This is a genomic window from Polycladospora coralii (assembly GCF_014773435.2).
Classification (GTDB): domain Bacteria; phylum Bacillota; class Bacilli; order Thermoactinomycetales; family Thermoactinomycetaceae; genus Polycladospora; species Polycladospora coralii.
Genome location: NZ_JACXAG020000001.1, coordinates 749,728 through 805,320 on the forward strand (window position 1 = coordinate 749,728; position 55,593 = coordinate 805,320).

At 38.6% G+C, this 55,593-nt stretch carries 57 protein-coding genes, 1 tRNA gene and 1 pseudogene (1 of these 59 only partly in view); 24 read left to right on the plus strand and 35 right to left on the minus strand.

Translation table 11 applies throughout. The features are described 5' to 3' along the window. Both IC619_RS03825 and IC619_RS03830 read right to left on the minus strand, forming a co-directional pair. Positions 1–285: the start of an acetoacetate decarboxylase family protein gene (locus IC619_RS03825; protein ID WP_191138806.1), read on the minus strand. Its footprint begins 603 nt before the window's first position; the window shows 285 of its 888 coding nt (coding positions 1–285); it begins with the start codon at positions 283–285; its stop codon lies beyond the left edge, outside the window. A gap of 61 nt (positions 286–346) precedes the next feature. After that, positions 347–1,534, minus strand: coding sequence for an MFS transporter (locus IC619_RS03830; protein WP_191138807.1), 1,188 nt, complete (start codon positions 1,532–1,534; stop codon positions 347–349). Positions 1,535–1,692: 158 nt separating this feature from the next. Here IC619_RS03830 and IC619_RS03835 point away from each other — a divergent pair, with 158 nt between their 5' ends. Both IC619_RS03835 and IC619_RS03840 read left to right on the plus strand, forming a co-directional pair. After that, on the plus strand, positions 1,693–1,914 hold the full coding sequence (locus tag IC619_RS03835) for a YhzD family protein (protein ID WP_191138808.1): 222 nt from the start codon (positions 1,693–1,695) through the stop codon (positions 1,912–1,914). A 373-nt stretch (positions 1,915–2,287) separates the two neighbouring features. Next, a complete protein-coding gene (locus IC619_RS03840; protein ID WP_191138809.1) occupies positions 2,288–3,427 on the plus strand; it encodes a YncE family protein in 1,140 nt (379 codons plus the stop codon). A 432-nt stretch (positions 3,428–3,859) separates the two neighbouring features. On the opposite strand, the gene IC619_RS03845 is transcribed toward IC619_RS03840, so the two are convergent. Then, a complete protein-coding gene (locus tag IC619_RS03845) occupies positions 3,860–4,915 on the minus strand; it encodes a WD40 repeat domain-containing protein (protein ID WP_191138810.1) in 1,056 nt (351 codons plus the stop codon). A gap of 449 nt (positions 4,916–5,364) precedes the next feature. Between IC619_RS03845 and IC619_RS03850 the strand changes: the two genes are divergently transcribed. From IC619_RS03850 to IC619_RS03865, 4 genes are all read left to right on the plus strand, one after another. Then, complete coding sequence (locus tag IC619_RS03850; RefSeq protein ID WP_191138811.1) at positions 5,365–6,213, plus strand: carbohydrate deacetylase; 849 nt, start codon at positions 5,365–5,367, stop codon at positions 6,211–6,213. A gap of 68 nt (positions 6,214–6,281) precedes the next feature. Beyond that, a complete protein-coding gene (locus IC619_RS03855) occupies positions 6,282–7,208 on the plus strand; it encodes a hypothetical protein (RefSeq protein ID WP_191138812.1) in 927 nt (308 codons plus the stop codon). Continuing rightward, positions 7,172–8,443 (plus strand): glycosyltransferase, encoded by a 1,272-nt coding sequence (locus tag IC619_RS03860; RefSeq protein ID WP_191138813.1) that lies wholly within the window; start codon positions 7,172–7,174, stop codon positions 8,441–8,443. Before IC619_RS03855 ends, IC619_RS03860 begins: the two co-directional genes overlap by 37 nt. Further along, positions 8,409–10,004, plus strand: a complete 1,596-nt coding sequence (locus tag IC619_RS03865; RefSeq protein WP_191138814.1) for an FAD-binding oxidoreductase — start codon at positions 8,409–8,411, stop codon at positions 10,002–10,004. Before IC619_RS03860 ends, IC619_RS03865 begins: the two co-directional genes overlap by 35 nt. A gap of 265 nt (positions 10,005–10,269) precedes the next feature. Here the strand turns inward: IC619_RS03865 and IC619_RS03870 are convergent, their stop codons facing one another. Continuing rightward, positions 10,270–11,331 (minus strand): endonuclease/exonuclease/phosphatase family protein, encoded by a 1,062-nt coding sequence (locus IC619_RS03870; RefSeq protein ID WP_191138815.1) that lies wholly within the window; start codon positions 11,329–11,331, stop codon positions 10,270–10,272. A 143-nt stretch (positions 11,332–11,474) separates the two neighbouring features. Then, entirely contained in the window at positions 11,475–13,514 is a 2,040-nt protein-coding gene (locus IC619_RS03875; protein ID WP_191138816.1) for a thioredoxin domain-containing protein, read from the minus strand. A gap of 369 nt (positions 13,515–13,883) precedes the next feature. On the opposite strand from IC619_RS03875, the gene IC619_RS03880 reads away from it, so the two are divergent. Beyond that, a complete protein-coding gene (locus IC619_RS03880) occupies positions 13,884–14,750 on the plus strand; it encodes a phosphatase PAP2 family protein (RefSeq protein ID WP_191138817.1) in 867 nt (288 codons plus the stop codon). Positions 14,751–15,372: 622 nt separating this feature from the next. On the opposite strand, the gene IC619_RS17285 is transcribed toward IC619_RS03880, so the two are convergent. Beyond that, positions 15,373–15,699 carry a hypothetical protein gene (locus tag IC619_RS17285; RefSeq protein ID WP_191138818.1) on the minus strand — a complete coding sequence of 109 codons (327 nt, stop codon included), beginning with the start codon at positions 15,697–15,699 and terminating at the stop codon, positions 15,373–15,375. A gap of 291 nt (positions 15,700–15,990) precedes the next feature. On the opposite strand from IC619_RS17285, the gene IC619_RS03890 reads away from it, so the two are divergent. From IC619_RS03890 to IC619_RS03910, 4 genes and pseudogenes are all read left to right on the plus strand, one after another. Further along, positions 15,991–16,473, plus strand: a complete 483-nt coding sequence (locus IC619_RS03890; RefSeq protein ID WP_191138819.1) for a hypothetical protein — start codon at positions 15,991–15,993, stop codon at positions 16,471–16,473. A 618-nt stretch (positions 16,474–17,091) separates the two neighbouring features. Next, positions 17,092–17,418, plus strand: a pseudogene (tnpA, locus tag IC619_RS17290) (IS200/IS605 family transposase). 6 nt (positions 17,419–17,424) lie between these two features. Continuing rightward, complete coding sequence (locus IC619_RS03905) at positions 17,425–18,030, plus strand: RNA-guided endonuclease InsQ/TnpB family protein (RefSeq protein WP_191138820.1); 606 nt, start codon at positions 17,425–17,427, stop codon at positions 18,028–18,030. 442 nt (positions 18,031–18,472) lie between these two features. Further along, positions 18,473–18,733, plus strand: a complete 261-nt coding sequence (locus tag IC619_RS03910) for an RNA-guided endonuclease InsQ/TnpB family protein (protein ID WP_191138821.1) — start codon at positions 18,473–18,475, stop codon at positions 18,731–18,733. A gap of 77 nt (positions 18,734–18,810) precedes the next feature. On the opposite strand, the gene IC619_RS03915 is transcribed toward IC619_RS03910, so the two are convergent. Then, complete coding sequence (locus IC619_RS03915; RefSeq protein WP_191138865.1) at positions 18,811–20,310, minus strand: multicopper oxidase family protein; 1,500 nt, start codon at positions 20,308–20,310, stop codon at positions 18,811–18,813. Between the two features lie 621 nt (positions 20,311–20,931). On the opposite strand from IC619_RS03915, the gene IC619_RS03920 reads away from it, so the two are divergent. The 3 genes from IC619_RS03920 to IC619_RS17295 all read left to right on the plus strand — a co-directional run bounded on the left by IC619_RS03920 (position 20,932) and on the right by IC619_RS17295 (position 22,193). Next, a complete protein-coding gene (locus tag IC619_RS03920; RefSeq protein ID WP_191138822.1) occupies positions 20,932–21,468 on the plus strand; it encodes a GNAT family N-acetyltransferase in 537 nt (178 codons plus the stop codon). A 435-nt stretch (positions 21,469–21,903) separates the two neighbouring features. Further along, a complete protein-coding gene (locus IC619_RS17020) occupies positions 21,904–22,026 on the plus strand; it encodes a hypothetical protein (protein WP_255506033.1) in 123 nt (40 codons plus the stop codon). Then, positions 22,026–22,193: a YncE family protein gene (locus IC619_RS17295; RefSeq protein ID WP_191138823.1), complete on the plus strand. Its 168-nt coding sequence runs from the start codon at positions 22,026–22,028 to the stop codon at positions 22,191–22,193. Before IC619_RS17020 ends, IC619_RS17295 begins: the two co-directional genes overlap by 1 nt. 15 nt (positions 22,194–22,208) lie before the next feature. On the opposite strand, the gene IC619_RS03930 is transcribed toward IC619_RS17295, so the two are convergent. The 4 genes from IC619_RS03930 to IC619_RS03945 all read right to left on the minus strand — a co-directional run bounded on the left by IC619_RS03930 (position 22,209) and on the right by IC619_RS03945 (position 25,198). Beyond that, entirely contained in the window at positions 22,209–22,448 is a 240-nt protein-coding gene (locus IC619_RS03930; protein WP_191138824.1) for a hypothetical protein, read from the minus strand. Positions 22,449–22,502: 54 nt separating this feature from the next. After that, the gene (locus IC619_RS03935) at positions 22,503–22,979 is read right to left on the minus strand and encodes a GNAT family N-acetyltransferase (protein ID WP_191138825.1); all 477 of its coding nucleotides are present in this window, start codon (positions 22,977–22,979) and stop codon (positions 22,503–22,505) included. Between the two features lie 119 nt (positions 22,980–23,098). Further along, positions 23,099–23,728: an SPOR domain-containing protein gene (locus IC619_RS03940; protein ID WP_191138826.1), complete on the minus strand. Its 630-nt coding sequence runs from the start codon at positions 23,726–23,728 to the stop codon at positions 23,099–23,101. A gap of 951 nt (positions 23,729–24,679) precedes the next feature. Next, the gene (locus IC619_RS03945; protein WP_191138827.1) at positions 24,680–25,198 is read right to left on the minus strand and encodes a DinB family protein; all 519 of its coding nucleotides are present in this window, start codon (positions 25,196–25,198) and stop codon (positions 24,680–24,682) included. Positions 25,199–26,003: 805 nt separating this feature from the next. Here IC619_RS03945 and IC619_RS03950 point away from each other — a divergent pair. After that, complete coding sequence (locus tag IC619_RS03950; protein WP_191138828.1) at positions 26,004–26,396, plus strand: hypothetical protein; 393 nt, start codon at positions 26,004–26,006, stop codon at positions 26,394–26,396. A 1,174-nt stretch (positions 26,397–27,570) separates the two neighbouring features. Here IC619_RS03950 and IC619_RS03955 read toward each other — a convergent pair. The 5 genes from IC619_RS03955 to IC619_RS03975 all read right to left on the minus strand — a co-directional run bounded on the left by IC619_RS03955 (position 27,571) and on the right by IC619_RS03975 (position 32,593). After that, positions 27,571–28,164: an NAD(P)H-dependent oxidoreductase gene (locus tag IC619_RS03955; protein ID WP_191138829.1), complete on the minus strand. Its 594-nt coding sequence runs from the start codon at positions 28,162–28,164 to the stop codon at positions 27,571–27,573. A 74-nt stretch (positions 28,165–28,238) separates the two neighbouring features. Beyond that, positions 28,239–28,970, minus strand: a complete 732-nt coding sequence (locus IC619_RS03960) for an HAD hydrolase family protein (protein ID WP_191138830.1) — start codon at positions 28,968–28,970, stop codon at positions 28,239–28,241. Between the two features lie 249 nt (positions 28,971–29,219). Continuing rightward, positions 29,220–29,744, minus strand: coding sequence for a hypothetical protein (locus IC619_RS03965; RefSeq protein WP_191138831.1), 525 nt, complete (start codon positions 29,742–29,744; stop codon positions 29,220–29,222). A gap of 505 nt (positions 29,745–30,249) precedes the next feature. After that, positions 30,250–31,077: a 5'-nucleotidase, lipoprotein e(P4) family gene (locus IC619_RS03970; RefSeq protein WP_191138832.1), complete on the minus strand. Its 828-nt coding sequence runs from the start codon at positions 31,075–31,077 to the stop codon at positions 30,250–30,252. A 511-nt stretch (positions 31,078–31,588) separates the two neighbouring features. Further along, positions 31,589–32,593, minus strand: coding sequence for an LLM class flavin-dependent oxidoreductase (locus IC619_RS03975; protein WP_191138833.1), 1,005 nt, complete (start codon positions 32,591–32,593; stop codon positions 31,589–31,591). 182 nt (positions 32,594–32,775) lie between these two features. Here IC619_RS03975 and IC619_RS03980 point away from each other — a divergent pair, with 182 nt between their 5' ends. Next, a complete protein-coding gene (locus IC619_RS03980; protein WP_191138834.1) occupies positions 32,776–33,555 on the plus strand; it encodes a divergent polysaccharide deacetylase family protein in 780 nt (259 codons plus the stop codon). Here IC619_RS03980 and IC619_RS03985 read toward each other — a convergent pair. Both IC619_RS03985 and megL read right to left on the minus strand, forming a co-directional pair. Further along, positions 33,552–35,027, minus strand: a complete 1,476-nt coding sequence (locus IC619_RS03985) for a sigma 54-interacting transcriptional regulator (RefSeq protein WP_191138835.1) — start codon at positions 35,025–35,027, stop codon at positions 33,552–33,554. The two genes, IC619_RS03980 and IC619_RS03985, sit on opposite strands and share 4 nt — an antisense overlap. A 60-nt stretch (positions 35,028–35,087) precedes the next feature. After that, positions 35,088–36,284: a methionine gamma-lyase gene (gene megL / locus IC619_RS03990; RefSeq protein ID WP_191138836.1), complete on the minus strand. Its 1,197-nt coding sequence runs from the start codon at positions 36,282–36,284 to the stop codon at positions 35,088–35,090. A 213-nt stretch (positions 36,285–36,497) separates the two neighbouring features. On the opposite strand from megL, the gene IC619_RS03995 reads away from it, so the two are divergent. After that, positions 36,498–36,800 carry a hypothetical protein gene (locus IC619_RS03995; RefSeq protein WP_191138837.1) on the plus strand — a complete coding sequence of 101 codons (303 nt, stop codon included), beginning with the start codon at positions 36,498–36,500 and terminating at the stop codon, positions 36,798–36,800. Between the two features lie 35 nt (positions 36,801–36,835). Here the strand turns inward: IC619_RS03995 and IC619_RS04000 are convergent. The 3 genes from IC619_RS04000 to IC619_RS04005 all read right to left on the minus strand — a co-directional run bounded on the left by IC619_RS04000 (position 36,836) and on the right by IC619_RS04005 (position 37,833). Continuing rightward, a tRNA-Leu gene (locus IC619_RS04000) sits at positions 36,836–36,924 on the minus strand. Positions 36,925–37,020: 96 nt separating this feature from the next. After that, the gene (locus tag IC619_RS16705; protein ID WP_249669673.1) at positions 37,021–37,245 is read right to left on the minus strand and encodes a hypothetical protein; all 225 of its coding nucleotides are present in this window, start codon (positions 37,243–37,245) and stop codon (positions 37,021–37,023) included. A 48-nt stretch (positions 37,246–37,293) separates the two neighbouring features. Beyond that, a complete protein-coding gene (locus tag IC619_RS04005) occupies positions 37,294–37,833 on the minus strand; it encodes an inositol monophosphatase family protein (protein ID WP_249669674.1) in 540 nt (179 codons plus the stop codon). 253 nt (positions 37,834–38,086) lie between these two features. On the opposite strand from IC619_RS04005, the gene IC619_RS04010 reads away from it, so the two are divergent. Then, the gene (locus IC619_RS04010) at positions 38,087–38,425 is read left to right on the plus strand and encodes an EthD family reductase (RefSeq protein WP_191138838.1); all 339 of its coding nucleotides are present in this window, start codon (positions 38,087–38,089) and stop codon (positions 38,423–38,425) included. Between the two features lie 26 nt (positions 38,426–38,451). Here the strand turns inward: IC619_RS04010 and IC619_RS04015 are convergent, their stop codons facing one another. Then, a complete protein-coding gene (locus tag IC619_RS04015) occupies positions 38,452–38,631 on the minus strand; it encodes a YqgQ family protein (RefSeq protein ID WP_191138839.1) in 180 nt (59 codons plus the stop codon). A 46-nt stretch (positions 38,632–38,677) separates the two neighbouring features. Further along, complete coding sequence (locus IC619_RS04020; RefSeq protein WP_191138840.1) at positions 38,678–39,139, minus strand: hypothetical protein; 462 nt, start codon at positions 39,137–39,139, stop codon at positions 38,678–38,680. Between the two features lie 148 nt (positions 39,140–39,287). Here IC619_RS04020 and IC619_RS16710 point away from each other — a divergent pair, with 148 nt between their 5' ends. After that, positions 39,288–40,010: a trypsin-like peptidase domain-containing protein gene (locus IC619_RS16710; protein WP_191138841.1), complete on the plus strand. Its 723-nt coding sequence runs from the start codon at positions 39,288–39,290 to the stop codon at positions 40,008–40,010. 80 nt (positions 40,011–40,090) lie between these two features. Here IC619_RS16710 and sat read toward each other — a convergent pair whose 3' ends face one another. The 3 genes from sat to IC619_RS04040 are packed head-to-tail and all read right to left on the minus strand — an operon-like array spanning position 40,091 to position 42,168. After that, positions 40,091–41,251, minus strand: a complete 1,161-nt coding sequence (gene sat, locus IC619_RS04030; protein WP_191138842.1) for a sulfate adenylyltransferase — start codon at positions 41,249–41,251, stop codon at positions 40,091–40,093. A 12-nt stretch (positions 41,252–41,263) separates the two neighbouring features. Continuing rightward, entirely contained in the window at positions 41,264–42,022 is a 759-nt protein-coding gene (locus tag IC619_RS04035; protein WP_191138843.1) for a sulfite exporter TauE/SafE family protein, read from the minus strand. Next, positions 42,019–42,168 (minus strand): hypothetical protein, encoded by a 150-nt coding sequence (locus IC619_RS04040; protein WP_191138844.1) that lies wholly within the window; start codon positions 42,166–42,168, stop codon positions 42,019–42,021. Before IC619_RS04040 ends, IC619_RS04035 begins: the two co-directional genes overlap by 4 nt. Before the next feature lie 107 nt (positions 42,169–42,275). Here IC619_RS04040 and IC619_RS04045 point away from each other — a divergent pair, with 107 nt between their 5' ends. Then, the gene (locus IC619_RS04045; protein ID WP_191138845.1) at positions 42,276–42,716 is read left to right on the plus strand and encodes a YtoQ family protein; all 441 of its coding nucleotides are present in this window, start codon (positions 42,276–42,278) and stop codon (positions 42,714–42,716) included. Positions 42,717–42,775: 59 nt separating this feature from the next. On the opposite strand, the gene IC619_RS04050 is transcribed toward IC619_RS04045, so the two are convergent. Both IC619_RS04050 and IC619_RS04055 read right to left on the minus strand, forming a co-directional pair. After that, complete coding sequence (locus tag IC619_RS04050) at positions 42,776–43,075, minus strand: spore coat protein GerQ (protein WP_191138846.1); 300 nt, start codon at positions 43,073–43,075, stop codon at positions 42,776–42,778. A gap of 10 nt (positions 43,076–43,085) precedes the next feature. Beyond that, a complete protein-coding gene (locus IC619_RS04055; RefSeq protein WP_191138866.1) occupies positions 43,086–43,514 on the minus strand; it encodes a cell wall hydrolase in 429 nt (142 codons plus the stop codon). A gap of 204 nt (positions 43,515–43,718) precedes the next feature. Between IC619_RS04055 and IC619_RS04060 the strand changes: the two genes are divergently transcribed. Then, positions 43,719–45,503 carry an HSP90 family protein gene (locus tag IC619_RS04060; RefSeq protein ID WP_191138847.1) on the plus strand — a complete coding sequence of 595 codons (1,785 nt, stop codon included), beginning with the start codon at positions 43,719–43,721 and terminating at the stop codon, positions 45,501–45,503. Continuing rightward, a complete protein-coding gene (locus tag IC619_RS04065) occupies positions 45,503–46,576 on the plus strand; it encodes a hypothetical protein (protein ID WP_191138848.1) in 1,074 nt (357 codons plus the stop codon). The genes IC619_RS04060 and IC619_RS04065 overlap by 1 nt, the downstream gene beginning before the upstream one ends. Before the next feature lie 62 nt (positions 46,577–46,638). Here the strand turns inward: IC619_RS04065 and IC619_RS04070 are convergent, their stop codons facing one another. The 5 genes from IC619_RS04070 to IC619_RS04090 form a co-directional block, all read right to left on the minus strand. Next, the gene (locus tag IC619_RS04070) at positions 46,639–47,940 is read right to left on the minus strand and encodes a hypothetical protein (RefSeq protein ID WP_191138849.1); all 1,302 of its coding nucleotides are present in this window, start codon (positions 47,938–47,940) and stop codon (positions 46,639–46,641) included. A 20-nt stretch (positions 47,941–47,960) separates the two neighbouring features. Beyond that, on the minus strand, positions 47,961–48,968 hold the full coding sequence (locus IC619_RS04075; protein ID WP_191138850.1) for a TcaA 3rd/4th domain-containing protein: 1,008 nt from the start codon (positions 48,966–48,968) through the stop codon (positions 47,961–47,963). A gap of 20 nt (positions 48,969–48,988) precedes the next feature. Next, on the minus strand, positions 48,989–49,303 hold the full coding sequence (locus tag IC619_RS04080; protein WP_191138851.1) for a TcaA second domain-containing protein: 315 nt from the start codon (positions 49,301–49,303) through the stop codon (positions 48,989–48,991). A gap of 232 nt (positions 49,304–49,535) precedes the next feature. Continuing rightward, positions 49,536–51,698, minus strand: a complete 2,163-nt coding sequence (locus IC619_RS04085; RefSeq protein WP_191138852.1) for a S8 family serine peptidase — start codon at positions 51,696–51,698, stop codon at positions 49,536–49,538. A 333-nt stretch (positions 51,699–52,031) separates the two neighbouring features. Then, positions 52,032–52,874 (minus strand): aldo/keto reductase, encoded by an 843-nt coding sequence (locus IC619_RS04090; protein WP_191138867.1) that lies wholly within the window; start codon positions 52,872–52,874, stop codon positions 52,032–52,034. Between the two features lie 360 nt (positions 52,875–53,234). On the opposite strand from IC619_RS04090, the gene IC619_RS04095 reads away from it, so the two are divergent. Next, complete coding sequence (locus IC619_RS04095) at positions 53,235–53,393, plus strand: hypothetical protein (RefSeq protein WP_191138853.1); 159 nt, start codon at positions 53,235–53,237, stop codon at positions 53,391–53,393. Between the two features lie 199 nt (positions 53,394–53,592). Here IC619_RS04095 and IC619_RS04100 read toward each other — a convergent pair whose 3' ends face one another. Together IC619_RS04100 and IC619_RS04105 are read right to left on the minus strand one after the other, a co-directional pair. Continuing rightward, positions 53,593–54,291 (minus strand): Vps62-related protein, encoded by a 699-nt coding sequence (locus IC619_RS04100; RefSeq protein ID WP_191138854.1) that lies wholly within the window; start codon positions 54,289–54,291, stop codon positions 53,593–53,595. Between the two features lie 437 nt (positions 54,292–54,728). Continuing rightward, positions 54,729–55,208: an alkaline phosphatase gene (locus IC619_RS04105; protein WP_347239754.1), complete on the minus strand. Its 480-nt coding sequence runs from the start codon at positions 55,206–55,208 to the stop codon at positions 54,729–54,731. 220 nt (positions 55,209–55,428) lie between these two features. Here IC619_RS04105 and IC619_RS17300 point away from each other — a divergent pair. Further along, positions 55,429–55,593, plus strand: a 165-nt coding sequence (locus IC619_RS17300) for a helix-turn-helix domain-containing protein (RefSeq protein ID WP_430624090.1), incomplete at its 3' end; no start/stop codon positions are given.

Here is a 55,593-nt window from a genome sequence, read left to right on the forward strand (position 1 = left end):
AATATAACAAGAGAAGGCAATAAGTGCGCGATCTTTTGTCATACGGACAGGCTTGATCGCTGGATGAAACATCATCTCCTCTGCCTTTTTGTAGTTACACATGAAGATACCAATCGCACATGTTACATCGCTATAAAAAGTGGGGAACAGGTAATTTTTTTTAACCTGTTCGTTGAGCTGTAAGGGCTTCTCGGCATGACGCAATTGATAACGATCAAAAAATGGATCTTTAAATTGATCCTGATTATCAAGCAATGTCTCATCAAATGTAAGTAACGGCTTCATCCTAGATTCTCCTTTATCGAAATCGGTGTAATCCATCACTATTCATCGTACACGTAACCCGTTATTTTGTCGATGCTTGCATTTGTTCAATCGCATTAGATGCGGTACGATAAAACAAAGAAGTCAATACAAATCCGATCAATAACACTGCAAAGAAATAAAACAATGATGCCCCCCCCTGCCACTGAATCAACATGCCGCCAATATAAGGTCCTAAAATGCTTCCCATACTAAAATGTATCGAAGAGACAGCATTTGCCTTGGGTAGATAGTGCGACGGGACGACATCGATAATGAAAGCGAGCCCTTGTGAAAACAATGAACCTAACAAACCACCTGTAATTAAGAAGCAGAGTAAGAGCATTACTTGATTCGTAATAAAAAATGGAATCATGGCCATTCCGATCGCACCGATTGTACACAACCAGATGAGTAATTTTTTGCGTCCGATTTTATCCCCTAATGTCCCCAGTGGGATTTGAAACAGAAGTGCACCCCATACGAATACCGTGATCAAAAGAGAAATCCAACCTGTTGATAACCCCATTCGGATGCCATATATCGGAAAGCTACTGGCAAGACTAGCTTCAAGCACTCCATATAAAAAGGAAGGTAGCAGTGCCACAAATGCTAAACTATAAATATGCTTTAATTTAACAGGGCTCGACTTCTCTTCTGTATAAGACGTAGGAGAGACTTGGGTAAATTGTAACTTTAAACTAACGATTAAGGTGAAAAGTAAGATCACCAGCAAGACATAATAAGGGACAAAAGTTCCCCATTGTAGGAGGTTTAATCCAAGGGGCCCGAGACCAAAGCCAAGTCCAAACGAGAATCCATATTGAGAAATGCGTTTTCCCCGCTCATTTGCAGGAGCAGTTGCAGTAATCCAAAGTTGTGTGGCATAGTGAAACATACTGTCACCCACACCAATAAAAAAGCGTAAGCAACTCCAAATCCAAAACCCGGACAACAATGGAAATAGTCCCACTGCGATAATCGTAACGATTAGCCCTGAGACCATCAGCCACTTATAACCTATCTTTTGAACGAGTGGTGCACAGAAAGGCGTCATGACCAAAATACCCATATATAATATCGCTGCACTTAGTCCATTTAATCCAGCTGGAATCCCTTGTTTTTCTTGTAATGTGGTGACCAAAGGCAAAAGTAAACCTTGTACCACACCCGATATACATACAATAAATAAGATCATATAAAATCGCTTTAGCGACCACTTAGCTGTCATCATTCATTCTCCTCAACCCTATTTCCTTTCTTACTATAACACCTGTTTAAAAGAGGCGTATATACCTACCGTCCAAATAATCCTACATACACATCCTCCCAGAAAGAGGGTATAATGAGATTAAAGTGAATTTATTTCTGAAGCAGAGGTGTTTTTTCATGTATCACATGACAGTATATGATCTCAACGGCGACGTACTCTATGACCAAGCCATCGATGCCAAATCCGATGATGAAGCAAAGGAGATTGGTTTTGCATGGTTAGCTGAGCATGATCACAAAGAAAAAGCCCACCGTATTATCAATGCCAAAGGTCGCTTAATCTCCTTTAAACCGCATCAAGTACATGCAAAAACAGGAAAATCAACTGAAAAAGCTTAAAAAAGGGGCGATGCTTAAATGCATCGCCTTCAGATTATCGACAAAACCGAGCTCTATATTGACTTGGAATTGGACTAAAGAAACAGAAAACACCAAATGTATAAGACTGAATATTCAGTTTTCAATAACCTATAAAACCAGATTGTTTAAGCGAATCGTTAATGGCACAAGCAAGTTTAAACAGATCGCATAATAATATTCTAGTAGTTGTACGAATACGATCTGGAAAGGGTTTGATACCATTAGCGGTAAAAAACAAAAATGTAACCGTCAAGAAAAAAAAAACCAGAATAAAGCTCATCATATAACTAAAATTGATAAAGTGATAACTGGTAAACAAAAGCCTAACCCTACTAGCTTAAATGATTTGAAGATGCAACTTCGTAATCTTATTAACAAGCAAATCTTGGTCAGAATATCAGGATTATCTGAGGGATCACGAGTACGTGGTGTTCTTAATTCAGTAAGACCAGGAATGATTACCGTTATGTCTCCTAAAGGAAGACATATCATTCCTATTCGTTCAATATCCTCTGTTATGAAAGCCAATAGAGTATCCTTTTCTCTTATTCAGGTCATTGTAGCTAACTTTTCGAGCAATAATGTCACACTCATTGATTCAAACCCTAGAGATATCGTAAACCTTGGTGTGGGTAAGGCACCGCGGGATATAGGTGTTACGCCAACTACCCCCAATGGGAGCAATGTATATGTATTAAATAGTGGGAGCAATAGTGTCTCAATGTTCTCTACAACAACTGAAGCAAGTACAACGATTGAAAAAGGGATAGGAACACTACCTAAGCGTATTGCAATTTTACCTAACGGAGCATTTGCATATGTAACCAATTTCGAAAGCAATGATATTTCCATCATTAATACCGGCACTAACACTGTAACACAACGTATAAAAGGCTTTTCCGGGCCGTGTGGCATCGCAGCTAGCTCAAACCGAGTTTATGTAGTAAATAGTAATCTTGACTTTGTTTCCGTGCTTAGAGTTAGTGATAATACCCTAATTGGGAAGCCTATACCAGTAGGCAGTAGTCCTGACAGCATCGTACTTACACCGGATGGTAGTAAAGCCTATGTAACGAACACAGTGAATCATAATGTTTCAGTAATTAGTACGCGTAATAATAAGGTTATAGGAAAACCGATACCAGTGGGAAAAGAACCCCTTGGGATTGCAGTCACACCCAATGGCGCTTTCGTATATGTAGCAAATAATATGAGCAATACCATTTCAGTTATTAGAACGAGTGATGACACTGTAGTTAATACGATTTCTTCAAACAAGCTCTTTTTTCCACTGGGAGTCGCTATTGATCCTAATGGAACCGTTTATGTGACAAATAATGGTACACCTAATAACCTTGTCCCCAATAGTGGAACGATCGTGGTAATTAAAAATAATATGGTAGTCGAACAGATCAATCTAATAGATGCACGCGGCAATGCGGGAGATAGTCCTGGTGCAATTGCAATTGCAGTATTTCCTCCTTTGTTCTGATTTGCTTTTAAAGATTCTAAAACTTAAAGCTGTTAAGATCCGGATAGATGAGGACTTAGCGGCTTTAAAGTCCAGAAAGCAGGTACAGGAGGTTTTTTATTTACTGTTCAAAATAGTGGTGCCTTAAGTAACTGGAGGGCCACTCGTGATTTTCTTTACAAATGCGGGTACAATCCATTCATTTACCAGTAATACGATACCTCATAACACCCTATTCAATCTAATTGTGGGAAGCGTAAAGGAAGATATTTTTATATTCCAAGGGAGTAAAAATTAATTGGACTATCCTCATTTATAACGTAGACAAAGTACATTTTCATTCCTCCGATACACGTTGTGCCACCATTTTACGTCCTAAAAAGCGAATTTCTCTTCGCTTCGGGTGTTTCCAGCATGATCTAACGATACCAAAGTGGAATGACATACTATATGTTAGGGAGTAATTGCCATTGCTCTAGGCGTGTTATCTACTGAAGTCCTTCCAACAATATAATTTGTTTTGGTGTCAATCGCATATACAGAACCAAAATCGACATCACCACTAATCACATAAACAAACTGACCATCAGGCGTTACCTTAAGATCTATTGGATTTGTAGGTGTGGGTATCGTAGCCACTACATGGTTTGATTTGGTTGCAATCACGATTACATGTCCATTCATACTTGCATTTACATAGACAAACTTACTATCAGGTGTGATCGTCAATCGTGAGTTTTCATCAGTTCCAATAGCTAATGTACTTATAATGGTATTCGTTGCTACTTCAATTACAGTTAAGGTACCATTAGTAAAACTAGTTACATATACATACTTTCCGTTCGGTGTAATGACTAATCTCTGAGCACCGTTAATTTCCAAAGTGGTCATGATACGATTGGTTTTTGTATCAACTACCTTCACTTCGCCAACCACGATTGCTACATATAGATAACGACCATCTGGCGTAATAGCCATTGCACCCGCTCCCCCAACAGTAATTGAGGAGGTCAGTTTATTTGTTTTCATATCAATAGATGCTAATAGACCCCCATTACTTTGAAAAGTAATATAACAAAATTGATTATCAGGAGAAATAACAGGTACGGATGCTGATCCTGCTTCAAGCATAACTGTACTGGTAATTCGATGGGTTTTTGCATCAATTATACTTGCTTGGCTTGTAAAAACACTTGGAACTAAAACATAAATAAATTTCCCATCGGGTGTGATCGCAAGGGGAGATTGAAATACGTCAGTCAAACCATCCCCCACAGGAAGACGAATATTTGCAACTAGTGTATTTGTTTTCGTATCAATCACACCTACATTTCCTGGATTCAATTCAATATTACTAACGATATATACAAATTTTCCATCTGGTGTAACTACAATTTCATTCACATCTCCTACTTTGTAAACTTGAATTTTTGCAATTAGAGCATGTGTCTTTGTGTCGATAACAGAGACCGCTCTATCCCCGATGCTTAACACATATACAAAACCCATATACATTCTCCTTAACTTTGCTAGAACACCTGTAGAAGAATTTATGTGCTTTACATCGAAAATATGTTATATCCAGGCTTCCCTCACCTTCTACATATGGATGAGGTTTGATTTTTTGTATTGTACGTACACACTTATGTTAGCCAGTCATACAGATAAGGCATATTTGTAGTAGATATTTCCCCATTCCTCTACTAGACCAATTCATGATCGCTATTTATTTGGGTTCAATAACCCATCTAATTTGAGTGATATTTAAAATGGAATAGATAAGGATAAAAAAGTCGTATGAATCAGTGTATAATAAATGAATGGATTTGAAATATATGTTCACTTCCAAAGATGAGCAAATCTAAGCAGTAATCCACCTAGAAGAGAGTAGGATCACAGACATCCTGCTATCAACTGATAACACCTATTTTGCAATGCTTACAAGTAAGGATGAGAAAATGAGATATCTAATTGTGAATGCCGATGATTTTGGTCTTTCAACACAGGCCACCAAGGGGATTTTAGAATCTTATCATAGCGGTATTGTGACTTCGACGACTGCAATCGTTAATGGAAGGAACAGCGCACTGGCCTTGCAACAAGCAGCAGAGACGGCACCTCGATTAGGAGTGGGGCTTCATCTTAATCTATCTCATGGTAAGCCACTTGCTGTAGCAAAAAAGGGGAACCATTTGGTTAATACGAATGGCTATTTTTATACCGGGAACGAACTCTTAAGCCGTATCTTAAACTTCAAGCGTGACGAAATTCGTTGTGAATTAAAAGCTCAGATGGAGCACTTCTATGCGCTAACAGGTAAGTGGCCTACACACCTTGACTTTCATCAGCATCTGTCTAGCTTTTCATTCCTTATCTATGAAGAAATGCGTGCTTTAGCAGATCGCTATCAACTTCCGATGCGTTCTCACCATCATTTAATAGATAAAAATCACTACCAAGCATTTCTAAAGCGGTTAAGCTCTGAAAATCCACAAGTGGATTTCTCCTTGTTCAATTGTAACCACTTACCTTTTCCTATACATGACACATCTGTTTTTAGCCCTCAATTTTTCGAATATCGATTTTATGGATCAGGTGCTACTTTAAAAAATATGTTACACACTTTAAATCATCTACCGAACGGAATAACAGAAATTATGTGTCATCCGGTTTTGACCAAGATAATGACACACAACCAAGCTGAAATGGAAATTTTACAGCACAAGCAGGTCAGACAGGTCATTGAAAAGCATCAAATTACGTTAATGGATTACACGCAATTATCTGATGTGGATCACTTAAAATGAATGGATGCAGATACGAGCGACATGAAATGAAAGAAAATAATCAAAATCGTCTTAAGGGAATGTAGCATATGACAACATACGATCTTTATGGAATAGGGCAAGTAGCCATGCGTTTTTTGCAAAAAGCAGCACCTCAGTTTAAACATATAAAATTTCGCGCCATTACAAGATTTCCCGATAAAGTTAAATTACTTCTTCCCCATGATAACATCGAAGTCGTCCATTATGTAAATCATGAACATAGAGAGGGACCTGTATTTATCAGTATTGCAGATAACGAAAAAAAATATATTGATCGCTTTATAAGCGAACATAAACAGGCTCCACCTAGAAGTCTAGTAGCACATTCAAATTTGAAACAATTAAATCAGTTACTTCCTTACATGCATCTGAAAAATCGTCCAGTCTTTGTTATTACAAACCCAGTAGAAATGATATGTAAGCACCTGCGTTTGGAAACTAAAAATCCCCACATATATGGGTTAGGTCTATCTGCTGACAAGGATCGTATACGCGCATTTTTGGAAGAACAGGGTCAACAACAAGGGATATCACTTCAGTCAACCGATTTTCAGATCAGTGGTCTACACTATATCCAAACATTCCCTCTTCTTTCTGGGCACGATCAGCTGGTAGCTATTCTTAAGCAAACCTATCCAACAGTAGAATCACTTGAGCAATGCTATCATCAAATGCATAAAGATATTGAATGGAAAATTCAAAAGGAATTTAAGAATGGACATCCACCTGTTGAACGGATTACAGAGTCTCTCATTCATTTAATCAATCAACTCGAGCGAGAGGAACCCATATGCGTTTCAGGGGGAATCGAAACGGAAGAAGATGGTAGTTTTGTCGGTGGAATTCTTAATAGTAAAACGTATCAGTTTCGTCTTCCTCATATGGATATCGACGACAAAATATTATTAAAAAAGATTATAGAAAAGGACAAGCAGTTATGGATGCAAAATCAATTACGTGTAAAAACATCTTAATGATAAGCTTGCAGGTTGGAAATGGAAATTCACGAGGTCATATGAACCCGCTTATTAGTGTTGCTCAGCAACTGGTAGCGTGGGGGCACCGTGTGCATTGGTTAGCATTGCCACATAACATGCCAGTCGATGTAGTGAAGCAGCTTACATCAGATGGAATTGAAGTAATCGATTCTCCACCACTCTCATCAGAGCGAGTTAAAAAACCCGCAGAGCTTGCTAAACTTGCACTGGATACAGAAAAAAATTGGCAAGCTTACCAATCTTTTTTACTTGATCCGATTGAAGAACAATTAGATGAAACCATGAAAAAGATTAAAGCGATTCAACCCGATGTAATTGCACTTGATACGATCGTCTATACAGGAAAGATTGCCGCGCATTTACTTCATGTTCCTTATGTCGGTATTTGTGCTGGTCTTAAGTTACTTGGAGGTCCAGACTTACATCCTGATTATATGGGGAATCTTACGCCATTATTGCCTTTGCGCGCGATGATTTTTAAAAAATATAGAATGAACGCTCATTTTCGTTTACTAGAGGCTGTATCCCCTTATGCCAACGTTGTCTTTACAACGAAGGACTTTGTCATGCATCAATCTATTCCAAACCATACCTTCTTAGTAGGCCCCTCCATGCCGTTACAAAACAGAGGAGGAGAAGGAAAAATTACACTTCCACAGATCAAGCATCGTCCCCTTATATATATGGCTTTTGGAAGCGTATTGTCTAAAGAACCTTTAGCGGACTTGATAAATCCTTTATTGGAAGTAGCATCCATGCTGGATATGGACTTTTTAATTGTGTCTGAATACTTTAGTGCTAATCCCATAGATCTATCTCCTAATGTAGTCATTGAACCTATGGTTCCACAACTAGAAGTCTTGAACAAGGCGGACGTATTCATAACCCATGGGGGTGCCAATTCAATCATGGAAGGATTGTCCTACGGCGTTCCCATGATTGTTGTTCCATTGTCCAGTGACCAACCCTTACAAGGTCGCTTAGTTGAAGAAGCCCATGTCGGCATCACCATCCAACGTAAAGACTTTACATCCGATTCTATACAACAGGCAATTCGTTCACTACTAGACCCCCAAAGCCCGTATCATCATCATATTCAATCCATCCAACAAGCTTACGCACGACAGAATGGTCGTGTAAATGCCGCTCATATTATTTTGGAAGAGGGAAGCAAACATGTTCGAACAAGCGATCATAGATCAAATTGGTAAACATAAATTTTCAGATAAAGACAAGGTTTTACATGCCTATCGACAGAATGCGAGTCAGTTAGTGGTTGAAATCAAAGGCATACTTTTTCCTGATTCCGCTCAAGATGTAAAAATTATCATTCAACTTGCCAATCAATATCACAAGTCCCTGTATCCGATCGGAACGGGTAAAAACTGGGGTCTAGGTTCAAGGTTACCCGTAGGCAACGGAGCCTATATTGTGGATTTAAAACGTATGAATCGTATTATTGAGGTCAACGAAACGCATGGGTATGCAGTTATTGAGCCTGGCGTAACCCAAGACCAACTCTATCAGTATTTAAAAGCGCGTCAGCTTCCATTTATATTAAACGTAACGGGTTCCGCCGCGTCTACCTCCATTATTGGAAATGCATTAGATCGAGGTATTGGCCATTTTGGTCCACGTGTAGAAGATATATCGAACTTAGAAGTGGTAACGGGAAATGGGCAAGTTATCCATACTGGAATGGGAAGATTTCATAATTCAAAAACGACATCTCTCTATCCCTATGGTATCGGTCCTGATATAACTGGACTTTTTTTTCAATCTAATTTTGGAATTGTGTTGAAAGCAAGTGTTCAACTTCTTTTTCAAACGGAATTAAGTGGTGTCATTCGTCTTACATTAAAAGATTACGCCAATTTAGTCCCTTTCATGGATCAATTAATTGCACTCAGGCGGGCGGGTGTCTTTCATGCTACCATTCATTTATCCAATCCATCACGTAGTCAGTCGGTACTTTCTCCACTCTTGTTTGATCAATTTTTGCAGAAATATAACGATCTTGAAAAAGCAAAACAAAAAACGCGCATCTATATGAAGCAGCATGTTCCACCCTTATGGAGCGCTAATCTAACAGTCAGAGGCTCGAGTGCAGCAGTGAAACAAGCCTATCATCAAGTAAAAAAGCAATTGGCACATCTTGCAACTGTGCAAGTTGAAACAGTACAATCCAGGCAAAGAGCGCTTCGTCGTACTCGTATTTTCTCATTTTTGCCAGGTATGAAAGAACGGAGCCTGTTTTTAAAAGCCACGAATGGTGTCTTTGGTCATAGTCAAGGTATACCTTCAGATGATTCTTTAAAAAGTGTAGAATGGGAAGGGAAAATGGAAAAATCATCATTCTCGGTTGAGCTAGACAAACTTGATGTCGGAACCTTGTTTGTACTTCCAACTTTACCCCTCTCTGGCAATGCTGTGAAGGATGTCATGAAACAAACACATGATATAATGAAAGAAAAATACGGTTTTATTCCATATATGACATTTAATATGATAAATGAGCGGTCAATTGAAGCCGTGATCAACCTCGTGTTTGATAAACAGGACGATCAAAAGAGTAGACTAGCGCATCAATGTATAGAAGAAATGCAAGCTACATTTATTGAAAAGGGCTATATTCCCTACCGTACGGGCATTCAACTGATGGATCAAGTATATCCTAAACAGACTCCATATGACGGTTTTTATCAACAATTGAAACAAATGTTTGATCCAAATGATTGTATCGCACCAGGTCGCTACGGATATAAACAATAGCATAATCGGTATGAACAGCTCGCTTAGAAAACTTCCTCCACCTAGCTAGCGCTTGAGGTGGAGGATTTTACTGACAAGATATTCACTAAGTTTAGCCCCATTCTCTACGGCGATTCATCATAAATCTTCTTGCAAAGTGTTAGTAGACGGGTTGGTGCTTGTTGCATAATGGAGATGTGAATCCAAACCATGAAGCGTTTGTAACCACTGATCTCAAGTCGATCCCGAGTGCTTTGTTCCTTTTTAATGACTTATATGCTTTCGCTTACTTGAGTTTAAATTCTGCTGTTACAGGGTTATGGTCGCTATAGGTAAATCCGAGATCATGTCCTGACACTTTTTGAATTTCTACATTGTTAGATACTAAAAAGCCGTCAATGACAGATAAGAAATTATATCCTTCTCGATACGCTACTGAGAGCGTTCGCGAAGTAGGTACATTAGGGTCCGCAGCCCAAGTATATCCTTCAGGCAAAAAGTTTGTCGGGAAGGTTTGTAACCAATCTGGCCATACTTCTTGTGCCGCAAATCGCTTCGGATCGGTTCCGGGTAAGAGATGATTCCAATCTCCCCCTACAATAACATAATCACCTGCTTGTTCACGTTCTTGTAGATAGGCTTTAAGAAAGGTAAGTTGTTGCTTTCGTATAAATCCACCCTCGTCATATGCGGACAAGTGCACATGTACCAGATATAACGTTTTTCCATTTTCAAGTGGAACCTTCGTCTCAAGTAAACAACGATCTAACTCCATTTGCTGTCTCGGCCATGCTTCTTGACCTGGAAGTGCATAACGGGTACTTTCACCCATCTCATATTTAGAAAAGGTGACCAATCCACCATCTACTGACCCCATCGGATCAAAAACCGGAACGGGTACCCAGGGTACTCGATAATTTTGTGCAAATACGTGTTGATAATTGGGGAGCTGCTTCTGAATATAATCATATTCATTCACATGAAAACTTCGTGAAGCTTTGCGATCTACTTCTTGTAAAAAATAAAAGGATGCGTTCGCATCTTTGATTGCTTTCGTAATACCTGCCACATTCTCCAGCGTTTTTTCTTCACTTAAGGAATGCGACTGTGTTCCACCATCTAGGAAAAAATCTTGATCTTTGTCTAAGCCTGCATAGCCAATATTAAAAGTGGTTACGGAGAATGGGGTGCTTGTAGCCAACTTTTCTAATGCTGTTCCCTGTACCGCTACTTTTTCAATTGGTTGTGGCTTATAGTCGGTCAAGGTTACATATCCCAAAAAACCGCCGAATCCCAAAAGTAGCACACTTGCAAGAATTGCAAGCGCTTTCAATATTTTGTTTACCATTCACATCCCTCATTCCAATGATTCAAATCTTCATCTTACTATAGCGTGATTTTTGTCTACTGTGAAGCACTTGGAAATATTTTTATATGGGAGCATATAAAAAACGACTCCGACAAAGCAGAGTCGCTCTCCTCTTTTTCACCTTATATAATCGCTTTTGCTAATGTTTCCCTATCATAAATAGGGGATTGGCAAGCGTAGTTTTCACAGATGTATACGGCACTATCTTCAGCACTTCTCTTTATTTCCCCTACTAAAAATTGCTCACCGTATGCGAGTGTTGCATTCGGAAGATAGGTGGTGCGCAATAATTGAATAAAGTCTTTCGTTAAATCATGCGTTAAAGAGCCGGTCACAACGATTTCTTTACCCGGTTCTAATGCAAACTGCATGGCCATTATAAAGAAGGAATGTGAGATAGGCGAAGCCGCTACAGATTGGGCAAAAGCGTTTAACTGCCGATCTGCTTCTGCTAGTATCTGTGGATCACTCGTTAATTTGCCGAGTCGAATCAAGTTATAAGCGGCTACAGAATTGCCTGATGGGATGGCTCCATCATAAATCTCCTTCGGTCTTGTAAAGAGTCGCTCACCGTCTACTCCATAAAAATAAAGCCCACCTTCTTGTTCATCCCCAAATAGGTTTAGCATTTGATTCGTAAGCGCTTGAGCGCGATTCAAGTATGTTTCGGTAAAGGTTGCTTCATATAACTCCATCAGTCCCCATGTAAGAAAGGCGTAATCATCCAAATATCCCAAGTACTTCGCTTCTCCATCACGGTATCTAGCCAGTAGACGTCCATCTGCCCGCGTCAGTTTCTCATCAATAAACTGAACCGCTCGTATCGCAGCATCGGCATATGTATCATTTTGCAACACCCGAGCTCCTTTTGCTAACGCTGCAATCATTAATCCATTCCAAGCAGTCAAGATTTTATCATCTTTATGGGGGTGTACACGCTTTTTTCGTGCTTCAAATAACTGTTTACGTGATTGCTGTAACTTTTCTTCCAACTGATCCTCACGCAAACCATATTCCTCAGCGAGTCCCGCTAATGACCCCGTAATTTGATGTAAAATACTCGTTTTTTCTTCAAAATTGCCTTCTTCTGTCACTTGATATGCTTTACAAAAAATTCTTCCCTCCTCTTCTCCTAAGATTGATTTAATCTCTGTGGGTGTCCATACGTAAAATGTTCCTTCTTTCCCTTCAGAATCAGCGTCTTCAGCAGAATAAAAACCACCTGTAGGGGCAGTCATATCACGCAGTACATAGGTGAAGATCTCATCAGCTGTTTGTGCATATCTTTTTTCTTTTGTGATTTGGTAAGCTTCTACATAAGCGAGTGCGAGCAATGCATTGTCATATAACATCTTCTCAAAATGAGGGACAAGCCACTCTCGATCAACCGAATAACGGGCGAATCCATATCCCAGATGGTCGTAGATCCCACCTCTACGCATGGCATCTAGAGTATGCGTTACCATGGACAGGGCCTCTTGTTCCTTCGATTGATGCCAATACCGGAGTAAAAACAATAAGTCATGGGGACGTGGAAACTTGGGTGCTTCCCCAAAACCACCATATGTCTCATCAAATGTACGTGCATATTGTTCATAAGCATAGTCAATCGTACTTCTTTCAATCTTTCCTTCTTCAACTGGGTTTAGATAGGCCCCAACAGCCTCAATCACGCGCTCACCCGTTTGGATCGTCTTCGCACGGTCGTGATCCCATAGATGTTTTACCTTTCCTAATAACGTTACTAACCCCGAGCGGCCAAAACGGTTTTCTTTCGGCAAATAGGTGCCTGCGAAAAATGGTTTTTGCTCAGGCGACATGATGATTGTGAGGGGCCATCCTCCTTGTTGCGTCATAGCCTGACAAACCGTCATATAGAGATGATCTACATCAGGTCGTTCCTCCCGATCTACTTTTACCGCTATAAAATCACGATTTAATAGATCTGCCACTTCTTGATCCTCGAAGCTCTCTTTTTCCATCACATGGCACCAATGACATGTCGAATAACCAATCGATAAAAAGATCGGCTTATCTTCAGCCTTTGCCTTCGCAAACGCTTCATCTCCCCAAGGATACCAATCCACAGGATTGTAAGCGTGTTGCAATAAATAGGGTGATTTTTCATGTATTAAACGATTATGTTGATTTGATTGATTCATTCCAATCCCCTTCCATACTTGATACTGCTAGTATATCTCTTTATGGATATGGAAGTAAAAGGAGAAAAGGTTGCACATTTTTTATATAAGTATCAAAATACTAGGCCTATCATTGACAAAAGGCTGGGTTCAGCAAGTTGATTGACCAAAATCGGGATACTGACAACCGCTATTGTAAGACCACTTTCATTAAAATCTAAAGATAATTATCTATTCCTATAGGATCCCATATCTGAAATAAGATCCATGCTATCTCAATATTTCGGATACAATCTCACACTTGCTCAAAATTGGGTGAACAAAACTACTATTCTATACATAGATTAGTAGGGTAGGAAAAAGATTCATAGAAAGGTGTTGGTACACACAGTGGATAGTAAACTGAATTATTCACTTTGGTCAAACCTTCCTTATGCTGGTGAAAATAGTCCTCCCACTAATCCAGAAGAACCCCTAGCTGGTTCCTGGCCCTTATACTTTTTGAAGCGACGAAAAGATCACTTTGAGGATAGCAAAGGAAATAAACTAAAACTCATTAAGGATCCGAATGAAATTGATTTTGATCAACAGCTTCAAGTTGTTCAAGACACCGTACAAAATATTACACCTGGGCAAATTGATATCGCAAAATATTGGGGTACAGGTGTAGCAACCAAGCAATGGACCCCAATTATAGACCGTTTGATTGATACCTACAATGCTGCTGAATTAATTGATCTTTTAGTTTCTGCTCCTCGTGCTAGCCGTATTTTGGCGGCTGTACAAGCTGGGATAAATGATGCTTTTGTTGTAACTTGGTATCTAAAATATAAACTTAATGTTGCGCGTCCCAATCAGCTGGATAATCAATTCAAAACCGTGCTTTGTACTCCTCGACATCCATCATATCCATCAGGGCATGCGGCAGTTGCCGGCTGTGCAGCAACAATTCTAAAATATTTTTTCCAAGGTGAGTCATCCCGCCTAGATCAATTAGAAGAACAAGCAGCACTCTCTCGTTTATATGGGGGTGTCCACTTTCCAATTGACAACTCTGAAGGTGTAAAACTTGGTCGTGAAGTGGGTAACGCCGTGATAGACGTTCTTAAAAAACAAAAAGATTCAGATGGAAACCCAGTAGATACTCCCTTTCCTTTTTCATTGGATCCAAACTTGCCTCCTCCTCCTTATGAGCAAGTAATCCCATTTGACTTCCCTGAATTTTGTCAGTCTTTAGTGATAGATTCTCAGAGTTAAACGATTTGTGATTCACGTGATCCCATACAAAAATAAGGGGTACAGTTGAATCTTATAAATGGTGGATGATTCTATCTACTGGCTTAAATTCGCGATTAGAGGCCACTTGAACAAACTCATTGACTTCTTGTTGATCAAATAGAAGTCAATGAGCAAGATCTATACTTGGTTCGTAAATATACACAGCATCCAGTGAACTTATTTCAGCCAAGGCTGAAATATCGAAAAATCAGGTAGAGACTCTACTCTACCTGATTAAAGCCCCTCTTATAGAAGTGGAGGTCTGAACCCACCCTAAAGATAAATCTTCAAAATAAATGGTAATTTTATGTGCAAATAAACCAAAGAAAAGATTAAATTAATCCTTTGATACAATGATTCCTCATCATACATATAATCCGCACCGTGTACTTCATTATGTAACGCAACACGGTGACATGAATTCGTTATTTAAGTATCTAAACTTTAAATGATTCACCACATATTGCTTATTTTAATATACTTTTCCTACGCGTGGTGCTAGTTGAAAATTTGCTCTTTCCAACGATGACCACTGCTGCCATTAAGAATTGACCAATGCACAAGGAATGTATGTGCAAATAAAATGCCTTCCAAGTTTAATTCAAATCCCCAAATGACGTAACATGCGCATGCGAATCAATTTGATAATTTGTAGCAGTTGTTTGCATCTACGATGATAGCGAGATCGCTCAGGAAATTGTTCAATGATTAAATTTGTGGACATGAATTTATGCCACATGCGTTCCGAATTAAATCCTAGCATTTTCCCCAATATGGAAATTGCAATAAGTACAGCATCTTCCTGTTTTTGAAGATGTAAATTACGTCTTTGACGTAATTGTATGGGGACTACGATCTTGTACGAATCAGTGACTTCCTTTAATATCCTGTTGTTCAGTGGTCTGTTAAAATGAAAGTGCTCTTGCATGAGAATCCTCCTTATGGCTGTTAGCACTTCCATTATGAAGGATTTTATTTGCAAGGGCTATTCTATTTTATTTAACTAGCACCACGGGTACACTTGTAAAGAAGAGCAACGTGGAATTACAGTAATTTATTCCTCGTTTCATTTATTGAATCAAGTCTACCTGACCTTAATTTTATTGTCCAATCAAGTGTAGCCTATCCAACTTCTCTACTAACGCCCTCACATAACGCTATCTTATTTCATAAGATACATAGATTGATCACGTATATAAAAGGATGGTGGATTTATAATATGGCAGCTAGTAGAGGGATATCTACGATAACTACGGTTGATATCGTTGTTCCAAATACAGATTCTTATTTAGAGGAATTTAATATTGTTCAAAAGGTGATTAGCGTAACATTTGCTGTTCGTAATTTGCCTGTATCACTTGCCGATGATGCTGTTAATATTCAAGCCATTTTCAATGAGGCAGTGTTAGGTGCATGGAATAACCGTACGCTTGTTAGAAGAGGTGTAGTTCCACAAACTACACTTCGACTACCACCACGTTTCATTGCCTTTACACCAACCTATGAAAATATATCAAGATTTTTGTTTAGAGTATTTGCACCTATCACGGCAAGTATTTCTCCAATATCTGAACTTGAATGGGTAAGAGTAGTCGGATCCTCCGAATTTCCAAATGTGGATCTTGTTTCAGCAATTTCTTTCAGTGACCAAAATGCTAATACCAAAACCCAAAGCCGTTTAGTCCGTGCTAAAAAGAGATAGGTCGAGTATCCATTTAAGTGAATTTTAAAAAATAGTATGCTTAGTGACTACCATTGTCTAGGATAGATGGTAGCCACTAAGCATGTATATCGATACAGTAACGACCATGATCATTTTATAAATTTAAAAGGCGTTAATTTAAGCTCAGTCTTATAAAGTTGACGATTTATACTTTTATCATTACATAGTTTCAGTTCAAGACTTATAGTTCCTCGCTCAAGTACCTTTTTGTTAAATAGCGCTAACTCTGATTAAAAGCGTCTAGGTATTTCTTATGTTTCACTAGAACTTAGGGATGCTTTTGTACCATTTCTGTCGCGCTGAATCATTGGCCATAGGGTATTGGATGACTGTATCATCGTGTGCTATTTCGTCTTATGCACATGCATGCTGACTATTTAGGATTTGCGAACGAGAATCCTCCCCATTTCAATGAGGTAGATGAAAGTAAGCGTCGCTCGGTATTCCCTGCTTTTTGGGGGTGCTTAGAGCAACAATTTTCCGCCTGTATCTCTTACTATATGTGTTGTAAGTATCCTTTATATATGGCTGATTAATACCTGTATTTGTTACACGATATATAGGAGTAAAAATAATGTATTGCACGCTAGAGCTTGCGTGTACAATGTCAACGATCACATGGTCTGGTCAGTCAAGTATCGTAGGCATATACGCGATCGAGAAATTGAATCACACTTGAAAGACCTTTTTCAAGAGATCGCAAGTCGTAATGGCTGAAGTCCACGTCTTCGCCTCTACTTATCCTACATCGTGAAAATGCTGAAAGGAATCTCTGCTAGAAAGTTGTTTCTTAAGTTTCCACGACTAAAAGATAAGTTGTGGGGCGGTCATCTTTGGAATCGTAGCTTCTATATTGAAACCATTGGCTCCATTTCTGAGGAAACGATCCGTAAGTACACCCAAAATCAGAAAAAGAAAGGGTGAAATCAAATGATGAAGTCATACAAATTCAAACTAGAACCGAATCAGGCACAAGCTTATCAAATTGAAACCGCCTTGAATTTGTGTTGCTGGCTGTATAATACAGCACTAGAACAACGGAAGTTTGCTTATGAAAAGCGTGGAATGACGTTAACTTTCTACACGCAAAAGAAAGAATTAACACAACTAAAGAGCCATTTTATTGCATTCACAGGCGTATACTCACAAGTTCTTCAAGATGTTCTCCATCGTCTCGATAAGGCATTTAAAGCATTTTTCCGTAGGATCAAAGCAGGTGAAAAGCCCGGATATCCACGATTTCAAGGCAAGAATCGTTATGATAGCTTTACATACCCACAAAGTGGGTTCACGCTTAATGGTAAATATCTGAAGCTATCTAAAATCGGTAATATTCGCATCAAGTGCCATAGACTGATGGAAGGAAAGGTCAAAACATGTACCATCATGCGCAAGAATGGTAAGTACTATGCTTGTTTCTCTTGTGAAGTTGAACCTGTAGCGCATGCAACAGGGAAACAAATCGGTGTGGATCTGGGTGTCAAACATTTGGCTATTACATCGGATGGGGCGTTCTTCGAACACCCTAAGCAGTAGTGTTGATTATCCAAATTTAGGAAGTGTATTTTGAGCGGAAATGCCTTTCAGCCGTACCTAGCGAAGCCAAAACCTGAAGGGAGAAGCGGACAACCTGTTTGACCGATAGGGAGTTTTGGGAGCGCCGTAAGGTTTTGGCGGAGCGGTCTTTTCAGCTGCTTTGCAAGTCGAAAGTGCATGGAGAGCAAAATACACGACGCTAAAATGGAAAAATAATGGAAATCAACACGCTTGCCCCCTAAGTACCTTAGAAAGTATGAGCGTAAGCTCAAACGACTCCAACGGATCGTATTCAGACGAAAAAAAGGATCAAATCGTCGCAGAAAAGCAGTTTTATTACTAGCCAAATTGCATGAATACATCGCCCACGAATCATAAAATCAGTAGATGCCTAGTCGATCAATACGACCTGATCGCCTTTGAAGATCTGTTCATCTAAGGGATGGTCAAAAACCATAAACTAGCGAAAAGTATTGTTGACGCTGGATGGAATCAGCTTGTTCAATTCACGACATACAAAGCAGCGTATGCTGGTAAGCAAGTGATACAAGTTGATCCATACAACACATCACAAGCTTGCTCGGAATGCGGTCTAATTGTAAAGAAGGGACTAAAAGATCGCGTTCATAGCTGTTCTTGTGGCTATACAGAAGACAGGGACATCAATGCCGCAAAAAACATCCTCAAAAAAGCAGTAGCCTAAACCGATCTCAGGCATGGAACGTGCCTTCGCGGAGAGTGCGACGTTGGTCGATTCAATGAAACGAGAAGCTCGCCATTTCAATGGCGATGTAGTTCACGCAACACTTCAATCGGTCTCATCATCTCATAGTCTTCATGCTCAAGAATATGACAATGCCAAATATATCTACCCGTGAAAGGAATAAAACGGGTGATCACGCCCGTAACCATGTTTGGTGGAGCCACAACGGTATCTTTATAGCCGCGCTCTGCCGGTTCTGGTGGTATGATCGGTCCCTCATATAGCAACTTACCCGTTTGTTTGTATTTCTCCACATTAAAGCGACGACGATAAAGCACTTGTACACGCACGAGATGAATATGCATGGGATGAGCATTCATCGTGGTGTTGATATACTGCCAAATCTCAATATCACCTAAGTGAGGTTTTTCAGTAATAGGTGCTGACCATGTCCGGTTGGTGAGTAACATTTGTGGACGACCATAACGATCTTTCACTTCGTTTAAGGTAAGATAACGTGTTCGATTTGTAAGTTGAATGGGGATGTCGTGAAAGGAAGTCAGCTTCAGCGGAATTTGACTTTCATCTACACCGGACAGCGGTAAGGTGACGCGAAATTGCATGATTTGACCCGTAGTCTGGGGATCAAGTGGTGCCTCATTTCGGGTAGAGGAATTTTGTAGCGTTATCCACTCTCCTGTATGCTTGGAAAAATCAATAATGATATCCACTCGCTCAGCGTGTCCCAATTCGACTTCAGTCTGTTCTATAGGGGTACGTAGTAAGCCTTGATCTGTCCCGATTACCGTAAATGCTAGATTAGAATCTAAGCTAATCTTATAAAAGCGGGAATTGGCAGCGTTTAAAATGCGAAATCGATATTTGCGTGGTTCCACTTCTAGATAAGGCCATACTTTCCCATTTACAGTATTGGTGGTACCAAAAAACATACGGACAACGGATGGATGCGGATACTGGGGTGAAGGGGGTGTGGGTTCACTTGGATAATACAAGGCGCCATCCGTTCGAAAGGAGCGATCTTGAATAAGTAACGGGATTTCATAAGGGCCACATGGAAGATTTAATGCTTGCTCATCCGGATCCCGAATCAGATAGAAACCTGCTAATCCAGCATAAACATTTAATCGTGTAATCCCAAGGGCATGATCATGATACCACAACGTAGTGGCAGGCTGGATATTCGGATAGTCATTTACCACATTTACAAATGTCGGTCCTGTCACTTCAAAGTTTCTCGAAAACCACGATTCTGGGTAGCCATCACTAGTTGCTGGTGTAACCCCTCCATGAAGATGAACAACAGCCCGAACCTGTGGCACTTGTTTTCCTGCACCGTGCACGGTTGTATCAACCGGTAAAAAGTGGTGACGCGGTAGATGATTTAACCACACTACAAAAACGGATTCATTGCGCTCTACTTCAAAAGTAGGGCCAGGAGACTTCCCTTGATAGCCCCACATACGAGTAGGTGGTAAATCACGATGTACTTTCGCAAGAAATGCCTTCATTTCTACACGATAAAATGTTCCCTTAGCCGTCTTCTGCAATGGTTTCATCTGAGACGGAATCGGTAAGGGGTCTACAAATAACGGTAGCTGTGCCAGCACGTGTATTCACCCTCTCCAACTGCTAAGGTGAATATATGATTGATTCAATTCTCATAGTACTTGATGGGCTTGGCGAAAATGTGAAGGTGAGCTTCCAGTTTTTTTTCAATACAGGGTCACCATCTTGTGAACTACATCACCAATGAAATGGCGAGCAGCATCCTACATGTATCCACGAAGGCACATTCCATGCCCAAAATCCTATTGCGTTATCAAGAATCACTCGTTTTTCGTGTGTTCGCACTAGGGTACTTATCTACAGCAGAGCTTGTTGCTCTGAGTACCTCCAGCGAGACTCACTTCCATCTATTCTCATTGAAATGTGGAGGTTTCGCGTTCGCAAGTCCTAAAAGTGTCATTGCTCAAGAAATACATATCTCCTGCATATATACGGCAGGTGTTAGGGCTCGTAAGCGCCTAAATGCGTGCTGTAGCGAATAGGCGCTTACAGTGAAACGGATCAGCCAATGATTGGAGGTTCAATTTATAACCATAATGTATATTGGAATATAAAAACAAATTTAACATTAAACTTTATGTTATACTCATTTCAAAGAGGAGTGAATATCTATGTTTCATACCGAAAACATTCAATTACGCAAGTGGAAAGAAGCCGATATCCCTATCTACCATTCATGGCGAAATGATCCTGAAATCACGCAATCAACGCATCCAACTTTAGATGTTTACCGTTATGAGGAAACAAAAAAATTTTATGATGAAGTTATTTGTGCATCTAATTCCAAATGTTATATGATTGAACATATCCCTGATCAGAAACCTATTGGCGTGACATCACTCATACATATCGACCTCTACAATCGACAGGCAGAATGCATCATTGATATAGGAGAGAAAGCATATTGGGGACGAAGGTACGGACAAGAAGCGCTAGCAATCCTGCTACGCTATGGCTTTAATGAACTAGGTTTACACCGTATCTCATTAAAGGTTTTTGAATCTAACTCACGAGCCATCCACTTGTATAAACGAATCGGATTCGTGGAGGAAGGAAAACTGAGACAATCCTTATTTCGAAATGGTAGGTGGTATGATACCCTATTGATGTCCCTTTTAGCACCTGAATATAAGCAACTCAACTCATGACCCTGTTTCCTTTATAAGTGTGTCGTTCTCTTGTGTAGCGCATACGCTATGGGTAATCCTCTACACAGCCCAGATTAGAAACTCAAAACGTATTGACAAAAAATTAAGAATCAAGTATAAATAGAGTAAGATCAGAACAAGCGTTCTATTACTATTTGAGGAGTGATCGAAGTGAAGGAGCAGCAATTAATACCCATTATATGCCCAAAGTGTAATTGTAAGGTATGCGAGGCTGCACCTCGTACGAAGCTGGTCAAATGCCCGAAATGTAATTATGTGGATCAACATAACTTATTAAATCGTACCGATCACATTTCTATTAAAAACCAAAAGGAATACCAACATCCAGTCCGACAAGTCATATAGGAGCAGATGCAATGACCATCGCTCCTTTTAACTTTTTATACGAATGATTATACGAAGGGCATAAAATGTATGCGTTATCCGAACGGAACGAGTAACATCATGCCCTTTGTATATGTAGCAGATATGGTGGAAAATCGCATCGTCGTTGTCGATACGAGAAGACCCACTCTATCATTGCGAATATCGGCTTAATGGGTTCCCCTATCTCTCTCACAACCACGCCCAATAATCAATTTGTATATGTCATAAATTTAAGAGGTGGTTCAATATCCGTTATTGCAGTTAAAACCAATCAAGTCATTGCAACAATTTCTCTCATATCTAATCCCGAAGCGATAACCATTACGCCGACAGATTAAACTTGCTTTATTCGCTTATTTTTCACAAATCTCTTTAATATGGTCAATTTCATCTTTATGAATATAAATCGTATTTCCTTCGCCATTTTTCTCTATTTTATAATCTACTTTAGAACGCGTGACACACCCCAGATAATCGTAATAGGTCGCATCGTTTTTTTCATATGATTTAAACACCACATACTCATCCGCTCCGCACCCTACTAAAGAGAGTGAGCCTATCATCATGAGCACAAAAACACCTATCTTTTTCATTGGGATACCTCCTATCGTCATTACATATCGCCATTAATCATAACCAATTCCACTCTAAATAGCAAAAGTAGGCATCTCTTTCACGACTTGTTGTCGCTGGACGCGGTATCCTATCGATGAATAAAAATCGCTTGCAGCCTGGTTTTTCACCCAGTAGTCAAGTTCTAATTGTGTATAACCTTCTCGCATTGCCAGTCGCTCGATTTCAAACATCAATGCCTTACCGAACCCTTGACCACGCGCTTCCGGAATCACACAAAGTTGATGAATATATAACGATTTTGTAAATTGACGAAATGCAGATGTTACATACTCTCGCTTTTCGATCCAAGCATATCCAAGCGGAACCTGCTTATCTTCTATCATGAAAAAACAAAATTGTGGTCGTTTGATTATTTTTTCGAATTCCCTCTTTATTTCAGTAAAATTATATGACTTAAATAGGCTTGGATACCATATTTCATGAAGCCTATGTACATGCTCATTTAGCTTCGCAATAAGCGCCACATCTTCTGTTTGATAAATTTTCATTGGATAAATACCTCCATCCATCATTCAATCGGCGACTACAGTATACAATGCCTTTATTTTAAATAAAAAGGACTCCTTGATTCATGGAGTCCAAATCACGATAAGTGCTCATTATAAAACTAGAATAGGATATAGGCATCCTGAATTCCAATTGCTTTTATCTCTTCCAACCTTGTATCAGCACTCTGTCGATTCGTAAATGCACCTGCTTGCACACGATACCAAACTTGATTCCCGATCCGTGTTTGCACAACAAACGCATCAATACTTTTACTTTCTAAATATTTTTCACGGTTGATCGCATTCTCTTTATTCATAAAAGATCCAGCAATCACTTTATGCCAAACGATGTTCGATTCTTTCTGAATCGAAATATTTCGGAAAGATTGATTTTCTAAAGGAACACTTCCTTCCTTTAACGGAAATGTAAGCAAATCTACTTGATTTGGATCATCATCTCGAACAGGAGGAGCAAATAGTTCCACAAGCAAATCATCATCGTCTTCTACCATGATATCAATTTCAAATTCTCCCCAACTGGGACCACCTTCTGTCGCTGTCCCAAACCCCTTTAACTGAACGTCATGATCTTTCGTGATACGGTAACCATAGCTCCCCTCAAACAACCGTGCCTCACCTTGGAGTACGTACTTGATTTGATTTGTTTCTATATTAGCCGCTTTTGCTTCTCCACTCCCTATCAATGCAAATATAACGAGCGCAGATAGAAATAAAGACCATTTCCCCATCATCTTCACCTCGAATTTTGTAAGCATGAACCAGCGAAAGAAAAACTACTGTAATATGCTATTTTTATAAAAATTATATTATTTTCTAATCCAAGAGTCAATTGACTTAATTGACATCGTATTCATGATCTAATCTTATGAACTTCCTATATATGAAAAATTTTTACCGTATAACGATAGACAATTGCCTTTTAATTCCACTTATAAAGATGCAAAGCGCTTGAAAAAGTGTGCTTTCAATATGCATATTACGCATCCATTGATACTTTTTATAAATATAAGATTCACAGATAAAAATTATGATATCATCCCTTATGATTCAAATTTATCTGCTTTACTATTTTCCTTGCAAAAAAAGCACTAGAAAATGCTATGATAACGCTTAAATAAGTATTGTAAATACCAAAAGCCCTAGAAATTAGTACAGATGTGAACATAAATATAAAAAACAATACAAAATAATAGAAACCCTTTATTATTTTCTCTTTGCTTTCCATAGAAATCACTCCTATATATTAAAAATAGCATTTGCTTTTATCGTTCTATAATTTAATATTTCCTTTAAAAACATAACCATCAGTCTTATTGAAATAACGATAAAACCATTTGAATGAAATACGACCTTTTTTCTCTACAGCCCTATTTCATCCAGGTATTATTTGATGAACAAACTCATATGCAAATGTTGCAGCAAAAATCATTCCTCTTTTGAATACACGATAAGCCCATATGGTACTAAATGGAAAAGACATATCCACGTCCTTTAGTTACTTTCAAAAATCCCCCTCCATTTCTATAGATAATTACTAGTAGAATATCTGTTATTTAACGAATATACATAGATAAAAAAAGAAAAAAAAGTCGGACTAACGTCCGATGCGCCCGCACACTCACGATTGAAATCACGAGTGTGCGGGCGCAAATGAATCAAATGGAACTTAATAAAATAGTCTATTTACTCTGAACAAATGGGCCTTCATCAGCTGTCGGTCCATACACAGAAGGGATTGGTATATCGAGTAAGCGTAGATAGACCGTCAGCTGCCCACGGTGATGATACCAATGGTTAAACATAAGTGATCGTATCACCTCAAAACGAGGTGAAGCGATCAATTGTTGTTCCCCAGCTGTTAACTTCCATTCTGCCAATGCAAATTGTTCATCCAATCCTTCTATAAATTGTTTACTTTTTTCTAAACTCACTTCTAGTTCTGTTAAAATATCTTCTTTTTCATTTAACTTTAGTTCTGGAATGCTGTTCTTCATCGCTCTTGCGTCTATTTCTTCTTTTGCCAATATATCACTTAACCCTCCGATTGAGTTAGCAATATGCATAGCTAATCGACCTAATGACATGGATTTTTCATGTGGTTTCCATCCTAGTTTATCCTCTGGTATTCGTTCTAAAATGTTACGAGTTACTGTATACTCACGCTCTAATTCTTGTAATAAACATTGTTTAAAATCCATACAAAAACCTCCCATTATTTTTAATTATACACCTATTCATTATACTCTTTTTTTAAAAATGAAAGAACAAAGCAATTCGTGGAACAAGACAAAAAAAGTTCCATACTTGGAACCATGGTGGGTGGTGAAGTTGCTAGTTACGCATTTCGATAGGCACCCAGTTCCTCCATTCATCAAGCATAAATATTTAGATATGGTTAAGTTTCACCTCATAAAAAAGACCATATTGCACCGCACAGAAAAGCAAAATAGTGTTTCCACTTATATAAATTCTACCTTTAATACTTTTTGATAAATTAAGTTTGTATGGTACATCTAATTGATTATACGTATAGGCGGGATTTAATATATAATGTCTAATTTAAGAAGGTTCAACTATATTTTATGACTATTTTGATTCATTAGTAAAAAATTACAAATCCATTTTGGGCTTAACTTTTTCACACGAAAAAGCAAATGATCATATGAATAAAATTAAACCTATCACACGAGTAGCAAAACCCAGAAAATGACATCATCTAGATACGATCACAGAACTCTGGTTGAAGTTCGCCACAAACATCGAGCTAGCCAACACGCACAGAGATGTTTACCCCAACGATTAAGATAAAGTTTTGTTACGCCTTACGCATAATCACATGTATATGCCTAATATCGTCCAGGCTATGCCCTCCCCCCAATGAGCCGATTTTTTGTTGTGCATGTAAATTCAGAGCTTATATTTTCGGTATCATGTTTTTTAAAAAAAATAAAAATTATGATATAGTATGCATGTGCATCTATAATACAGAGAGGGGTTTTTACTTTGATAAATAAATCTTTATTTACAAGTTTTTCAGCATTGGTGTTTGCGTTAATTTTAGGATCAAATGTATCCGCTCAAACGACAGCCTACACATTTGATTGTTTTTTCAAAGTTTCAACAACTGTTTTAGCTCCAGACAAAACACTGAATGGGGACAATGTAGAATCAATGAAAATCGAATTTGACCAAGATCCTGATTATTATTTTGGATTAAGTGTATGTCTAACAGATGAAAATAAAGTGAACTACGAGTGTAGACGGTTAGTCAATGGTGAAAAGACGGTTTCTTTTGATCTAGAAGAAGGCAAGAAATATAAAGCTGTATTATATAATTTTGTATTTGGTGAAGAAGAGCTTCATTTGACTGGCAAAGTTTATCCAACTTATCGATAATTAAAAAATCGAAGTAATTCCATAACGACAGTCTTCTCTTGCGAACTTGAGTCCTTTCCATCTATCAAAATGAAATAGTCGTTCTTATCTTCAATCATTGGGGTCTTCTCTAATCATGGCTTGTACTTTTGTTCGCATAGAGCCACATCAAAAGTGAAACGGATTAGATCTACTGGACTTTTATTTTTGCTAGTTCTTCAAGGGGCTTTACTTAAGCCGGGCCCCCTGAAGAACTATTTTTACACTGCTGTTAATGAATCCTACTAACTTCAAAAACATTTGGTGAATACTGTCTAGAGCACCCTAGAGCTAAGCGTACAGCTACTATCCTTCAATCCTCCAATGAAAAGTGAGCGCCTTAATTATGAATCTATCAAAAATGAATCCTATCCCCTTAGACTTGTTCAGGTTTATTTTTACCCCTTCCTTTATAGTGGATCAAGCCTTATGGAAATGCCATCAACTTGCTTATAAACGAATTAAATATTGGTTAAATTTAATCTGTTTATAAAGTGGGCATTTTAAAACAAATAAGTTTCTGTGATCTTCTATGTTTAGCTGTTGTTAATTAAATGGTCAATTTATAACTTCGTTATTTTCGTAATGTTATTTTCCTCGTAGCAGTTTTTCCACTACTGGAAAATCAGTCTTAACCTCATACTCATTAGAGCCCATTTCAAAAATCATAACTATACATTTTGGTGATAAATGTTAGAAATGGAGTATGCTATAAATTATGAATAGACTTGAACTTACAGACTAACAATGGCGGAAAATAGAATCCTATTTACCTAGACGAAAGAACGGAAAAGGAAGACCGATCGCAGATCGATGAAAAACATTAGATGGAATCATCTATGTACTAAAAACAGGTTGTCCATGGCAGGACCTTCCCTAAAAATACGGCTCTTCTTCTACTTGTTGGAGAAAACATCGTGATTATGAAAAAATGGAAAATTGGAACCGAATTTGGCGTCTTTTATTACCAAATTTATATAAAGAGGTTAAATTCGAACTGGACATCGTTCATCTAGACATGAGTTTTTTCTGCTAAAAAGGGAGGAACAAAAGTAGGAAAAACCAAGGTTGGAAAAGGCTCTCAAGTCTTATGTATCGTCTAAAATAAAAGGGGCTCCCGGAAGTTATATAAAAAACATGCAGACACTCTGCATGTTTACACCCCAATATTTGTATATTTAGAAATGATGGCTTTTGTCTCTTTTAAATATCGTTCCCGTACAGTCTGGTCTACAGAAGGAACTCCGCCGAAAAATTTATGTTCTAGCACTTCCATATTACAAAATTTAAAGATCCCTAAGTCGGATGTTTTTTCTATTGCTTCATGCATGCCAATCTGTTCATATAATTCGTCTGATGATCCTGTCGGGTTGAAAACCATCACTTTCTTATCATTTAGCAATCCAAGAGGCACACCATTTTCATATTTATAAGCAAAATTGTAAGCAAATACCCGGTCGATATAACCTTTTAGAATGGCTGGCATGCCTCCCCACCATATGGGGTAGATAAAGGTAAGTATATCTGCCCATTTGACGAGGTCTTGCTCCGCTTTTATATCAGATGGAACCTGACCCGCATGTAATTGCTCAAAATCGGATGCGGCTAATATGGGATTAAAACCCATCTGATATAAATCACGGGTATTCACGTCGTTGTGATTGGCTCGCAGTTCTTCCACGATGGTTTCTTGAATGGCATGAGAAAAACTCTTAGGATTAGGGTGAGCATAAATCACTAAATGCTTCATATATCTTCTCCTCTATGACTAAGATGTCGTGATTCACTCTTAATATCCCCGAGTCCCCTATTCGCATTCATCCATCACAATAATGGATGAATTTGCTGTATCATATTATCATTCATATCTTGTTCATTTTTAAACATCAGTTTTGCAATCCGATTAGCAGCCGCTTTTTTTCCTGATGATGTTTCCAAGAATGCGCTTTCATAATAATTTGTATCCATATTACTTTGACTTATGTATATATATGGATTTTGTGTAAATGCCTGACTTTCAAAAGCGGATAATTTATTCACTTCGGGTAATGTAATCTCATATACCTGCAAATGATCATAGTATCTAATTTGCAAATTTAAGCCAGAAAGTTTCTCCTCCAGCTTGGTCCAATTTTCACAAGGGAAAACCATGATGCGAATCATCGTACCAAGTTCATCGTATTTCACTTCGCGATTTGGACCTTCAATTTTTTGTGAGAAGATGGGTTGAATGTTTACACCTTTTTTACTGTAATTCCAAACGCCTTCTACAATATAGGAAGTTTGATATTGATCTAGTATAGCGATTACTCGCTCAGCTTGTATTTGTGGAAATGCATATACACCTTTAAGTTGGCCGTTTAGATGTGTTATTGTTCCATTTGCCCCTACGAATAGATGTTTGCGAAAACGATGGTCTAGCAATGGATACATATCACGACAATGTTGCATAGAAGTGAATGCAACATTGTGACCTATCGAATCAAGATGAATGAAAAAGTCTCGTATTTTCTCTGAAACTAATTCGATATCATCCATATCGAAAATAATGTTCACTTTCCATCACGCCTCCTACTCCATATTCGCATCCTATAATTGCTATATACCTTCTTTTTCGTAGGCAGCCCCGTTTTTTGTGTCTGTTTATACCCTTTTCTCAAAAAAATCGTATAAACTGTAGGAGGTCGTGTGAATGATAATGACAGAAATCTTCTTCATGGATATGGTTGTCAATTTTGTCAGGGAGATTGTTTTTCACGATTTCCCCATTTTACTGTCGTGTATTTCGATTAACCAACACGACTGTTACTTTTCATGATTAACCGTTTTACTTATTACATCTGCACAAATACTTTGTTCATTTACGAATGAATCGATTTCGCAATCAAACTCCATTAATTGCTTAAGCAATGCAAACCCTGCTTTTTTGTCTTCATATTCTAAATAATATAAAATAGCAACTTTAACATCGTTATACTCTTTTTGCAACTCTTCCTTTTCAGCTGGTCCTAACTCACCTTTTTGTTCATCAATGGATGTCTTAATAAAGCGCAAGCGCTCAATAATACCAAAATATAAGCTATCCCAGATACTATCTGGTAATGCGATTGGATCCCTTTGCAATCCTTTATTCGCTTTTGTTTGTTCAATCGCATGAATTTGATAAACTTCCACTCTTTTAATCACAGTAGCTATAAAGGCAATTTCATTCTGCAACGTTTCTTGTTCTTGTTCACTTTCAACTCGATCTAAATTTTGCGCCATTTCTTTTATCTGTTTTTTCAAACTAGCATGTATCACTTTAACTTCTTCTAATGTAAGCTCTAACATTTTAAACTCATCTCCATTACAATTAGATTAGCATCCATTTATTATTTTCTGAATAATAAGCAATTTGATGTCTATTTTTGATGGTTCCATTTATCAAAGAATTATTTTTATATCACATCAAAACTGACCCGCTCGTCTAATACTACCCTTGCACTATAATAATTTCTTTGCCTGATAGGATGTTTTATCAGTCATTATTTCAATCTATTAATGCTTTTCTCTATCAAATCCGTAAAGATATAACTTTAGGCATACTCGTATAAGACGAATATGATATTTTTTATGAATTATATATATTTATAAAAGCAGTAAATGAGCAAATACCTCCCTGTCTCTTCACAAATGGATGAGGCGGAAATATATCTGATCATTAGGTTTTGAGCAAAGGATAGTAGAAGACAATTAGATAAATGAATCATGTGAATGAACGCACTTCTTATAAAACATAAAGCGTTCCGATAACAAATGAAACAGCAAACTTCATATATGTTTGCTGTTTCATTTGTTATCGAAATGATTTTAAAGCTTTTTCACGTAGATCAGCTTTCTCTTCCTCTGTTAAATCATATTTGTACCCATATATAGCGCCTTCCCAATCTCCATACATGGGGTTAGGTAAGGTGATATATAATGATCCAAATTGTTCCTTTTGTTCATCTACAATTTGATTTCTCTCCTGTAAAGGCTTCTTATAATAATCTTCAGCAAAGTCACCTAAATTATCGCCAACCGACATCATGATCTCATGATCTTGTTTTATCTTCGCTCTGCGTGACGCTTTATTTGAGGTTTCTGTTTTTAATAAGATATGATTTTCATCAACTTGTGGTAGTTTTAAATCATTCATATTCCGTATGGTAGCTGATAAATGTTTGTTATCGCGATTACTGACGTAAAAAATCTCAATTCCACTCTGATTGGCTTCATCCAAAAATTTCTTGGCACCAGGAATTAATTTGGCACTTGCCGATTGTACCCAGTCGTCCCATCCTACTGGATAAGATTCCCCTGATTGAACAGTATAAGCTTGGTAGGGACTATTATCTAAAACCGTTTCATCCAAATCTAATATAACCGCCCATTTTTTATTTTTTTTCTGTTGTAAGGCTGCCTTCATTTTTTCTTCAGCCAACTGGTAAGCTTGGTATTGTAATGCTTTCGTTTCTCCCGCAGTTTGTTGCCACAACACCGCCATCATGAGATTATGCGCTTTATCTTGATCAGTCTCATAGGTTTGCGATTGCGGTTCTTCCTGATTCGCACACCCGACTAAGAGTAAACAGAGCAAACAAGCATTGAAACCCAAATATCCAATCGACTTTAAACGCATCATTTACATCCCCCCTCTTAGCCATAACCTTTTCCGAATCTGTATTTTTTATACCAAGATTACAACTGTGGTGGGAGACGCGTTCATACACAACTTATTTAATGAAACATCCCATTTTTTAAGTTTATCGTCAATTGTCCTACGCAAATCATCTATGTCGTCAATAGGATAGTGTATGGATGTAAGTAGAAAGGAGGAGTGAGGATGGCTGTATTAGGGAAAATTTTCGGGGTGTTATTTCAGTTATTTAAATATGCGGCACCTATACTCACACGCTTTGTATTTAAATAGGGAATGTTTCGGGCTTGGCTGAACCCTGCTCAAAAATCAAACTCCCTGATCTTTAAATGTTCAGGGAGTTTGATCTTATCTTCTTTTTTTCAAAAATGAGCGAATGACTCGAATCAGTAGTTTCGTACCTTCTTTTTTTATGGTTCGTTGGATCATCTTTTTTACCATTACACCCACACCCTTTATCTTGTCATGTAAATGATAAGATGATTGTAGCACAATTTTACGCTTGAAAAGCCTCAGCAACTAATTCATATGAGCGTAGTTTTGCTTCAAAATCATGTGTAATGGTCACCACCATAAACTCATCCGCTTTATAAGTATCTCTTAAGGCTAATATCTTTTCTTTTATCTGCATTTTGGTTCCAACAATCATGCGATTCCGATTATCAGCTATGCGATAGCGATCATAATCCGTGTAAGGGTATTTTTGTGCCATCTCTATTGTTGGTATCCCTCTGGCACCTGCCCCTCCCTTCTCAATGAGTAGCAAGGCCAAATCTAAAACAGAAGCTTGTTTTTCGGCTTCCTCTTCTGTATCCGCACAGACAACAAAAATAGCCAGCAAGACGTGCGGATGATCATTTACAGCCGAGGGTTGAAAGGATGCTTGATATTTTTTAACCACCTCTGCCCCACCAGCGCCATTTATAAATTGAGCGAATGCATAGCCTAGTCCATGTTTCGCAGCTAACATCGCGCTACCACCACTCGAGCCTAATAACCACATTTCCGGAGCAGTATCTAACAATGGTGTTGCAAGCAAATGTGGAAACCGATGTTGATCGTCTACATCGTCATGCATATAGGCAACTAAATCTTCGATTTGTACCGGATACCGATCATGCCGGTATGTATGGCCCTCTTGTAGTGCTCTTGTAGCCAATGGCATACCTCCCGGGGCTCTTCCAATACCTAGATCAATCCGATTAGGAGCGAGTCCTTCCAGCATTTTAAAGTTTTCTGCCACTTTATATGCGCTGTAATGGGGAAGCATGACCCCACCTGATCCAAGCCGTATTTGCTTTGTCTTACCCGCTAAATGCGCAATAAGAATTTCGGGACTTGAACCAGCTAAGCTACGTGTATAGTGATGCTCTGCCACCCAAAAACGATGATAACCTAGTTTTTCAGTGACTTGAGCAAGCTTTACAGTATCCGCTAATGCTTCTACCGGTTTTTTACCCAATGGGACTGGTGATTGATCCAAAACACTTAATTTAATCATGGGTGTCCACCTCAACTCATCAAAATATTTATCCCTTCAGTTCGGGTCAAACACCCTTATCGAAAGATCTGCTATGTATCATTCCCTGTTACTTTGCAATTAAAACGATTGTGAAGTCACCCATACATAAAAAAGAGGTCGTTACCACACATTATAGTTAAGTCACAGCGAAGGAGTCATTTATGAGAACCGACTACAGAAAACAAATTTTAATGCTTGTCCTATGTGTCTTTTTTTTATGTACGCCTATGTCTACTTCATATGCCCTATCATCCTCCCCCAAAAAAGTAGCCATTATCATTGATGATTTTGGCAATAATTTAAAAGGAAGTAAAGCATTTTTTTCGATACAAGCTCCTTTAACTGTTGCGATTATGCCATTTTTAAAAACTTCCACCGAAGATGCACAAAAAGCGCATGAAGCAGGTTTTGAAGTTATCTTACATCTTCCGATGGAGCCTGTACGAGGTAAAAAGAGTTGGCTTGGCCCAGGTGCGATTACAACAGATATGACTTCGGAAGAAATTAAGAATACCTTGCGAAAAGATTTAGATAGCCTTCCTCATGTTGTCGGAATTAACAACCATATGGGTTCTAAAGCAACCGCTGATGAACGTGTGGTCAAAGCCATTTTAGAGGTATTAAAAGAGCGAGATTTGTTTATTATCGATAGCTTAACTAGTACCCATTCTAAAATCGAAAAATTAGCGAAAGAAATGCAAGTACCCTATAAACGGCGTACGCTCTTTTTAGACAATCAAAACAGCAAGAGCGCGATTTCTAATCAGTATCAACTTTTGATTAAACGGACGCTCAATCAAGGGTGGGGGATTGCAATTGGACATGTGGGGCATCAAGGAATCAATACTTATGAGGCAACCACAGACGTGCTTACTCAGTTCAAAAAAGAACAAATAGAGCTCGTACATGTCTCGGAAATCGTTTCTCCTTCAAAACATTAACGATTCGGTAGGTTTAATTCATACTTACGTAATTTTTTAAGTATTGCTGTATGACTAATTTGAAGTGCTTGGGCGACTTTTCGAGCAGTTTTATATTGAAGAAGCGCTTCACTAAGCAACTGTTTCTCAAACTTAGCCATCTCTTCTTTTAAGCTTCGTTTGTCACTACATGACAGCGGCTTTTCATGAATCATTTGTTGTATCATAACTTCTCTAAGTTCTTCACTATCATCTTCACATAAATAAATAGAGCGTTCCAATACATTTTGTAATTCACGGACATTACCTGGCCAGTGATGGTTCAGTAATTGATGCATCGCCGCGGGTGAAATTTTTAATTCACTTCGTCCCAAACGTGCGCAAATCCGATTAACAAATGTCTCCACTAGTAATGGTATATCTTCTTTTCTTGCTCTCAAAGAAGGAATTTGAATCGGTAACACATGCAAACGATAATACAAATCTTCACGAAATTTCTTTTGCTTTACCAATGTTATCGGATTACGATTGGTAGCCGCAATCACACGAATATCAATCTCCTTACTTTGTCGACCTCCCACCTTTCGCACCTTTCTTTCTTCCAATACTCGTAGTAGTTTCGCTTGCAGATGGAGCGGAAGCTCTCCAATCTCATCTAAGAAAAGTGTTCCGTGTTGGGCTTGCTCAATTAATCCTTTCTTTCCACCACGACTAGCCCCTGTAAATGCACCTTCTTCATAACCAAACAATTCACTTTCTAATAGTAATTCAGGAATAGCCGCACAGTTAATAGGAATGAAGGGACCATCTGTACGTTCACTTTCATAGTGAATCGCTTTTGCAAACATTTCTTTACCTGTTCCACTCTCGCCATATATAAAAACAGTGGCATCGCCTTTCGCAATCCGCTTAGCCATATCCATACAAGAAGACATTTCTGAACTATGATGTAAGATATCCTCAAAATAAACCGCACCTGATTGCTTAGCTGATCGTATTAAGGAGCGAATATGTTTGAAATCACGTAATATGATGACTTCGCCCTCTTGCAGAGGGTGTGTTTGAATCAGAAAATTTTTAGAAATAACAGCACCCTCATCTGTATGATAAACACCGATCTTGGATAGATGTTTCCCATATAATTGGACGGCTGTCTGTTTGAGCATTTTTTCCGCTGCTCGATTCACGAGTTGAATCAAATTTTTATCATCTACGAGTAAAATGCCTTCTGACATGGTTTTCAAAATCGTATCCATCTGTTGTTTACTTCGCTCAGAAGGTAAAAAGACTTCTGTTTGAACCTCTAAAACACCTGGAACCTTTTTGATCACGCTTATGAGTTGTGCTTTATCTCTCATTTCTATCCCAATATTTAAGTAGATAAATTGTGGCTTCACTTCCATCTGAATAATATCAAGCTGCTTTGAAAATATTGCTTTAATGACATCATAAGTAATTCCAACTCGATCGATTGTTTCAATTTTTAAAATCAAATGATCCCCCCTCCCATTATTTTATCAAGTACGTCAATTTGCATGATTTTTCTATATGATTTATTCGATTGCGCTTAGTGCTTGTTCCAAGTCTGCAATGACATCTTCTACATCTTCAATTCCGACAGAAAGCCTGATCAACCCAGGTGTTATGCCCATTTTTAATCGCTCTTCTTCTGGTACAATCGCATGAGTCATCGTACTTGGATGCTGAATTAAAGTATCGACATCGCCCAAACTAACTGCAATTTTACACAGTTTAAGCTGGTTCATAAAATGAATGCCTGATTGTGTATCACCTTTCACTTCGAAGCTGATAATCCCACCTGCTCCATCCATTTGCTTCTGAACGAATGGATAATACATAGAAGAACTTAGTCCCGGATAATACACCGATTCAATTTGCGGATGTTTTTCTAAAAAACGGGCAACTTGAAAAGCGTTTTGTGTATGCCTTTCCATACGAAGCCCTAGTGTTTTTAGTCCTCTAATCAAGAGAAATGCATCCCATGGAGATAATATCCCACCAATATCTTTTTGAGTAGTCATACGAATATGATCGATTATTTCTTGTTTTCCCGCTATGATTCCTGCAACCACGTCACCATGTCCACCTATATATTTTGTGGCACTGTGAAGCACCAAATCACAGCCAAATTCAAGTGGTCGCTGTAAGAATGGGGTCATAAAAGTATTGTCTACTACTGTTGTAATCTGATTCGTTTTCGCTACTGAAGCAACCATTTCCAAATCAATAACTTCTAGCGTTGGATTAATTGGCGTCTCGATATAAATCACCTTCGTATTTGCCTGTATCGCCTTTTGCAAATCATCTTGTTGTGTCATATCACACAAAGTAAAATCGATATGAAAACGCTCCTTCAGATCACGCAGTAAGCCAAAAGTACAGCCGTAGAGTCCACGAGAACAAATGACATGATCACCCGATCGTAAGAGTCCCAGTAAAACGGCTGAAACTGCTGCCATCCCCGAACCAAATGCCAATCCAGCCTCAGCACTTTCTAAGTTGGCAACTTTTTGTTCCAACGCTTTAACTGTGGGATTACCTAGTCTTGAATAAATATAACCTTCCTCACCTGCAAAACGATTGGCCCCTTCTTCAGCCGTTGGAAATACGAATGTTGAAGTTTGATAAATCGGTGGCACTAAAGCCCCTGTTTGTGGATCAGGAGATGTCCCGACATGAATCGCTCGTGTCGACAAGCCATATGACTTCTGTTTCTGTTTCGATTTCATTTATCCTCATCCTCCAAGTCATGCAGATATTATTCCCTCACTCTTTTTCTATGCAATTTTAATACCAAGCCAAAATGAGCAGGGTTTGGAGGTTTACTCGATAAATTTGGAAACATATCTTGCATAGATGGAATTAAAAGTTTCCATCTTATTAAGCAGGACTTTATGCTTTTATGTTGTATTTTTAAATGAACAGCATTTAGGAGGTTTACCATGAAGTTTACAATTAAGGGATGGTTGTATGACCATGTCACACTTTACTGGGAAAATGGACAGCTGACAAGTGATCGAGCTGATATTTTGCAAGTCGTGTTTAGGCGGATAGATGAAATTGAAGCAAGTGAGGCATTTCTGCTATGTCCGAAGACGCATCTATTTTTTACTAGCAATTATTTAGACGAGGGTTATTCAGCTTATTTGGTATTAAAACATATTCTTGAGTTTGTTTCAGAAGAGCCCAATCCTGAAGAATTATTATATGAATTATCACTTCCAAATGGACAGCACCATAAATAAAAAGGAGTCTACATATGTAGACTCCTTTTTATTTATGGTGCTGAGGGTCGGGCTCGAACCGACACAGTAGTCACCTACCGCAGGATTTTAAGTCCTGTGCGTCTGCCAATTCCGCCACCCCAGCATGTTTATTAGGCAGAGCCACTATCTCGTGGCGACTCATTTATAATAGCACGCTTCCTGATCAGGGTCAACTTTATTTCGTAAAAAAATCAAAGCTTTAATTTTTTGAATTTAATCCATTTCTAACCATATCTAGAAATATTTCTTTTTTTGAAGGATGGCATGCGATTACATAAGGATGATCTCTCTGACCGAAAAAATCGTCCCCATTAAATTGAATCACTGATGCACCTGCCTCACGTGCTAATAGTACTCCCCCATATAAATCTTCTCCCTCTGAATCATACAGTACAATCGCATCGATTTCACCTTTCGCAAGCAAACACCATGCGACTGAAGGCGCCCATAAAGTTAATATGCGTTTACTTTGCTAAAGCATAGATGCGCGTAACCGCATGGCGTTCGGATCTCTTAACACATGATGCCCTTGTATCCAAGCAAGGGTCGGCTTTGCTTCCCCCGTTTTTTTCATCGTAAAAAATTGCTCATTACACTGTGCACCCCTATCTTTTTGTGCCACATGCATACGATGTAAGTGCGGTTCATAAATGATACCTAGCACTGGTTCGTTTCGATACATCAGCGTAACACAAACCGCATACACAGGTAGCCCGATGGCATAGTTGTTCGTTCCATCTAAAGGATCGATTAACCATATCCATTCGGACTCTTGTGCATCGACTTGTCCAAATTCTTCCCCTCTGATTTGATGATCCACGAAAACAGATTTAATTCTTTTACGAATCAGCCGTTCGGCCATTCGATCTACTTCTGTTACGACATCACCATCAGTTCCTTTTTGCTCTATTTTCTTATCCCTTTCAAAATGAAGCAAGATTAACGCTCCAGCTTCTGAAGTTGCTTTAATTGCTGTTTTTTTTGCACGATTCAAAATGGAATTAAATGTCATTTTTTATCCCCTTTGAAGTGTAATTAATATGAAATGCTTACAATTCTGCATGGGAAACGAAATCTCACGTTCCGGCTTTAACGCATAGCACGCATTAAAATACAAATATTTTCACCTTTTTTAAACCCAATTAAAAAGAAAGACATACTCAATCCATCTAAAATGAGTTATGATGTTAACGTGTTCTATTATCTTTCTATTATTTCATTTCTTCATATCGTCATTGTATGAGGTAGAACGGAAAGGAGCTAATATGATTAAGACTACTGCATTATATAAAGATATTTCCAATCAGGAAGAGTTTATACAATTTTATACTGAAACCTTTCTCCCTCACTTAATGAGCGTTCCTGGCGTGGTAAAAGTTAAAATGACTCGCCTCGTTCCCTCACCTTTTGAAAATAAAATTAGTGAAAATGAAGCCCAGTATTTTCTCCAATGCGAGACATACTATGAAAGCGCAGAAGCGTTTGAGCAAGCACTTAAAACACCTGAAGGTATCGAAGCAGCACAATGCATCTTAGAAGTTGCTTCTCATTTTATGACCACTTATGTGGGAGATGAAACGACCTATTACAATAAGAGCGAATGAAAGATGTTCGCTCTTTTTTAGTCGGACTACTTCAGAATACGATATGCTGCTATAAACGTTTCTTTTGCAATCAATCCCATTTCTTGTAATTCCTTTAATTCATCAACCATCAACGCTTTATCCGCCTCAGCATCACCCGTATAAACAACAAGACCAAACTGTTTGAGCAAAGTTCGTACATCTACCAAGTTTTTTACTTCGATCATACCATTCATCCTCTGTTCTGATTCTATATCTCTATTGTAACACGGGCTATCGATATTCAATATAAGTAATCTCTTTCTTCAAATCTCCGATCCCCTCTATCGCATGTAATACCACGATCGGAATGATTTCATCATTTGAAAAATCAGTCAATATGACGTTTACGAGTTTCATATCATGATAAACTGCTGCATAATTAATGGGATGATCAATTTCATGATCTTCCACTTGTTGTTCAACTTGTTCTAGCTTTTTCCTTAACTCATTTAGCTTTACCACGATTTCAGCTTTTCGTTCTTTGTTTAATTTGTAATTCGAATACATTTCAATGGTAGACTTATATGTATTTGAGATTTCATTGATATAGGTAAGCCCACCCTGTTGTTCCACCGCTCTAATATATCTTTTCGTCTGCATATTCTCATAATACAAATACCCAGCCACTGCCATAACGATGATCATTATATAAGATAACAGTAAAATAAACCATCTTCGCAAATGTTGTTGCATACTCGCCCCTCCAACCTTACTTACTTCCTTTATTAATCATTATACGGACAAGAACGATTTGATATGACTACAGGATCGCCCGACCCGATTAATAACAATTTGCATATGATATCTCGTCACTGGTAGTGAGTGGATTGGGAGTGAAAAAGTGAAATCAAATAAATTACGTATCCAACGTTCGAAAGCAACAACTGCTTCAACACACCCTGCCAATGTTTTTGTTTCTGTTGTCAGGCAAGCTAAAAAAAGCATTGTATCTCTTGCTTGTAAACAAGATGCGCAAACAAGTCCATTTGACTCCTTACAATTTAATCAATTATTTGGTCCAGGGCGTAGGCAAGCCCGTCAATCTAGTAAACAATATGGATCCGGATTTTTTATTCATCCAGATGGATATCTCATAACCAATGAACATGTCATCCATGGGTCTTCTGAAATTCTATGCAAAGTCGATGGTTACAAAAAAGCCATCCCTGCTCAAGTCACTTGGGCAGATGAAGCGAGAGACATTGCAGTCCTCAAAGTGAACCTTCCCAAATCACCAAAACCACTTATGCTTGGAAACTCACAAAGTACCATGGTGGGCGAATGGGTGATCGCGATTGGAAATCCGTTTGGATTGGATAATTCCGTCTCCGTAGGTGTAATTAGCGGGACAAATAGGCCTTTATATGTAGGAGACCGTTTATACGATAATATTATTCAAACCGATTGTGCGATAAACCCTGGAAATAGTGGTGGTCCCTTGGTCAATATACTAGGGGAAGTAGTCGGGGTATGCACCTTAATCTTACAGCCTTCACAATGCCTTGGGTTTGCGATTCCAATTGAAGAAATCAAATCAACTGCAAGACGTTATATCTCTTATTAATACGACTTAGCCCCCTAGATTGAACTGTAACCCAACTGCTGGATTCAGTTCAATCTAGGGGGCTAAGAGAGCGGGATGATTTATCTGGATTTCATTCCCTCTATTAAAATGTCAACAACTTCAGGACGCGAGAAAGTTGAAGGTGGCTTTTTTCCTGCTCGTAGCATCTCACGAACCTTCGTACCAGACAACACGACATGTGCATCCGTATCATGTGGACATGTTTTGAAGGATGCCATTCCTTCACAACGCTTACAGTAAAAGCTGTGCTCAAAAAACATCAAGGTAATTTCCAATTCCTGTGATGAAAACTGATCAAAAATATGTTGCCCTTCATATGTGCCATAGTAATCCCCTACACCTGCATGGTCACGACCTACAATAAAGTGTGTACACCCATAATTTTGACGAGAGATAGCATGGATAACCGCTTCACGTGGGCCTGCATAACGCATAGCCGCTGGAAATGCACTAAAATAAACCCGTTCCTGTGGATAATAACGTTCAAGTATGGTTTGATAACTCTTCATCCGAACTTCTACTGGGATATCATCTGTTTTGGTTTCTCCGATTAATGGATTTAAAAAAAGGGCATCAACCGTTTCTAGGGCTGCTTTTTGGATATATTCATGTGCACGATGAATCGGATTGCGTGTTTGAAAACCAACTACTTTTTTCCATCCTCTCTCTTGAAAATGTGCACGTGTCATAATCGGGTCATGATAACATTCGGAAAAATCACCAAATTGTGGACGATTTAAAAGCCTTACATCTCCACTTAGACACCAAGGGGATGTTTGATATAATCGTTTTACTCCTGGATGTCTCTCTTCCGTCGTTCCATAAACCATTTCCGCTTCTTTTAACCGATCTACCCGATAAATATGCTCAACTTGCACGACGGCTAAGATGGTTGAGCCTTGATCTTTAATGGTCATATAATCATGCCGTTTAATGGTTTCCAATTGTGCTTCAGACACAGCCATAGTGATGGGAATGCTCCAAATCATTCCGTTTTGAAGTCGCATGTGTTGACAAACAGAGGCATAATCTTGCTGATTGATAAAACCTTTCAAAGGCGAGTACACACCTGTAGCGATACATAAAAGATCACTTTGAAGCACAGCGTTAGCTGTGATCGTCGGATAATGTTTAGCGCGTTCTAGCCAATTCAGACGTTCCTCGCCTTCTAATACACGATTTACCAGTTGACCGCCATGTGGTTGAATCAAAGTGGTCATCATGACACTCCTTTAAATCAATTTAATTCCAGTCAAAAATAAGATAAGCACAATTGCTAAGCGTAAGATAAACTCAGGGATACGCAATGTAAGCTTTCCACCTAGCAAAATCCCTGGGATAGAGCCTATCAGTAGCCAGATTACAAATGTCCAATCTACATGACCAAATGATGCATGAACCGCACCTGCACTCAATGTCAAAATAAATGCATGGACGACATCCGTTCCTACTAATTTAGCCGCCGATAAAGCGGTCGTGAGTATTAAAATCGCAATAAAGACAGAACCACTTCCAACTGACGTGAGCCCAACCAATAATCCACCTAAAAAGCCGGTAATACGCAACGAAATTTTCATATTATTACGAATAGAACGTTCTTTATTATGCTGAACGAGTTGTATGACCATGACTAAGGAGACAAGGATAAAGGTATAGCCTAAGACCGTCCCTAGAACCATTTCAATTGAAAAGGAAGTTGCAAGATCAAAAAGGCGAATTAAAAAAACACCTAATATCCCTCCTGGAACACTCCCCTGTGCCAGTTTCTTCACGATTTCCCAATCCACTGTTTTCTGCCGATAATGCTGAATACTACCAGCAGCTTTCGTCGCACAAGCATAGACCAAATCGGTTCCGATCGCCATGGTTGGTGAAAATCCATATAACACGATAAGCAATGGAGTCATGAGTAAAGCCCCACCCATACCCGTAAGACCTACCAGTAATCCAACTACAAAACCGGTCGCAATAATGCCAATGATGAGCGTCATAGGTCTATATGAGAAAGGAGATTGCTATGGGTATCTCTTTCTCTCTCCTTCGTTAAACGCTCCCACTCGATAATTGGAGTGAAAATACATAGCCGCTCTCTCATTTCAACCGTCTGATCATGTGATTCGAGTGGAAGTTCTACCATTGTTGTACTCCTTTCATATCCTGATTACAGAGAATAAATACTTTATTTTTAACCATTACCCGATTTCTGTTACAATAAAAATAATTCGGACATGGAGGGGATTACATATGGAACTCGTTGTTTACTTAGCAGGGCAAATTCATGATGATTGGCGCGAACAATTAAAACAGTTAGCTGAGCAGAAGGGTTTGCCGCTGGTATTCAAAGGTCCGCAAGAAGATCATGATCGCTCTGATGAGATCGGGGAAGCGATTAAAGGGACACAACCCAGTAGCATTTACCGTGACCATACGGCTTCTGAATTTAACAATTTACGCACGCGAATTTGGATGAATAAAGCAGATGTTGTTATTGCACAATTTGGTGAAAAGTATCGGCAATGGAATTCGGCGATGGATGCCTCAATTGCACTTGCAACTGGAAAACCCTTAATTCTGATTCGCCCTGAAAGCTTAGTACACCCCTTGAAAGAATTAGCACAGCGTGCTCAATGTGTTGTGGAGACACCAGAGCAGGCGTTAGAAGCGCTCGCTTACGTATTTGAATGATAATCAGAAGGAACCCTGATTGAAGGGTTCCTTCTATATTATACGATAAGTATCCGTTACTACTGTGGAGCTAATCTTGCCTGTTGGCCAATAAAAACAATATAAGATATGTTAATATTTAATAGTAATACATCCTGACCTGTACTTTCATCATTGATGACGAAGTAGTCACGTCCCACTTGCCGAAGCGTTCCACTAAACACTTTATCTCGCCACTGATCACTACTATCATAGGTCATGTATGCGGCAATTTTCCGACCTACATTCGCCTCTAATAACTCCTCCGAAAACCTTCTCTCAACCCGTTGTGAAACGCCTCCACCTGCCATATTTTGTTGATATGGATAATATCCGTACATCTTCATCCCCCTAAAAAGAATAAACTCGTGGACAATCTTGAGTTGACGGTTTATAGAAACAGTGACTCTTATACCGTCCAGTATTGGTTTGATCGAACCAAGTGGCCGGACAACTCCCAGGCGGCTTAAAAAACCATAATGCATATCGGCCTGGATCAAATCGTTGTCCATTTACAACTTTTTGTGCCAAATTAATATCTGATTTGCGCGCAGCTTGGTAAAAGTATGATTTTTGAACCGCTTCAAAACCACCTGGGGACTGATAAACCATATCCGATATGGTATTAATATCTTTAAAATCTAAACAATCTCCCAACACTCGATTTACACCCACATTACCGACCAAAAGCATCCCCATTTTGCCATCTGACTCCGCCTCGGCTCGCATCAATCGAGCGAGTAATTTGATGTCGTTTTGTGTAGTCCTGATCACAGCCATCAATTTCACCTCTGCCTCATATTTATGTACGACAGATGCAAATCAGAACTCCTAGTCATTTAGAGTAATCATGATTCGTTATTAATGTGGTAAATGATTTGCAAACATAATGAAATACGCCATTCTTTTAATAGATATGTTTTTTCTGATATAATCATTTACATTATGAGGTAACATCCTATTTCATATTAGCGAGGTATAACGATGGAAAACTATCATTTTAAAGTTAATCTAAAAGGTATGATTGATCTATTATCTAATCACCTTTACAGTACCCCCCATGTATTTGTGCGCGAATTAATTCAAAATAGTGTTGATGCGATCACAGCAAGAGAAAAGCATCTAAATGACCCGAAGTATAAAGGGCAAATAGACATCGAAATCCATCCGGGTGAAGATCATCCCACTCTATTCATACAAGACAATGGTATCGGTTTAACTGAAGATGAAGTGCACCAATTTCTAGCACAAATTGGGCAAACATCGAAACGTAATGCGGATGGGGGAGAGGATTTTATTGGTCGGTTTGGTGTAGGATTACTTTCTTGCTTTATCGTAAGTGACGAGATTGTGTTTGTTACACGTTCCATTCAATCTGATTATGGGATTGAATGGCGTGGAAAGCCAGACGGAACTTATACCCTTAATAAGCTAAAAGATCGAGTGGAACCTGGTACACGTGTTTATTTAAAGAGTAAAACAGGTTTCGATACTTATTTTGAGCAAAAAAGTGTTGCCAAGTGGGTTCGTCATTATGGTGAGTACTTACCCTACCCGTTATATTTTCATGACCAAAACAGAATACAATTAAATAGCAGACAAGCACCTTGGGAAATGAACACAACCGAAGCTTTAGCATATGGAAAAAGTGTTTTACAACAGGACTATCTTGATGCGATCGCACTAGAATCCGCTTTAGGTGATGTGAAAGGAATCGCATACCTTTTACCTTATCCTGTACAAGTAAATGCGCGGCAAAAACATCGTGTTTATGCTAAAAATATGCTTCTATCTGATCATATGGATAAGCTTTTACCGGAGTGGGCTTTTTTTGCTACATCTATCCTAAATGTAAATGGATTAAGCCTAACCGTTTCACGAGAATCATTTCATGATGATGCACGTTTAGAATTAGTACGGACAGACTTAGGAAATTGTATCAAAAATTATTTAATCCAGTTAGTGGAAGCAAACCCCAAACGTTTACAAGAAATTATACAAATACACTATAAATCGATAAAAGCTCTAGCTACAACTGACGACGCCTTGTTTCAGCTCTTTATTAACTGGCTCCCATTTGAAACGACATTAGGCAGAATCACGATGAGTGAAGTTCGCAAAAATCATACAAAAGTATATTACACTACTAGTGTAGATGAATTTAGACAAATCAATAAAATTGCTAGAGCTCAGGGAATCTGTGTCATAAATGGGGGCTATGTGCACGATTCGGATTTAATTGAAAAGATGCAATGGATCGATCCCACACTAATCACCGAAAAGATCAGTCCTACTATGATTACTCAAAAATTCAACGATCTAGTGCCATCTGAACGCCAAACCACTTACACATTTATAAAATTAGCAAATGAAATTCTGCAACCCTATTTTTGCAAGGCTGTCATTAAAAAGTTCGAACCCCATCATTTGCCTGTTTTATATACAACTAGTGAGGAAGCTTTATACTTACGGACGACTACACAAACCGCTGAAGAAGTATCACCACTATTTTCATCAATCATGCAAAAGATTACTGAAAATCAAGTTCATACTGAAACGGCCCAGCTTTGTTTTAATTATCATAATCCTATCGTGCAAAAGTTAATTAACACCACAGATAACCAACTCCAAAAAAGTACCATCGAGATGTTATATGTACAGGCTTTGTTACTGGGCCACTATCCATTAAAACAAGAAGAAATGAACTTACTCAATGAAGGATTAACCCAGCTTGTAGATAGGGGATTAAATCAGGAGGAGAACAAATAATGGAAAATCGATTCAATGAACTTATGGAACAAAGTAGCGAGTTACCGCATGGTGATGTGAAAATCGAAATATTAGAAGAAGCCATTCGAATTGCGGACACCCTTCAAGATGAAGAGAGAGGGTTTTATGCTCGCATGGAGCTTACGGATACAGCCAACTTTGCTGGCCGCTTTGAAAAGGTGATTCCTTCTTTCTCTTGGTGTCTAGCTCAACTAGATAAAGCACCTGAGTATTATCATGAATTTTATTTGTTATGGCAGTATAAATGGGTTTTGTATAACCTATCTGAATTTCCCCAAATTCAACAAGACCAAATTGAAGATACTTTTAATGATTTTAAAAACCGCTGTCAACAGTATGGATATAGCTTACGACCTTACTACCAAATGAAGATTAAGTATGCAAAATTACATGAAAATCATAACTTAGCGCACTCTTGTTTTGAAGCATGGCTCGAGCAACCACGTGATGATCTCTCCGACTGCTATGCATGTGAATTGACAGCTCAAGCTGAGCACTTACTCCACATCGGACAAGTTCACGCAGCTTTAGCGATCGCTGAACCCATCTTTAAACAAGAAGTATCGTGTGCTGAAGTGCCTCATATAACTTATGGCCCTTTCCTTATTCCGTTATTAGAGAATGATTCGCCCGAGCTAGCTAACGAATTTCATCAGAGTGGGATGCGCTTAATTGGACAAAAGCAAGGTTTTCTATCTACAATCGCACATCACATGAAATACTTAACTGTCGTAGATCCAAATGCGGCAATCCATTACATGGAAGCGTTTCTATCAGAAGCTTTAATCTCGCATACCCTTGACACCAAGTTTCAATTTTTCTTAGCGTGTTCCATCTTGTTGAAACATCTCGATCCTGAAACAATCGCAACGATGCAACTCCCAGATCATATAACTTCAGCATGGATAGATGAAGAAGTAAAGCGCTTGGCACAACAGTTCGATCAACGAAACCAAACACATACTTATGCAAAAGAGATTGCACATACCACTCATCAAATCAACGCACTGAAACAAAAATATGGAAATGCCACAACCCCTCATTTGTCTTAATTTTATCTAAACCAATGGTCTGAATCGGTGCTATCCCGATTCAGACATGATCTATTTCTCTACTAATTAATCTCTGTTTGTATCATTTTTTTCACTTCTTCTTTACTTACTTTCAAGTTGTCCGCAACACCTTTATCCCCCTCTCCACCTACAATAATGCTGCCATCTTGGTACCGATGTAGAAGATAATTTTCATAAATTTCTCCATCCAAAGCACTGATTTCATCTTCACTGTTCCATTCCGCTTCATCTTCAAAATAAGAAATGGATAACAACATTTCTGGATGATTTTCAAACCCTTCCTTTAGATCACGGTTAAAGATTTGCATATATTTTGCGTTTCCTCCATCGTCTACTTTCAATTGTATTTGATTAAACCATTTCTCAGGAAAATTTAGCTGAAAAGGTAGTCCGGTAGCACCAGTATGTTGAGCAGTTGTTTTCAGCTTATCACCCTCTACCTGATTCCATTCGACTAACGGTATCATGATAGAATCCTCAGGTTCTGCTAGCACAGTTGGGAATTCCATATAACCATCTTGGTTTTGATCTCTTAATTTACCCTCTATCGCGCTATACAGGCGTGGATTTTGGGGATCAATGATGTGACTGAGTTCACCTTGTTTCATCCCCACAATCGATGTATGCCAATTCTGGTCGGAAACTTTCTCGTTAACCACGATCGCACGCTTCGTTTCCTCTACTTGACTTGTCCTAATCTGTGAAAATGAAATATGTTCTTCAGCTAAGGTGATTGCATTTTGGGGGTGTAGCTGTCCTGATCGCTCACGATAGAGCGAAGCTAACGCTGATTCGCCATCATCTTGATGGATAACCACAAAATCTCCTTTCAAATCTCCATCTAAATCCTCCGTACTAAAATAGTTCACATCTTGATGAAAAACTTGTTTCCATTCTTCTGATTGTAATGCGTAAACCAGTACGGTTTGTGTTTGGCTTAGATCGGCTGATTTTTCCGTAGTACTCAATATGATTTCAGGGCGCGGGTCGCCTATAATATCTGCCAATATGCCATAGTTTAGATTCTGATCCTTTAATGATCTATTTTCTATTCGTTCCCAGCCTGTCCACTTTTTCTCTGCCACTGCAAAACCGATATGAGCTTGTCCAGTTATACGATATAGTGCAACTGCTTCAAGTTGGTTATCATCATCCACATTGACTAACTGCACGACCGCTGTTCCTTCAGGGGTGGATAACAATTCAGTGCCCTCGGGCAGTAGTTGCTTAAACATAAGCTCAGCTTCTTTTGCTGTAGGTGCAGAAGTGTCTATGCCAACTATGCTACACCCTCCTAGCATCAAGATAGAAATGCAGATCCATATAAGCGCTTTATTGTTCATTATGATCCTCTTTTTTACATTTACTTTCCATAAGGTACACTAACCACATTGTTTCCTAAAAAATACTCGCCGCCTGCATCATCTAACACATATTCAACTAGCCATTTCTTTTTCTGCTCACTGTAAACGAGTGTAATTTTTTGAATCGTTTCTCTTTCTTTGGTTTGAAACTTTTTTTCATAATAGAGAAAGGGCGTGAGTGTATTGCGAAAATAGACAGTTAACTCCATCTTATACTGACCTTCTACCTCATAAAAACGGGCATGATCAAAATCCACTTTAGTCTCAATGGCCTTTCCACGATATATAATATATGGATTTTCATATGGACTTTCATTTTGAAAAATAATCTTAAAGGAATCGGTAACCGTAACCATGTTATGCACTTTTTTTGAATAGAGTGCGTCAATCACTTCGGCTTGATAACGATGAAGCAGCTCAGTTATTTTCTTTTTCTCTACTTCATCACTATAGGGAGTAGGTGAAATATCTATTTTAGAGGTATCTTTGGAGATGGCCGTTACCTCACTCTGAGATTCTCCCCATGGAAATGTTTTCCGACCGTAAATCTTTAGTTTTCCATCCCGTGTTACAGGTCCAAATTGATCATCATCTTTAAAAGTTTGTTTAAGTGGCTTTTCATTTACAAAAACTTGGACATCATTAAAGTTGGTCTTAATTTGAACCATTGATTTTTCAAAGGAAAGCGATACGTCAATATTGCGGCTTGGCTCTCCTAAAACGATTGCCTCTTCTTTTTTATGTAACTTTGTATATGGAAATGTTTTTTCGGCCGTGATTGTGTACAACCCTGGCATAATGGGTCCGTGCTTGTATTCCATCTGTTCCTTTTTACTCTGAAAAATCTTTTTCTGATTCACATGAACGATTGTACCTTCATCATGTGTGACGATATTCAAGTAATACCGACGAACACCAATCGAGTAAGTCTTCCATAAGATATAATCATGTTCTTTTACGTAAAAATCTCCTACTTGAATGGCTTGTTCGAAAGTAGGTTCACCCATACCTATAAGCTCATCCGGACTTAGAGAAGTCTGATATTGATAGATATGTAGATCAAAAGCTTGCGAGAGTTGCTTTGCATAAGATTGATTTTTTTTACATATGTAGATAGTTGTTTAAGTTGTCCCGTCTGAATGACCATACGTTCATCATCACTTTCGATCAATTCATGTAACAACTCCGTATCCTCGTTTTGAAGCGCCGTCATAAAACGGTTTACTGTTTCTTGGGGTCCTGCTTGTACACCGTACAAAGCAACCACGCCCACGATTAAAACCAAGCCGATTACAATACTTAGCAACACAGCTTTTTTCTTTTTTTGAGCTACTAAATTCAATCTGATTCCCCCCCTCTACTCGAGTAAATAAATCTTCAATCACAATATAAATAAGCTGTTCCTTTTAATATGAAATAATAAAATAAATTTTCACTGTATTAATTATATACGAATAACATAATTTATGTTTAATTAAATCGGAAATTTTTCTCTATCTTGCTTTTTTTATGTTCATGACCGGTTGGTAGAGGCCAAATCAAAAAGTCTCAGCCACATGGCTGAGACTTTTTGATTACTCGGTATGAAAGTAATAAGGGATCCGAATTTCTTTCCGGCTTTCTTGCTCGCCACCAGCTACTTCAACTGTTAAATACCCTTGATACTCCCCTGCTTCATGCGCTTCAGTTACCACTTCAAAAGTGCGCGATTTTTCTTGGCCTAAAATAATAACCGATTTACTTGTGCTTACAATTTTGTCGTTGTCAGATTTTATGTGATACATCATTAACTGGTCTGTAGGATTTTTTATCGTAAGTGTCATTTTTTTCTTTTCTTTTGCCTTCATTTTGCCAAAGCTGAGGCTAGATGGATAAGCCAAGGCGGGAGCATGAGATGCAGCCGTAACATCAATCACACCTGCTCCCACCTCAACGGGCAATGGTTTACTTTGGGGATTCTTAGCTGTTGCCATGAGTGCTGACTTAATATCCGCTGGTTGCCAATTTGGATGTGCTTGTAACAAAAGGGCTGCGGCACCCGCTACATGAGGTGACGCCATAGAAGTGCCACTTTTAGAATCAAAGCCCCCCCCTACTATACTGGAGTATACATTTACACCAACCGCTGCGACATCGGGTTTTAATGTATACTGAGCCGTTGGACCTCGTGATGAAAAGTCTGCAATCAAACCATCCTGTTCGGTATCAATCTCGCGTGTCTCATTCTTGTCAATCGTAGCAGTCATTTGCTGTCCAGCTAAAATCCATTCTCCATCTTCCTTCGTCACCATGACCATAGGAATTGTGGCTGATTTATTTACATACATGTTACTCGGTGCACCTTGCGTGTTTGCAATGAGAATCACTCCGACAGCACCTTTTTCTTGCGCATGCGTCATCTTCGTCATAAATGTGCAATCTCCACGCTTTAACACTGCAATTTTATCCGTTAAATCCTGATTGAGGGGTTCACAACCTAATCCATCTTTCTCAGTAATCACTTGTAAGGGCGCAGAAATCTTTTGATCGATTCCCCCACCTGGCTCAGATCTACCTACTGGTAAAACACGCTCTTCGCCATCTACCATTACAGTGATCAATTTCCCAAAAAAATGTGAGTTTGAAACCGCGCCTACGGTTATCGCTTTCTCAGCTTGCCCCGGTGAACTAATCGTTGTCGAGGATGGTCCGTCATTACCAGCAGAAACCACCATGGTCATCCCTGCATCACTAGCCGAGTTGACGACTTCAATCAAGGCATCATAACCTGCATCCGCTGTTTCTCCTAGGCTTAAATTTGCAACATCCATACCGTCCTCTACAGCATCTTCGATTGCTTTTGCTATGTAAATACTTTCGGCGCTGCAATCATGACATGGGTATACATTATAGTTTCCAAGATATGCTTTAGGTGCGACTCCGCTCAATTTTGTTTGAACGAGACCAGTTGGATCTTGAAACCCCTTGACTCCTGCAACAGTTCCCGCTACGTGTGTGCCATGTGATCGAATCGCTTCTGGTGTTGCACTTATCTCTGATGCTACTTCATCTATCTGCGATGCAATCGGTTGATCATACTTCACATCAGCCTCGTCACTGTACACTTTTGCTACAATCACTTTATTAGTGGTATACTTTAGCCATTCTTTTTTTTGTACTTTGGGATAGCCCGTTGGCATAGTCAAGGAATCGTCATTGAAAAACGGATGACCTTGATCAATTCCACTATCGATAATGGCTACTTTCACATCTTCACCATCATAGCCAGCTTCCCACATTGGCAGATTATTTATAATAGCATGGCTTTTATTTACGAGCGGGCGATACTGCTTACTTTCAATCACACGCTTCACGTCAGGTGCATTTTGAAGTGCTTTGGCTTCTTCCGCATTTGCTTTTACAGCGATCCCATTAAATGTGAGTGAATATTCGGCTACAATTTTTGATCCTTTTACATTTTTTTGTATATACGCTTTTAGCTCAGTCCGTTTTCGCTCCAAATAAGATCGATATTTTTTGACTGAATCTTCATTTACATCTAGTCTCTCATTTGCACTGATTTTAGTCGCCTGATATCCTTGCACATCACCTTCATAGGAAGCAACTGGCAAGTGATCTAATTGAACAAAATAATACTTATCTTGATCGATTGCCGCCACAGCTCGTAAAGGAACACCCGACAAAACAATTGCCGTCATCAGTACAGCAGATAAAGCAATAACTCCAATTTTTCTCATACAATCCCCCTTCTATCATTCTAGCACTTGGATTTACTATCGTTCTAAGAATATGATAACATCCATTTATTGTTTAGAGTGAATGTTTTTATTTAAATTATTTAATTAACAAATATTGTCACATACTCCTTGTGTAACGCTCTTAAAAAGAGATTCAGCTCCCCACTCCCAATAGCTTCTTTATGTATATTATATCTGAATATTAAAATGATTGCATGAGTTTTTCATTTAACTTCGCGCTTAGATCCATTTAATTACAAACATCAAAAAGTGTAGAGAAGAAGTACTTACCTTCTCTACACACGATAAACCTAGAGTCCAACTCGTTTAACATTAAAAATCAAAATGATCTGGATCTGGCCCCACTCGATGATTTCGGTTCAATCCATCAATCTGTTCTATTTCTTCTTTCGTCAATTCAAAATCGAACACGCTAGCATTTTCAATTATGCGATGCTCTTTTGTTGATTTTGGAATGGTAACAACTTCGTTTTGCAGATCCCAACGTAAAATAATTTGGGCGACTGTTTTATTATGCTTGTTGGCAATTTCCTGTAATATTTCATTATCTAATAACTGACCTTGCATCAATGGAGACCACGCTTCTAATTGAATTCCCTTGGCTTGACAATAGGCTTGCAACTCTTTTTGTGTTAGTCGTGGATGGTATTCTACTTGATTGACCATTGGCTTGATTTCAGCATCTTTCATCAAATGTTCTAAATGATGAATCTGAAAATTACTTACCCCAATTGCTTTTACCCTACCGTCTTGATATAACTTTTCTAACGCTCTCCAAGCATCTTTGTATTTCCTTTCAACTGGCCAGTGAATTAAATATAGATCTAAGTATTCAAGATCCAGCTTTTTTAAACTCGTTTCATAAGCAGCAATCGTTGATTCATATCCTAAGTCCGCGTTCCAAACCTTAGAAGTGACAAATAACGCTTCTCTTGATATGCCTGCTTCTGCTAAGCCTTCTTTGATTCCTTTTCCAACACCTTCTTCATTTTCATAAATTGATGCCGTATCCACACTTCGATATCCGTGTTTAATCCCTGTTTTAACAGTGCTTACAATTTCTGATCCTTCTTCGACCTTAAAAACGCCCATACCAAACCAAGGCATTTTCACACCATTATGCAAAGTTATTGTATCTTGTAAATGCTTAACCATAAATAATAGAGCCCCCAAGATTTTATTTTCTTTTACTTCCTCGATTGGATCGTAGTGAAATTTCACAGGTTCCAGATCACCGATATGGTGTAGCCATGAGTGTCACACAGTGCGGTGAGTGAATTAAATTATAAGTTAAACTTCTAACCTGAGATTCGTTACAAACTCAAACTGTACACAAGATCAAGATAGGGAGGTAAGTGGCTTTACATATTATTCCCTCCCTTTTGCTGTTATACATGTGGAAGTTTTCTTTTCAACACCTTACAAAGACAGCCCTTAATCATCTTTTGCTATGCGTTTTATCAGTCATGGAATGTAGAGCTGAAAACGCTTGAACGCGAAATAGAGTAGCGTATGATGGATATCGATAAGCAAAATGGTCACGCTTCTAAACTTATACAACATCAAGGTATTACCCGCTTCATTCGTGAAGGAAACATCGTTTATATTGATACCTACAACGTGGATACTTTAAAAATGAATGACGCGTTAATCCGATGGGTGAATCCACTTTAAGTCTCTTATCCCTTTGTGATGCAACAAAAGTGAAAGCTGATTTCTTAAAATCAATATACTAAGAAGCTACTTAAAATAGTAGCAAACCACCACCACGGATGGTACCAAAGGAAAGTCAAGGACTCAATCTACATCCTTTTTTCTGTCTAACAAAAAAATAGGGCTAACTTTTGACAGTCAGCCCTACTTTAAAAATTTCTTATTGTACCCTCAATCCATAAACTGGACCTACAGGCGCCGAATAATTATTTTGTGCGTAAAAGCTTCCTGAAGTTAATACATAAGGTAAATTACTTTTAATCTGATACAAGGCTACATCCGAATTTGCTCCCGATCCACTGTCATTCCAGATCAGATCACCCACATTAACCTCTACCGTGAAGTCTTGACGAACACAAGTAATAGAAGATAACGAAGGTTTGCTATAATGATTGGTTGCAACACTTCCTAGTGATACATATCCAGCCTTACAAATGGGCCTCCATATAGAGCCGTCATTCTGTCCTCCTGATCCACTGTCATTCCAAATGAATTGAAAATCGATGGGATCCGTTAAAATTGGAGCTGCTCCTGGTACATCTTCTGCCTTAAGTCCCATAACAAAACCAGTAGGGTTATTGTAACTCCCTTGTGCAAAGTACCCTGCGGATTTCCAACCAGGAAGGAAATCTCTTATATACCATATACTAACATCTGAATGTGAACCCGTACCTCGATCATTATAGATCTCTGTATTTACTTGCGTAAAAGAGTAAGTAAGTTTACCATTATCCTGTGTACTCTTAATCGTTTGTACATGCTGAAGTCTAGACTCTAGATCTGAATGATCTGCTCCTTCAACTTTTAAAGGAAAAAATGAGAAAGTTAAAACGATTGAAAAAATTAATAAAAAACGCATTGAGATCCCTTCTCTCACTTTTATTTTTAAAAATCGTTCAATAAATAAGTTCTACAATGATTAATTTTTTACCTTTATTTTCAATTTAATTGATGAGCCCATCGATTACTTTTATTCTACTTAATAGATTGTTTTTGAGAGAAGGGAACCATTAGGAATCTATTTTCGTACAGTGATTTTTTCATTTAGAGAACTGAACAAGCAACTGGCTGTTGTTGATTTATCTTTGAAGTGGGTTCACCCACTTTTTCTAATTCAACCGCTACAACTTAGGAAGCGAATGCAGGGATAGATGCACGATCCCCCGATAATTAGGCAATCAAATATGTTCGATAAATGAAATTATAGGTCCTGCAATCGATTTTAAACTGTCAAAATTAAAATGATTGACTCGTACAATCTACTGCTTAGGTTTATCGGCAGCTCATTTAACTAATCTATCTCCTCAATCGCATCGCATGTCGAATGACATTAAAGATATAAGTGTTTTCATATTCTCCTGTCAGATATTGTGCTCCTGGGCCTTCTGCAGTAAGTAAAACATGTCCCCCTGTATGACCCCCTGTGGTCCAATCAATTGTAAACTGTTCATCGCTTCCTTTTCCATCTGGATTCATACCAATGGTTCGTTTGGTGGTTTTCACACCTGTAGCCATTGCAGTAGCGGCTGTACCCGAATCAGTCTGGAATGAGCCCGCAGAACCTGTAAATGCCAGATCCATTGCTAAATCCTCATTTAATCCCACTGAGTGCATACGAATGGCATCACGGTGATCGGGCCCCATACCGTCCCCGACAAATAAAATGACATTCTTCGCTATAGGTCGGCTGAATCTGAAATGATCTTGTCCATTTAACGCATACGTTGGCATAGATGAAGCGATAATAAGTGCCCCCAACTTGATCGTCTTCTTCACCGAATCTCTCCCTTTTAGATATGATTACTTAACTTCAGAAATCATATCTAAACGAGATTAAGCTTTCATTAATCTAATAAATTTGTTTATCCAATATAGCTGAGAATACTCCTACCTCAACGAAGTAGGTGGGGGATGAATCAGCTTCGGACCAGGGAATGGGGTCCCCTCTCACAAGTCCGAGATGTGCTATAATCCTACTAGAGAGGTGATCGATATGATGCGTACCTATCAGTTTAAGCTGGAGCCGAACAAGGAGCAGATTGAAAAGATTGAATGGACACTCTCCATGTGTCGTTGGCTCTATAACGCGATGTTAGAACAGAGAAAATTTGCCTATGAGAAACGAAGTCAGACAGTGAATTACAGCAAACAAGCCAATGAG

Excerpts from the sequence above, each read along its gene's own strand:
- IC619_RS03830 (WP_191138807.1), bottom strand. The coding sequence starts at position 1,534 with ATGACAGCTAAGTGGTCGCTAAAGCGATTTTATATGATCTTATTTATT.
- IC619_RS03835 (WP_191138808.1), top strand. The coding sequence starts at position 1,693 with ATGTATCACATGACAGTATATGATCTCAACGGCGACGTACTCTATGAC.
- IC619_RS03840 (WP_191138809.1), top strand. The coding sequence starts at position 2,288 with ATGCAACTTCGTAATCTTATTAACAAGCAAATCTTGGTCAGAATATCA.
- IC619_RS03845 (WP_191138810.1), bottom strand. The coding sequence starts at position 4,915 with ATGGGTTTTGTATATGTGTTAAGCATCGGGGATAGAGCGGTCTCTGTT.
- IC619_RS03850 (WP_191138811.1), top strand. The coding sequence starts at position 5,365 with ATGAGATATCTAATTGTGAATGCCGATGATTTTGGTCTTTCAACACAG.
- IC619_RS03855 (WP_191138812.1), top strand. The coding sequence starts at position 6,282 with ATGACAACATACGATCTTTATGGAATAGGGCAAGTAGCCATGCGTTTT.
- IC619_RS03860 (WP_191138813.1), top strand. The coding sequence starts at position 7,172 with ATGGATGCAAAATCAATTACGTGTAAAAACATCTTAATGATAAGCTTG.
- IC619_RS03865 (WP_191138814.1), top strand. The coding sequence starts at position 8,409 with ATGTTCGAACAAGCGATCATAGATCAAATTGGTAAACATAAATTTTCA.
- IC619_RS03870 (WP_191138815.1), bottom strand. The coding sequence starts at position 11,331 with ATGGTAAACAAAATATTGAAAGCGCTTGCAATTCTTGCAAGTGTGCTA.
- IC619_RS03875 (WP_191138816.1), bottom strand. The coding sequence starts at position 13,514 with ATGAATCAATCAAATCAACATAATCGTTTAATACATGAAAAATCACCC.
- IC619_RS17285 (WP_191138818.1), bottom strand. The coding sequence starts at position 15,699 with ATGCAAGAGCACTTTCATTTTAACAGACCACTGAACAACAGGATATTA.
- IC619_RS03890 (WP_191138819.1), top strand. The coding sequence starts at position 15,991 with ATGGCAGCTAGTAGAGGGATATCTACGATAACTACGGTTGATATCGTT.
- IC619_RS03905 (WP_191138820.1), top strand. The coding sequence starts at position 17,425 with ATGATGAAGTCATACAAATTCAAACTAGAACCGAATCAGGCACAAGCT.
- IC619_RS03910 (WP_191138821.1), top strand. The coding sequence starts at position 18,473 with ATGGTCAAAAACCATAAACTAGCGAAAAGTATTGTTGACGCTGGATGG.
- IC619_RS03915 (WP_191138865.1), bottom strand. The coding sequence starts at position 20,310 with ATGAAACCATTGCAGAAGACGGCTAAGGGAACATTTTATCGTGTAGAA.
- IC619_RS03920 (WP_191138822.1), top strand. The coding sequence starts at position 20,932 with ATGTTTCATACCGAAAACATTCAATTACGCAAGTGGAAAGAAGCCGAT.
- IC619_RS17020 (WP_255506033.1), top strand. The coding sequence starts at position 21,904 with ATGCGTTATCCGAACGGAACGAGTAACATCATGCCCTTTGTATATGTA.
- IC619_RS17295 (WP_191138823.1), top strand. The coding sequence starts at position 22,026 with ATGGGTTCCCCTATCTCTCTCACAACCACGCCCAATAATCAATTTGTA.
- IC619_RS03930 (WP_191138824.1), bottom strand. The coding sequence starts at position 22,448 with ATGAAAAAGATAGGTGTTTTTGTGCTCATGATGATAGGCTCACTCTCT.
- IC619_RS03935 (WP_191138825.1), bottom strand. The coding sequence starts at position 22,979 with ATGAAAATTTATCAAACAGAAGATGTGGCGCTTATTGCGAAGCTAAAT.
- IC619_RS03940 (WP_191138826.1), bottom strand. The coding sequence starts at position 23,728 with ATGGGGAAATGGTCTTTATTTCTATCTGCGCTCGTTATATTTGCATTG.
- IC619_RS03945 (WP_191138827.1), bottom strand. The coding sequence starts at position 25,198 with ATGGATTTTAAACAATGTTTATTACAAGAATTAGAGCGTGAGTATACA.
- IC619_RS03955 (WP_191138829.1), bottom strand. The coding sequence starts at position 28,164 with ATGAAGCATTTAGTGATTTATGCTCACCCTAATCCTAAGAGTTTTTCT.
- IC619_RS03965 (WP_191138831.1), bottom strand. The coding sequence starts at position 29,744 with ATGTTAGAGCTTACATTAGAAGAAGTTAAAGTGATACATGCTAGTTTG.
- IC619_RS03970 (WP_191138832.1), bottom strand. The coding sequence starts at position 31,077 with ATGATGCGTTTAAAGTCGATTGGATATTTGGGTTTCAATGCTTGTTTG.
- IC619_RS03975 (WP_191138833.1), bottom strand. The coding sequence starts at position 32,593 with ATGATTAAATTAAGTGTTTTGGATCAATCACCAGTCCCATTGGGTAAA.
- IC619_RS03980 (WP_191138834.1), top strand. The coding sequence starts at position 32,776 with ATGAGAACCGACTACAGAAAACAAATTTTAATGCTTGTCCTATGTGTC.
- megL (WP_191138836.1), bottom strand. The coding sequence starts at position 36,284 with ATGAAATCGAAACAGAAACAGAAGTCATATGGCTTGTCGACACGAGCG.
- IC619_RS03995 (WP_191138837.1), top strand. The coding sequence starts at position 36,498 with ATGAAGTTTACAATTAAGGGATGGTTGTATGACCATGTCACACTTTAC.
- IC619_RS04005 (WP_249669674.1), bottom strand. The coding sequence starts at position 37,833 with ATGACATTTAATTCCATTTTGAATCGTGCAAAAAAAACAGCAATTAAA.
- IC619_RS04010 (WP_191138838.1), top strand. The coding sequence starts at position 38,087 with ATGATTAAGACTACTGCATTATATAAAGATATTTCCAATCAGGAAGAG.
- IC619_RS04015 (WP_191138839.1), bottom strand. The coding sequence starts at position 38,631 with ATGATCGAAGTAAAAAACTTGGTAGATGTACGAACTTTGCTCAAACAG.
- IC619_RS04020 (WP_191138840.1), bottom strand. The coding sequence starts at position 39,139 with ATGCAACAACATTTGCGAAGATGGTTTATTTTACTGTTATCTTATATA.
- sat (WP_191138842.1), bottom strand. The coding sequence starts at position 41,251 with ATGACCACTTTGATTCAACCACATGGCGGTCAACTGGTAAATCGTGTA.
- IC619_RS04035 (WP_191138843.1), bottom strand. The coding sequence starts at position 42,022 with ATGACGCTCATCATTGGCATTATTGCGACCGGTTTTGTAGTTGGATTA.
- IC619_RS04040 (WP_191138844.1), bottom strand. The coding sequence starts at position 42,168 with ATGGTAGAACTTCCACTCGAATCACATGATCAGACGGTTGAAATGAGA.
- IC619_RS04045 (WP_191138845.1), top strand. The coding sequence starts at position 42,276 with ATGGAACTCGTTGTTTACTTAGCAGGGCAAATTCATGATGATTGGCGC.
- IC619_RS04050 (WP_191138846.1), bottom strand. The coding sequence starts at position 43,075 with ATGTACGGATATTATCCATATCAACAAAATATGGCAGGTGGAGGCGTT.
- IC619_RS04055 (WP_191138866.1), bottom strand. The coding sequence starts at position 43,514 with ATGGCTGTGATCAGGACTACACAAAACGACATCAAATTACTCGCTCGA.
- IC619_RS04060 (WP_191138847.1), top strand. The coding sequence starts at position 43,719 with ATGGAAAACTATCATTTTAAAGTTAATCTAAAAGGTATGATTGATCTA.
- IC619_RS04065 (WP_191138848.1), top strand. The coding sequence starts at position 45,503 with ATGGAAAATCGATTCAATGAACTTATGGAACAAAGTAGCGAGTTACCG.
- IC619_RS04070 (WP_191138849.1), bottom strand. The coding sequence starts at position 47,940 with ATGAACAATAAAGCGCTTATATGGATCTGCATTTCTATCTTGATGCTA.
- IC619_RS04075 (WP_191138850.1), bottom strand. The coding sequence starts at position 48,968 with ATGGGTGAACCTACTTTCGAACAAGCCATTCAAGTAGGAGATTTTTAC.
- IC619_RS04085 (WP_191138852.1), bottom strand. The coding sequence starts at position 51,698 with ATGAGAAAAATTGGAGTTATTGCTTTATCTGCTGTACTGATGACGGCA.
- IC619_RS04090 (WP_191138867.1), bottom strand. The coding sequence starts at position 52,874 with ATGGTTAAGCATTTACAAGATACAATAACTTTGCATAATGGTGTGAAA.
- IC619_RS04095 (WP_191138853.1), top strand. The coding sequence starts at position 53,235 with ATGGATATCGATAAGCAAAATGGTCACGCTTCTAAACTTATACAACAT.
- IC619_RS04100 (WP_191138854.1), bottom strand. The coding sequence starts at position 54,291 with ATGCGTTTTTTATTAATTTTTTCAATCGTTTTAACTTTCTCATTTTTT.